The organism is Undibacterium sp. GW821-FHT07F11 (assembly GCF_059418665.1).
The window spans coordinates 519,044-576,714 of sequence record NZ_JBWKQH010000001.1; the positions used below are offsets into that span (position 1 = coordinate 519,044).

Consider the following 57,671-nt stretch of genomic DNA (forward strand, 5'->3'; position numbering starts at 1 on the left):
CTTCCGTAATATCAAGGGCGGCAACCAGCTCACGCCAGTGACGCAATTCAAGAATCCCTTCATGGGCCTGAAGGATGTCTCGAAAGAAGTCATCAAGTACAAGCGCAAGGATGGCGTGGAATTGTCAGGCACCCTGTACCTGCCACCAGCCTACGATAAAGAAAAGAAAGAGAAACTGCCTTTGCTGATCTGGGCTTACCCGGCAGAATTCAAGGACAAGGATTCGGCCGGACAAAGCAAGCATAATGAAAACCAGTTCACTTTCCCCGGCTATGCCTCATTCATTTATTGGGTGACGCGCGGTTATGCTGTGCTGGATGATGCAGCCTTCCCCATCATCGGTGAAGGCAAAACCGAGCCTAACGATAACTTCATCCCGCAACTGGTGGACAATGCGCAAGCTGCAATCGATGCGGTTGACGCACTGGGTTACATAGACCGCAAGCGTGTTGCGGTAGGTGGCCATTCTTACGGTGCCTTCATGACTGCGAATCTGCTGACACATTCAAACCTGTTTGCCTGCGGTATCGCACGCAGTGGTGCCTATAACCGCACACTGACGCCTTTTGGCTTCCAGAGTGAACAGCGCAACTACTGGGAAAGCCCCGAGGTGTACAACAAGATGTCACCTTTCATGAGTGCCGACAAAATGAAGACGCCAATGTTACTGGTACATGGTGAAGCCGACAATAACCCTGGCACATTCACCTTGCAAACCGAGCGTTATTTCCAGGCCTTGAAAGGCCTGGGTGCACCGGTACGCATGGTGATCCTGCCCAAGGAAAGCCATAGCTATGCTGCCAAGGAAAACATCATGCATCTGTTATGGGAACAGGATCAGTTCCTGGAAAAATGCCTGAAGAAATAAGCGTAACGAAGATTCAATGACTCCAGTAGTGAGCGCCATGGCTGAAAAAAATCCCGGATCATTAATCCGGGATTTTTTTCGCTACCATGCATACTCGCTTGCGCCCTCATGCAAACTGACTGTCATTTGATCTTCTTGCCGCTTGAGCTGTTCCCACCCTCAACTACCAGGCTGGTCACAACACCATCTGCGTTCTTTTCAAAGCGCACTGCAATCCTGTTATTAAGCATAAAGAAGCTACCGTTCACACCTGAGAAAAGTTCCTGCTGACCAGCACCCAGGGGATCTGCCTTGACGTACAGACGGTCGCCGTCGGCTGTCACCACGACAGGAAAATTAGCGACGAGATATTCACCGGCAAATTTCTTGTATTCTGCGGCATCACCAGCGAGAGCGACTTTCTCTACTACCTTGTAATCAGTCCAGCCGTATTCTGCAGAAATGGCACGCAAGACTTCCTGTATCAGCTCCATGCCATTATCGCTATTTGTCATCAGAGCAGCACCTTGTCCGGTACTGGTAAAGGCGGTGAACATGGTGCGTATACCCACATTACCACCACTATGGCCAAAGCTCTCATGCTCATCCTTGGCTTCACCTAAAAACAGGCCCAGACCATAATCACTGAGCTTGCTGCGCGTCAGCATTTGCCTGGTCATTTCTTGTGACAATACCTTGTTCGATTTGCCTGCACTGCTTTGCTGTATCTCGATGACAAAGCGTGCCAGATCTGATGGTGTGGTCCACAAAGCCGCAGCCCCGAGCTCAGGATAACGATGCCAGTTGCCAGGCACAGGCTTGCCATCAGCAAGGTAGGCAGACGCCGTGATTGCCTGCCAGTTGGCAGGTAATTCATAGCTGCTATGGTCCATGCCCAGCTTGCCGAGCACGTTTTTTTTCATCAAGGCAGAAAAGTCTTCATGCGTAGCATCCATCATCAACAGCTGGACTATGGAATACCCGCCACCGGAATAACGCCAGGCACTGCCGGGTAAAGCCGTCACCATGACAGCGGCAGAATTGGCGGGCTTTTTACCGTCCAGCACTTGCAACAAGGATGGCAGCTCTGCATTGTAGGCATAGCCTTCGAAACCATGCACATTCACTCCTGCGGTATGACTCAATAACCCTCGCAGGCTGACCGCTTGTTTGTCTGTATATGCATTGCGAGGCAGCTTCCATGACACCAGTTGTTGATTGACATCAGCATCCAGATTCAGGGTGCCGCGTTCCACCAGTGCCAATGCTGCCATGGCTGTCACCGACTTGCTGATGGATGCCGCCTGGAAGCGGGTTTCGGCAGTCACCGGCCGCTTGCTGGCCACGTCCGCGTAGCCATAACCACGCGCCCATTCGAGCCTGCCCTGATTGATGAGAGCGATGCTGATGCCTGGTACCTTGAGTGCCTCCATGCGCTCAGACAAACGCATGGGCTGTACTGGCCTGCCCTTGATCACGGTTTGCGGTAACAGGCCATTTTCTATGCGGGCTATATGTGTATCAATAGCAGCATCGTCAGCAACTGCCAGCCTTGCCTGCATCAGGCAACACAGCAATGACAGGCAAGCTAAGGAAGCGAGGAATTTCTTCATTTGTTTTGAATCCAATTCGTGGCAGACGTGGTCTGGATCGGGGCGACTCTAGCACGGGGTGTGCAATATTAGCAACGCACGTTAGTGGACTCATCAATAAGAAAACGATTCCGGCCAGCTTTCTTGGCAGCATAGAGTGCAAGATCGGCTCTGTGCAGAATCTGGTTCCAGGTATCATTCTTGCCAGTCGCAAATGCTGCGCCCATGCTGACTGTCATTGCGACGCGGACACTCTGGCTCATGACTGTCAGAGACTCGACTTCCCGACATAAGCGTTTGCCGATTGCCGTCAACTCAGACACCGATATCTGCGGGAAGTAGAGTACAAATTCTTCGCCGCCATATCGTGCAAAGGCATCTCGTTCCCTTAAGGTGCCACTGACATGACGCGAAAACTCCACTAAAACCAGATCCCCCACGGCATGTCCAAAACGGTCATTGATCTGTTTGAAATGGTCCAGGTCCATGATGATTACTGCCATATCCTGGCATATATTTTCTGGAAGCTGATCCAGGAACCAGCGGCGATTTCCTATGCCTGTTAATTGATCTGTCTGTGCCATCAGTTTCAAGTGCCGTTCAGTACGCTCGTTGACCAAAATAACAGTCAGCAAGGCAATGCCGAAATTCAGCAGTATCTGCAGCAGGAACATCTCTGCGATAGAAAAGATGAAGGTCGTCCCAGAGATCAGGCTAATCAGATTGATAGTATAAACAAGCGCACTCAGGAGCAGTGCTACAGCCAATAAGCGGCGAACAGGAAGTGCCTCACTACGGTAATCACGCCGGACTTTCAATGCGGCAAGCATCAAAAAAATAACTGCATTCATATGAAAGACGCTGGCCCGCAAAACGTTTTGACTTGGGAAATTTGTCATCCATCCAAGTAAAGTCAGGCCCACTGGCACTAGCAGTACCAGCTTGTTTTTCTGCCAGCCACGCCGCCCGCTTAATTCGCTCAGTCCGGCCCAAAAAAGCGCATATCCCAAAGTGCCAAGGAAAAGGCTCAGGTGTGTCCACAGCCAATAAGGCAGACTCACATTTTCACCGAGACCTGCAATCGTTGCCCCGACAGCCAAGGCAATAAAAGCAATGGCTAACAAGCCCAGACCTTTCGCCGAGACTAATTGTTTTCGTAAGTACAAAAAAGCAAGTGCGCCGACAAAGAGTGAAGTTTCGTGCAGTAGCAGGACTGTGGCCAGATTGATTTCAGGGAGCATAAATGCGGAGAGGTCTTTGAGAGCATCATGTGATGAGCACGCATAAACAAAATAAGTACACCAGGCGCTTTGCGGTTCAGTTCACTTATTTCAGTTCATTTAGTCGCACTAATATATTAGCCCGCAAGTATAACAAGGGCATGAATTTAAGCCCCGGAACCACACGTAATAAAGCGGTCAATTACAATCAAATGGATGATTGCTTGCATTTTTGAAGAAATAAATGACTAAATTTCACTTTTTTCATTAACAGATGTGAGCCGCTTTCTAAAAAGCCAGGTAGATATTTTTTATCACTCCCACAATAGAAAAACCCCGCTGGATAATCCCAGCGGGGTTGGCAATCTGAAACTGAGCTATATGGCTCAGGCTCAGTGCAGTTTAGCGTTCTATCGCCAACGCCACGCCCATACCACCACCGATACACAAACTCGCCAGGCCTTTTTTGGCATCGCGGCGTATCATTTCATGGATCAGGCTGACCAGGATGCGGGCACCGGATGCGCCGATAGGGTGGCCAATCGCAATCGCGCCACCGTTGACATTGATCTTGCTGGTGTCCCAGCCCATTTCCTTGTTGACGCCGATGGCCTGCGCGGCAAAGGCTTCATTGATTTCCATCAGGTCCAGGTCCTGATGTGTCCAGCCTGCTTTTTTCAGACAGAGCTGGGCGGCAGGTACCGGGCCCATACCCATGATGGTTGGATCGACACCAGCAGAAGAATAAGCCTTGATGCGGGCCAATACTGGCAAACCCAGTTGTTCGGCTCTTTGGGCTGTCATCATGATGACAGCAGCGGCACCATCGTTGAGGCCGGATGCATTACCGGCAGTCACAGTGCCATTCTTGTCGAAAGCTGGACGCAGGGATGCCAAAGATTCCAGCGTAGTGCCATGTTTGATGAATTCATCAGTATCAAAAACAGTTGTACCTTTTTTGCTGACCAGCTCAAAAGGAATGATTTCATCCTTGAACTTGCCCGCTTTTTGCGCGGCTTCTGCCTTGTTTTGTGAGGCCAGGGCAAACAAGTCTTGCTCTTCACGGGTGACGCCGTATTTCTTGGCGACGTTTTCTGCGGTGATGCCCATATGGTACTGGTTGTAGACATCCCACAGACCATCGACGATCATGGTATCAACCAGTTTGGCGTCGCCCATGCGGAAGCCATCGCGTGAACCATTCAATACGTGTGGCGAAGCGCTCATGTTTTCCTGGCCACCGGCGATGATAATGTCAGCATCGCCAGCCTTGATGGCTTGTGCTGCCAGGTGGGTGGCTTTGAGGCCGCTGCCGCATACCTTGTTGATGGTGAAAGCAGGCACCATGTCTGGCAAACCGGCTCTGATAACTGCCTGGCGCGCAGCATTCTGGCCTACGCCAGCGGTCAGTACCTGACCCAGGATGACTTCACTGATCAGGTCACCGCTCAGGCCGGTTTTCGCCAGCAGGGCTTTGATGACATGTGCACCCAGGTCGGAAGCAGCCGTTTTTGCCAAAGAGCCACCAAATTTGCCTACTGCAGTACGGCCTGCAGCTACGATTACCACGTCTTGCATGTGAATTCTCCTGGTTTTGTCCCTGAGGGCAGGGATGGTCAAATGAATGCTGCTGAATTATTGCAAATGCGCCTGCATATAGAATACATGCTCTAGCTTACCACTGCTCGCGCCCGCCTGAGTTCTCGGGCTTTAAAAAAGATGGTGTTTTGCCATGTCTGGTTCTTGATCCTGCTCAAAACCATGCGGTTTATACATGTGCAGCGACCCTGGCCAATACCAGTTCTGCCATCGGCGACAGGCTGCGTCTTGCCAGGCTGACCACGCCAATTTCTGCGTGGATGGCTTGCCAGCCATCGACTTTTAGCTCGACCAGTTCACCGCACTTGAGTTCTGCTGCTACTGCTGCTTGAGTACACAAGAGGATGGCATCGCTGTTCATGACTACATGCTTAAGGACATAAATATTGTCGCAAGTAGTGACCATAGGCAGATCCTGGCCGGGTTCCAGGCCAAGAGCCTTGCGCATGGATGACAGGAAAATGTCTGCCAGATATACACTGGCATAACTGGCGTTTTGCAAGTCTTGCAGACTTAGTACCGCTTTCTGCGTCAGTGGGTGCTCACGGCGGCAATACAGGCCACCAAATTGGCGCGTCAAAGGCCTGGTGTTCACATGCTTGTTGGGGTTCAGGGTACGGGTGTCAGCGATGAAGAATTCCAGCTTTTCTGCCAGCAGGTGTTCCATCAGAGTGTCGCTATTATTCACTTCCAGCACGGTACGCATGCGTGGATAGGCGGTCGCCAATTCCGTCAAAACACCGGGTAAAAAACTGGCGGCGGGAAAAGGACCGGCACCAAAAACGATCTGGCCACTTTCGCAATCGCGCAGTTGTGCCATTTCCTGCTTGAGGTTATTTGCCGCATACAATAAATCACGGGCACGTACAACCAGTTGCCTGCCGGCGGTAGTGGCTGTGGCACCAGCCTGATCACGGTCAAACAGGCGCATGCCCAACTCATCTTCGAGGCTTGAAATGCTGCGGCTCAATGCAGGTTGACTAAGGCTGAGTTTGTCTGCTGCACGGGCAAAGTTGCCTTGCTCTGCCAGCACGACGACATGTCTGAGCTTGTTGAGGTTCATGTACAGACCATAACAGATCATACCTTTTAGGTATCAATACGATGATTATAATGCACTGGACGTATGCGCTTAAGTGACACACACTGCTTTAAGCTTAGAACTCAGATGGAGACCATACATGGCAGATCAGTCAGGCAAACAGTCAAGCAACATCAGTCGCAGAAAAGTACTGGCAGCGATGGCAGGGGTAGGCCTGGGTGCCGCCATTGGCGATGTGGCCGACAAGCAGCACAGACCGCGCAGCATACCCAAAGTGCCCTCTGCCATGTCAGCCGCAAGCTTGCGCCAGCGGCGGCCAAATATCTTGCTGATCGTGAATGACCAGTTACGTCACTGGCAAGACTTACCGCCTGGCCTGGGTTTGTCCGCCCATGAAATGCTGCTGGAGCAAGGTACAGGCATGATGAATTTCCATGCGAATACCACGCCATGCTCGCCTTCACGCTCGAATATGTATTTTGGCCAGCATACCCAGCACACCCTGATGACAGCGAATGTCGATGCGCCGCCCTCTTTCCCAAAACTGGCAGATGGCTTGCCCAGCCTGGGACATTTGTTAAGGGCGCAGGGTTATTACACGGCCTATAAGGGCAAATGGCATTTAAGCCACCTGCGTGCCGACCCTGGCCTGGTATATGGTCCTTATCCCAGCACCGAAAATGCATTGGAACCTTACGGTTTTTCTGACTACAACCTTGATGGCGATCCACACGGCGCTACCTGGACCGGTTACCGCTATGACGGGCAAATCGCCAGTAATGCTGTGCAATGGCTGGGCAGCAAGGGGCGTGACATGCGCGGCAAGCAACCCTGGTTTCTGGCTGTGAATTTTGTTAATCCGCATGATGTCATGTATGTCAGCACTGGCGATAAACAGGTAGCCAGCCGGCAGCAGCGCAATATGTTGTCGCCCTTGTCCAGCCCACCCACTGGCGGCGTTTACGACAAAAACTGGGACCTGCCTTTGCCGGACAGTTATTACCAGGATAAATTAAGTGACAAACCCTGGGCCACCAGTTCTTACATGGAAATGTGCAACTGGCTGTATGGTCATATCGATCCACACGATGAAGCTGCCTGGCGCGCCTATCAAAGTTATTATTTCAATTGCGTGCGTGATGTAGACAGCCATGCCCTGACCGTCTTGCAGGCACTGAAAAAGCTGGGCATGGACAAGGACACCATCGTCATCTATACCTCAGACCATGGTGAGATGGCCGGTGCGCACAAGCTGCGCCAGAAAGGGCCTTTCATGTACAAGGAAAACATGCGCCTGCCTTTTATCGTGCGCCACCCCGATGTGGCCGGTGGCAGGATGACGAATGCATTGGGTTCACACATGGACCTGGTGCCCACCATTCTGGGTATGGCTGGTGTGGATGCGCGTGCAACTGCTGAAAAATATCCCTATTTGAAAGGTCTGGACATCAGCGCCGCCATCGGCACAGCTGGCGCGGCCACAGAACGCGATAAAAAAGGGATTTTGTTTAATTACGGCGTTCCTTTGTATATGGACCCGGAATTTACGCGTAAAGGTGCAAAGACCGGCAAGACTTATAACCGGCTGAGTTCGCTCTTCATCGGTTTTGAAAGCGGCCAGTTCCTGCCAAGCCTGGACAACCCGGCCTTGTTCCGTGGCATCCATGATGGCCGCTATAAATTTGCCCGCTATTTCAAACCTGCCGATCATCACCAGCCACGCGACTGGCAAAATCTGACGACACGCAACCAGTTGGAGCTTTATGATACGCAAACCGACCCAAATGAAATCACCAACCTGGCAGCAAAGCCCGAGCAATACAAAGATTTGTTGCTAGACTTGAACAGTAGATTGAATGTACTGATCACTGCCGAAGTAGGTGCCGATCTGGGCAGGGATTTGCCGGGACCGGCATTTTTATATCAACGTGGAACCTGAACAAGCTGGGGGAGAGCATGCAAGAAAAAACCATAAGCAAAATCCTGTACGTTAGCGGCACAGTCACCATGCTGGCTGGCTTGCAGTTTATTGCTCCCACCCTGTTCTTGCAGGCATCAGGCATGCAAGTAGGCGACGTCACCGGCCTGTTCTTTGCCAGGCACTGGGGTTTGATGGCTTTTGTGGTGGGCGCGCTGATCATCTATTCAGTTAAACAAACGCAGGCAAGAAGGGCGATTTTGCTGGCGGCGGCTGTTGAGAAACTGGGACTGGTTGTGATGCTGGTCATCAACTGGACTGAGCCCGCCTTGCAGGGTCTGCGTAACGCAGCCTTGTTTGATGGCGTTTGCGTAATACTGTATCTGATTTATTTATTGGGTAAACAACCAGCGCAACCAGCGCCATCAACGTCACCACCAGCGCAGACTTGAGTTATGGCTGCCCATGAAAAAATCCCCTCATGCGAGCATCAGGGGATTTTTTTACTGCAACTCACCGCAGTGAGCCTGAATCTACAATTGCTAAATTACTTCTTTTTAGCAGTTGCTTTTTCAGCCGCTTGTGTGAACTGCTGGGTAGCCTTGTTCAGGTTTTCTTCCAGAGTTTGCACAGCTTGCTTGGTTGTCTTGGACAGTTGCTCGTAACCTGCGTTGATGTTGCCAACAACAGATTTCAAGGCTGTTACAGCTTGTTCGGAACCAGCTGGTGCATTTTTAGTCACTTCATCGATCAGGGAAATCACTTTAGTGTTAGTTTCAGCGATGTGCGCTTCAACTGCTTTAGTGAATTCTTGCTGAGTTGCTGTAGTGATGCTTGCCAGGTGACGGCCATAAGCCAGGGCTTTTTCAGCATTTGGCTGAGCTTGGGCTGCAGACAAAGTGAAAAATTCTTGTGGGTCTTTGGCGCTCAACAGTTGCTTGGCAGCAGCAGTACCTTCTTCGAAACTTGCCTTGGCAGCATTGACGTTCAGGGCAAACAGCTGCTCCAGGCCTTCAAATGCTTTTTTGTTCAGGGAAGTCAGGGAAGCAAATTGGGCTTCCAGGTTAGCTTTAGTCGTAGCGATAAATTGTTCTGGTGTATTGGTAGTCATGGCATTCTCCGGTAGATGGAATTAAGTGGCTTTAGTAATCGGCAGCGCTTTCCATGAATTCTTGAATGGTGCACCGCAACAATTACGATTCTACACGTAGAATTTAAAACGTCAAGCACTTTTTGTGCATCGCACCAAAATTATCTAAATGATATTTTCAGATATCTATCTGCTTTTCCTGAAATTACTTGCCCTGCTTACTCTTTAGGCACATGCCTGGCATAGGTGCGACCTGCCAATATTGCTATTTAGAAAATTTTCTTTCCAGCATCAACAAGGCTTCCTTATTCTGTAAACCACCCGCATAACCTGTCAGCGCGCCATTACTGGCGATCACCCGGTGGCAGGGAATGATGATGGACAAGGGGTTACGCCCATTCGCCGCTCCCACGGCGCGTACTGCCTTGGGTCTTGCTATACCCTGCGCCAGGGCCAGATAGCTGCTGGTCTGGGCGAAGGGTATGCGGCGCAAGGCTGCCCATACCTCTTGCTGGAAGTCTGTGCCTGCAGATAAATCCAGTGGCAAATCAAAATCCTGGCGCTGCCCGGCAAAATATTCCTGCAGTTGCTGACGTGTCTGTATCAGGACAGGATCAGACTCATCTTCTTGCCAGCCTGCACTACCTTTGAAGTGCTTATGGTTTTCAAAATAGACGCCGCTGAGACCACGCTCACTGGCGGCTAATAATAATTGCCCAACCGGGCTGCTGTAATTAATGTATTTCATGATATTTCCTTCCCTCTTTCTTTACTCTTTACTTAGTGATTGCCATAGCAGGAGTGCTGCATAGGCCCGCCACGGTGCCCAGGGCTGGGCGATGCTCAGTAATTGTTTTTCAGTCAGGCGCTCGCTTACCGGTGTCGCCAGTAAAGCCGCCGCTTTTTGCAAACCCAGGTCCCCCGCCGGAAAGGCATCCGAGAAGCGCAGGGCGCGCATGACGATGTATTGCGCCGTCCATTCGCCTATGCCTTTAACAGTCTTCAGTTTTGCCACCATCTCATCTGAACTGGCAGCCAACTGTCTTTGCAAGCCGCCATCAAGTGCAAACCGGGCGATGTTTTGCAGGGTGGCAGCACGGGCACCGGGTATGCCTATGCCTGCCAGTTGGTCTATCGACAGGTCTACGATGGTTTGCGGGCTGGGGAAGTGGTGGGTGACAGCAGCAAACGGTGTAAGCACCGGTTGACCAAAACGGGTCACCAGCCTGCCAGCGACGGTAGTAGCACCAGCCACACTGACTTGCTGGCCCAGCACGGCACGGATAGCCAGCTCAAAGCTGTCAAAGGCACCCGGCACGCGCATACCAGGCGTGCGCAGGATTTGCCCGGCCAGCAAGCTATCTGTTTGCAAGTGACTTTGTATGACAGCAGGGTTGGCTTCCAGGTCAAATTGCTGCCTGACTCTGGCCATCAAGGGCATGAGTACCGGTGCCAATGAAGGCGAGACTTGCAAGCTGAGTTGCTGTTTGGCTGGCAGATGCGCGACTTTGAGCCAGCCTTCCAGCCCATCCATCTGCACACTGCGCACATAGGCTTTGCCGCCTTTTTCATCGATGACGGCTTCCAGTCCCGGCATGGCGCGCCCGGCAAGGTAAGCGATCACTGCGTCCCAGGCATAGGGTGGGCGGTAAGCCAGTTTCAGACTAACGCCTTCGCCAGCACTATCTGCCGCACGCCGTATCGAGCCTGGTGCCATTTGATAGCGCTCTGAAAACAGGGCATTGAAGCGCCTGACACTGCCAAAACCGGCGGCAAAGGCAATCTCAGCCATCCCCAGTTGGGTTTCTTGCAGTAGTTTTTTTGCAAACAATAAACGCTGAGTTTGCGCCAGTTCTACCGGGGTCACACCAAATTCCTGCAACATGACGCGGCGCAACTGCCGTGAAGACAAGCCGACCTGATGGGAGAAATTTTCTATGTCCATTTCATTCAGAGCACCGTCAGCGATTTTTTGCCAGATGGCATGGGCAAGATTCTGTTGTATCGCATAAGGCGCAAGTTCGGGGCGGCAACGCAGGCAGGGGCGAAAACCTGCAGCCTCAGCCGCGGCAGCACTGCTGAAAAACTCACAGGACGATTCACGTGGCGTCTTGACGCCACACACCGGGCGGCAATATACGCCTGTGGTTTTGACACCAGTAAAAAACACGCCATCGAAACGGCTGTCCTTGGCGGCCAGTGCGCGGTAATAACACTGCTTTTGCGTCAAACCGTCACTGGCCTCAGTCAGCATGAGACTGGTCGCGTCAGGCGGTACTGCTGTTTGATGCTTGCCCTGCATGGTTGGTATCTGCTGTTCCATAGCCGCCACTTTCTTATGCGTAATCAATTCCCGGATAGCTAAAATTATGTACCCAATTTGCAATCTGCATTACTATCTTCAGGAATCGTTATACGCGAGTGCCAGTCACTCTTCTAGCCATTTTCGGACAAACAAATCGGGAATCATGCGCCAGGCGCTGAATTTGAATCGCAATTTACATCGTATCGTCAAGACCGCGCGCAGGCATCCGCGGCTGGCGACTTGTTTACTCGGCCAATTGAGCCAGCAAGCCGCAGCAGCCGGGCAAGCCGGCTTGCAGCTTGACGCCTGCTACCAGCGCTACCTGATACTGGAAAGACTGGGGCAGGCGCATTCCATGCAAAGCGAGCTGGAACAGGGCCTGCACATCGCTGAGCAACAGCAACTGACACGCCCGGCTGGCCTGATGCTGCTGGCACTGGGCCGTATCAGCTATACCCAGGGTGCCTACCGCGACGCCCTGATGTACTGGACGCGCTGCGTAGACCTGAGCAAGTTCAACCGTGACCAGTTGACGCTGGTAGAAGCCCATATAGGACTTGGGCAAATTTATGATGCCCTCGGTGACAGGAAAACCGCGGCACGCTTTCATACCGATGCCGGCATTTTGCTGGAGCAATTGAATGAGCCCTATCTGCTGTGCAAGCAAATCATCAACCTGGGCGTCAATGAACTCAATACCGGTGAATTACTGGCAGCAGAAGCCTGCTTTCTGAAGGCGAAAGTATTAGCCGAGCAACATGCCATCCATGAATACCTGGCCGAGACTTACTGGTATCTGGGTTTGGTCGCCAGCCGGAATACGCAACTGGATACGGCAGAAAGCCATATCCGCACCGCACTGGATCTGGCCGATGCCTGCAACTATGTCTGGTTGAAAGGCGCAGTGCTGGATTCGCTGGCCGACATATTGCGCGCAGCAGGACAATTCAATGAGGCGCTGGATGCCTATGGCAAGGCCTTGAGTTATTCAGAAAAAGTCGCCTCACGCCGACAAAAAGTACGCAGTCTGGCTGCCCTGTCAGAAATCCACGAGCAGCAAGGCAACTGGCAGCAAGCCTTGCACTTTGCCCGCTTGCATCAGCAAACCACGAGCGAGCTCAGTGAACTGGGCATGATGGACAAGTTCCATGAATTGCGTGCCTATGATTTGTCACACAAGTCACCGGTAGAAATCCTGCTGGAACTGTCATCGAATCGCTTGCTGGAAGAAGGCCAGCAAGGCGAAGTATTGCAATTGATCGCAGATACTGCCCTGGCCATCCTGAATACCGAACTGGCTGCCGTCTTTTTAATTGACGGTAATGAAGTAGGTTTGCACTGCCATGCGAAGGCGGGCAACAGCCAAGCCCAGGTCAAGGCAGAAATGCCTTGCCAGAACTTGCCACTGTTGATGCATATATTGCAGCAGGATGAAGTACCACTGGTAGGGCATGATATGCGCCTGCATGTGGTGGCGACAGAAATGAAAACATTGCTGGGGCAACAGCAATTGTATTCAGCGCTGGAAATACCCTTGCGTTTGCATGGCAAAAGCGTAGGGTTGATCTGCTTCGCACATACAAGCGGGGTCAGGAACTGGTCACGTGAAGATGTCTTGTTTGGCCGCCATCTGGGCAATCTGATACAGCAGGTGCTCAGTCACGCTGAGCATGCGCAAACCCAGAAACAACTCGAAGCCCGGGTGCTGGAGCGCACAGCCAGCTTGCAACTGCAAACCGAACAATTACAGCAGGCACACAAACATATCTACCGACTCAGCGAAATAGGCAGGGAAATCACCTCCAGCCTGGACCGCGATACCATCATGGAAATCGTCTACCGTCATGTGCATGATTTGATGGGCGCAGAAGTATTTGCCGTGGGTCTGTACCGGCCAGAACAGGAGACCATAGAATTCCCCTGTAATATCTTGCGCGGCCATCGCATGCTGCCGTATATACGCGATATCAGGGACAAGGATTTACTGTCAGCCTGGTGTGTCTCACATCAGCAGCCTATCTTTATCAGCGACATCTATACTGAATACCAGAATTACATTAGCGAAGCGGGCTTGAACAAGCTGACGGTGGACAGTGCCTACTTTGCCGGTCTGGAAAAAATCATCCCCATCTCACATATCTATGTGCCCTTGATGATCAAGGGCCGTACCGTAGGTATCATCGCCATACAAAGCACGCAAAAAAATGCCTTCCAGCGCATGCATCTGGACATCGCCATGATGCTGGCGGCCTACACTGCGATTGCTGTGGAAAATGCCGAGACTTATCAGCAACTTTTGAAAGCCCAGCAAATCCTGATTTCGCAAGAAAAACTGGCGGCGCTGGGTTCACTGGTAGCAGGCATTGCCCATGAATTGAATACCCCCATAGGAAATAGCCTGCTGACAGCGACGACCTTACAGGAACAATCAGTCCTGTTTTTACGCAAGCTGACAGAAAACACCTTGAAGCGTTCTGACCTGAACCAGTTCACGGCCACCATCAATAATGCCAATGAATTATTGCTGCGCAATCTCATGAGTGCCAGTGACCTGGTCAGCAGTTTCAAGCAAGTCTCGGTAGACCAGACCAGCCAGAAACGCAGACTGTTCAATTTGCGCAAGACTACCCTGGAAGTCATACGCACTTTGCACAATCTCATCCATAAACATGGGCATACGCTGGAAATTGATATTCCCGACGATATAGAGCTCAACAGCTTCCCCGGCCCTTATGGACAGGTACTGACCAATTTCATCAACAATGCCATGCTGCACGCCTTTGAAAACCGTGAAAACGGCAAGATGCTGTTACGTGCCCACAAGACGCCGGACAATCAGGTGCAAATCACCTTTAGCGACAATGGCAAGGGCATAGAGACTCAGGATTTGCGCCGGATTTTCGACCCCTTCTTTACCACCAAGCTGGGCCAGGGTGGCAGTGGGTTGGGGCTCAGCATAGTCCACAACCTGGTGACCACCATCCTGCATGGCAACATCGCTGTCGACAGTGCACCGGGCATGGGGACACGGTTTACCATGGATCTGCCACTCAATCCATAAGAGCTGGACAAAACAATTCTGACTGCTGCGAGACACCATACCGTCATGGTGTTTTGGGCAGTCCACATGATTTTCAGGATTGGCATACACTTACCAAGTTTGCTTATAAGTGAAAATCATGACTACTCAACGCGCCCCCGACCTGAAAACCGTGCTGCTGGCCAGCGGTATTGTCATCACCTTATCCATGGGTGTCAGGCATGGCTTTGGTTTCTGGATGCAACCCATCTCGCAAGAACATGGCTGGACCAGGGAAACCTTTTCCATGGCCATGGCCTTGCAAAACCTGATGTGGGGCGTGTTTGGCCCGCTGGCTGGCATGGTGATAGACCGTGTAGGCACGATGAAGATGATGGTGCTGGGTGCCTTTCTGTATGCCGCAGGATTGCTGTGGATGGCCTTGATTGACCAATCCGGCCTGTTCATTGTGGGTACCGGGATATTGATAGGTGCAGCACTGGCCTGTACCTCGTTTGGTGCAGTCAGCGGCATCATAGGCCGCACTGCTCCGCTGGAAAAACGCTCCTGGGCTTTTGGCATATCCTCTGCCGCTGGCTCCTTTGGCCAGTTTGTCATGATGCCCATAGAACAGCAATTGATCGATCACGCGGGCTGGCAAAATGCTTTCTATGTGCTGGCAGCACTGGTCGTGGTGTTGATGGTACCCATGGCCTGGAAGCTGCGCGAACCGGCACTGGAACAAGCCGCCGGCCCGCAGCAAAGCATTACCGAAGCGATACGCGAAGCCTTTGCCTATAAACCATTTTTGCTGCTGGTGGCCGGTTATTTCGTCTGTGGCTTCCAGCTGGTTTTTATCGGCGTGCACATGCCTGCCTACTTGAAAGACAAGGGCGTCATGGACCCCAGCGTCGCCGTGTATGCGCTGGCGCTGATCGGCCTGTTCAATATCTTCGGCTCTTATTATGCGGGCAAGCTGGGTGGCATGTTCCCCAAACCCTATCTGCTGTCAGCCATCTATCTGGCGCGCGGCATCGTCATAGGTCTGTTCTTGCTGGCACCGTTGACACCCTATTCTGTCTATCTCTTCGCCGCAGCGCTGGGCTTGTTGTGGCTCTCCACCGTACCATTGACGAATGGTGTCGTTGCCGGGATTTTTGGTGTCAAGTATTTGTCGATGTTGTCAGGCTTTGTCTTCTTCTCCCATCAGGTGGGCAGCTTTATCGGTGTCTGGCTGGGTGGCTATATCTATACCAGGACCGGCAGCTACAATATGGTGTGGGGCATCGTCCTGGCGCTGGGTATCTTTGCCGCGCTGGTGAATTTGCCTATCAGTGAAAAACCTATAGTCCGCGCCAATCCAGCTCCGGCCTGAGCAAGCACTATTAAAATCATGTCCAAACAATTATCGCGAAGATTATTGCGTCTGCTCTGGGGCAGCATCATCGCTATGGTGCTGGCCCTGGTGTTTTTCGCTTATCTGCGTCCTTCTTTCATACTTGACCTGGCGAACCGCTTCGTCATGTGTTGAAAGCAGATTTTTGCAGACAGTTTTTTACACATTTTTTAGCGCCTCAGGGCGCTATTTTTTTTGCCCAGATTGAACGATCTTTCCAGTTGAGGGTCTGCTACACTGGGTTCCCTTTTTGATCAAAGATACTGGTAAAACTACATGAACAAACATTTACTGCTCATTTTGCTGGGTACGGCACTGGCCACACCCGGCAGCTATGTCGTTGCTGCCGAAGCTAAAGAAGCTGGGCAGGCCGTCTCGCAAAAGAAAACTGCCAGCAAACTGGCGGACAATCCCTTTGCCAGTATCAGCAAACTGCCTTACCACTATCCGGCTTTTGACCAGATCAAGAATGAACACTACGGACCTGCCTTCACCGAAGGCATGCTTCAGCATGCTGCTGAAATTACGCTGATTGCCAGCAACCGTGCCGCCCCCACATTTGAAAATACCGTAGTCGCCATGGAACGTGCGGGCCAGATGCTGAACCGCGTCTCCACTGTCTTCTTCAGCCTGACAGGTGCGAATACCAATCCTGCGCTGGAAGCCCTGTCGCGTGACCTGGCACCCAAGCTGGCTGCTCATCAGGACCAGATTTTCCTGAATGCACGCCTGTTCCAGCGCATCAGCAAATTATATGAAGCACGCCAGGCACTGAAGCTGGATGCAGAATCAGAACGCTTGCTGGAACGCTATTACACAGACTTTGTGCGCGCCGGTGCCAGGCTGGGCGACAAGGATAAGCAAAAACTGAAGAGCCTGAATGCACAATTGGCCAGCCTGTCTACCAAGTTCAGCCAGAATGTGTTGAAAGAAACCAATGCCTCGGCCATCGTCGTCGATAGCAAGGCAGAATTGCAGGGCTTGTCTGAAGAAGAAATCGCCAGCGCCGCTGAAGCTGCCAAGACGCGTGGCTTGAAAGATAAATTCGTGATACCGCTCATGAATACTACTGGCCAGCCATTTGAGGCCAGCCTGGCAAATCGTGCCCTGCGCCAGCGCCTGCATGAAGCATCGGTCAACCGTGGCAGCCATGGCGGTGAATTTGATAACCGTCAGGTCGCCATCGACCTGGCACGCCTGCGCGCTGAACGTGCCACCCTGCTGGGTTATGCCAACCACGCCGCCTATGGCCTGGAAGACGAAACCGCCAAAACCACTACGGCAGTCAACAAGATGCTGAGTGAGCTGGCACCGGCAGCAGTGAATAACGCAAAAGCCGAAGGCGCAGAGCTGCAAAAAATCATCGATGCACAGCAAGGTAATTTCAAGCTGGCGGCATGGGACTGGGCATTTTATACCGAGCAATTGCGCAAGGCGAAATACAGCTTTGACGACAGCCAGTTGCGCCCTTATTTTGAATTGAAGAATGTGCTGGAAAACGGCGTCTTCTTTGCGGCCACCAAACTATATGGCATCACTTTCAAGGAACGCACGGACTTGCCGGTGTATCACCCCAGCGTCAAGGTGTATGAAATATTTGATGCAGATGGCAAGAGCATGGCCTTGTTCATTGCCGACATGTATGCGCGCGACACCAAGCGTGGCGGTGCCTGGATGAATGCCTATGTAGAACAATCCACGCTGTTTGGTACTCAGCCTGTGATTGCCAATCACCTCAATATCCCGCAACCGCCAACAGGTCAACCTACCCTGCTGACCTTTGATGAAGTGCGCACCGCTTTTCATGAATTTGGCCATGCCCTGCACGGCCTGTTCTCGAATGTGAAGTACCCACGTTTTTCTGGCACCAATGTGCCGCGTGACTTTGTCGAATATCCTTCACAAGTCAATGAAATGTGGGCGACCTGGCCTGAGGTATTGAAAAACTACGCCAGACATTATCAAAATGGTGAAGTGATACCGCAAAGCCTGGTCGATAAAATCACGGCAGCCAATAAATTCAATCAGGGTTTTGCGACGACTGAATACCTGGCTGCATCCTTACTGGACCAGCGCTGGCATCAACTGACGCCTGCGCAGATACCAAAAGATGCCCTGGCTTTTGAGGCAGACGCATTGAAACAGGCAGGCGTGGACTTTGCGCCAGTGCCGCCGCGTTACCGCAGCACGTATTTCTCCCATATCTTTGGTGGTGGCTATTCAGCTGGTTATTACGCCTATCTGTGGAGTGAAGTGCTGGATGCCGAGAGCGTGGAATGGTTCAAGGAAAACGGTGGTCTGAACCGCAAGAATGGCGACTGGTTCCGTCAGCAATTATTGTCCAAGGGGGGCAGCATGGACCCGCTGGAATCTTTCCGCAATTTCCGTGGTCGCGAGCCGAAGATAGAACCATTGCTGATACGCCGTGGTTTGCAAAAGCAATAGGACGAGATGAAGTGAGGAGCTATGCAAATAAATCTGCATAGCTTAGTTCACTGAACACTAAAGACATTAAAAACGGATCAAAAAAAGAGGGAACATTATTCAATGTTCCCTCTTTTCATTTATTTGACTTCAACTGAATTTACTCAAGCTTCCAGACAAAATCAACCTTTGCCCACAGCTGATCTGGTTTACCATCCTTGGTACCTGGCTTGAATTTACACTGGCTCAATGCGCCCAATGCAGCCTTGTCCAGGCTCTTGGATCCGCTGGATTTTTCGACTTTGGATTCAACAACCTTGCCATCTGTGCTGATGAGAAAACCCATGGTAACCGTGCCGGTTTCTTCATTCATCAAAGCTGCTTTTGGGTACTTTGGCGGTTCGCAGGATTTGCTATCCATGACTGGCGAAGTTTCGGCAGCCATGACAGATGCACTGGCGCACAGCAATAAGGATGAAATGAGAATTGATAATTGTGGTTTCATAGAACTCTTTGTATTCATTTTCTATTCAGTATAAAAAATTTCCAACAGATTTCAAGGCTAGACACTATTCGCAACAATTGGCGTTTAATTGTTGCGAGCTTAAGTGCTAATGATCAATCATCAGCACTTAACATTATCTGTGTCAGAACTCTTCCCATTCATCAGCGCTATTTGCTGCGGCTGCTTTTTTCGGTGCAGTTCTGGCGGCTGGTAAAGACTTTACCTGACTGCTTCTTGCTTTGGTCTTGATGGCTACCGGTTCTACCCGGCGCACCGGTGCCTGTGCTACCGGAGCAGCAATTTGCTGGACACGTTCACTTGCATGCAATTTAAAGACGCTGACCACTTTTGCCAGCTCAGACGCCTGATCTTGCAGGCTTTGAGCGGCCGCTGCTGCTTCTTCCACCAAGGCTGCATTTTGCTGGGTCATGCCGTCCATTTCGATGATGGCATGGTTGACGTGCTCAATACCTACGCTTTGCTCCTGGCTCGCTGCGCTGATTTCGGCAATGATGTCAGTCACATGTTTAACGCTGGAGACCACCTGGTCTATCGTCACACCCGCCTGGCCAACCAGTTTGGTACCGATTTCGACTTTCTCTACTGAAGTGCCGATCAGGGTTTTAATTTCCTTGGCAGCAGCAGCACTGCGTTGGGCCAGGTTGCGCACTTCCGCAGCAACGACCGCAAAACCGCGGCCTTGTTCACCGGCACGGGCAGCTTCTACGGCGGCATTCAAGGCCAGGATATTGGTCTGGAAAGCGATGCCATCAATAACACTGATGATGTCGACAATTTTCTTGGACGATTCATTGATGGAGCCCATGGTATCGACCACTTGGGCAACCACTACACCACCCTGACGCGCGACTTCAGATGCAGATGCAGCCAGTTGATTGGCTTCGCGTGCATTGTCAGCATTTTGTTTTACCGTGGTCGTCAATTCTTTCATGGACGAAGTGGTTTTTTCCAGCGAGCTGGCTTGCTGCTCGGTGCGGGAAGACAGATCCAGATTACCAGTGGTAATTTCGCTGGATGCAGTGGCGATGGTATCCGTGCCATTACGCACCTGGGCGACGATATTCACCAGGCTGTCGCGCATGTTTTTCATTTCATATAACAGACTGGTACTGTCACCGGATTTCAAATCGATAGGCGCCGTCAGGTCACCTGCGGCAATTTGACCGGCGATAGTGGCAGCATAATCAGGTTCGCCGCCTAACTGGCTGAGCAAGCTGCGGCTGATCTTGAATGCAGCAAAAATACCAGCAACCAGTGCCAGACCACCCAGGGTCAGCATCATGCTTGTTGCCGCTTTAAAAGCGGCACTTGCTTCATCGGCAGTCTGGGTATTGAGTTTATCTTCCAGCGTGACCAGTTCGTCCAGCGTATCCAGCCATTTTTTCTGTACCGGACGCAATTTCTTGATCAGGGTAATAGTGGCAGCTTCGGCATTATTTGCCAGGCCCAGTTCCTGTGCTTTGGCAGGCAGGGCGGCAGCAGCGGTTTCTGCCTCTTTCAACTTGGTCAGCAAGGTTTTTTTCTCTGCCGAGACATTGCCTTCTTCAGCAGCCATCTTGCTTAATTTTTCATCAGCCGTTGCGTACTGCTTGGATTGCTCGGCAATCTTTTTCAGTTCCGGCTCCATATCTGCTGCATCATTCAACAAGGTCAGATTACGCAGCGACACCATGCGATCATAAACGATGGCGCGCATATCCAATGCCAGACGGGTCTCGGCATTGCTGACATTCACGATTTTCTCCAGTCGCCCCTGAATCTGGGACATTCTTGAAATGCCGACAATGGTTACGGCAATTAAAAACGTCAAAACCAGAGCAAAGCCCAGTCCCAGACGTCTGCTTACTGTCATTTTTGATAAATTCATTTGCTTGACTGGTGTGAAAAATGGTTGAGGAAGATGAGAACAAAGATGTTACAAAGTACTACGTCGCTTGCTTATCATTGCCGGAAAAATTACCATCAAGCCACTTTATCTTATAAATGCATGATGAAGCGTGCATTTATTGAAAGTACGGCTGTTAATCAACGGAAAAGCAATAGATAAAGTTAGAAATATACTCGAATTTTGCTCAGTAGCAAGGGCTTTTTGCGTGCGTTTTCGCTCAAAGAATTGACTACAAGCGGCAATTTATTTCCATTTAGACAGGTATAAAAGTTTGCTTATTTTTTTTGCAGATTAACTATACTCGCCCCAGTTGTCCGATGACTGAATTTTCTTCACAATTTTCACGATTTCCCCATGGCAACATCGCTTTATTGAAAAATCATCACGCCTTGTAAATAGTAGAAAATATTTCGTTAAAGAAAGAAAATTTATTTTCAATATTTGTGCCAGCATAGCAAAATTTGAAAAAAAACCCGGACAAGTCCGGGTTTTTTTCTGATTGAAACTTAAATCAGTATTTGTATTGCGCAGTCACATAGAAGGTACGGCCCAGAGGGTCAGTATAGCGACCATCGTAACCAACCTGATTACCACCACCTGTATTACGGATAGTGAATGGAGGGTCAACATTGAACAGATTGCGGATACCGCCTGTGATTGTCAGGTTCTTGATGACCTTGGCTTGCAACTGGTAATCAATAGTCGTGTAGTTGCTGACATCACGGTTCATATCCACCAGACCACCGACGCTACCATCAGCATTCACGGAACGTACATAGCCATCACCAGCAGCCGCCACTTTGTCGTGGTAACCGGAACGGTAGTTCATTGTAACGCTATGAGTGTACTGATCGGATACCTTCAACGAAGTCACCAGTCTGGAGATAACCCGGAAGGTAACATCGTCATAAGAGTCAAAACGACCGATACTGCTTTCTTTCTTGGCGCCTGGCACATCTTTTTCTGCCGTCAGCATATAAGTACCAGACCAGTTCACATTCAGCTTACCGATAGGCAGGGCTGATTTGAACGTGGCATCCCAGTCCAGACCGGAATAACGGGAGCTGGCCAGATTCACAGGACTGCGATTTGCCACCAGGACTTTGGACTTCTGGATAGGATCGTAGTACAGGGAAATGTATTGATCAGCCAGTGAAGGCGTCGTGAAAATCAAATCCTGGGACAATTTCTGGATTTGGTTTTTCAGTTTCACATCCCACCAGTCCAGGCCCAGGGACAGGTTGCTGCTTGGTTCAAGGCGGAAACCAAATGCTGCCTGTTTGGATTCTTCTGCTTTCAGCGCATCTGCGCCTGTGCTTGGGTTACCTTTTTTCAACAGACCGTATTCCGACGTACCACGGCAATATGGGAAACGTGGGTCAGTTGCTTTGGTGATAGGGCAAGGGAAGAAATTCGAAGAACCATCGTTTTTCAATGGGTCAGAAATATCATTCAACGTCGGTGCCTTGAAGCCTGTGCCATAAGAACCGCGCAGCATCAGACTTTGGACAGGCTGATAACGTGCAGACAATTTATAGGTTGCCTTGGAAACAGACACACCCTGGGTACCAGGCTGTGACGCATTACCATTGACGTCATAGCTGACATTGTCTTTCTTGACAGCGTCATAGCTGTCGTAACGCACAGCTGCTGTGACATCCATGTTTTTGATGACAGGCATCAGCAATTCGCCGAATGTACCCCAGCTCTTGCGGGAAGCTACCAAGCCTTGCGAACCGGTAGAGCCACCAATGATAACGTCAGTCCAGGCAGGATGCTGAGGACCAGGCCCCTGCACAAGTTCGCTAGGTGCATCATTGAAAGACTGCTTGGTCATATCCGCACCCAGACCCAGTTGCGCCTTGCCACCGCTCATCTCAAACAATTCTTTGGATGCATGAGCACTGAGGACATCAATCTTGGATTTGGTGACACTCAGGTTTTCTTGCAATACTGCAGGTGCCAGGATGGCTGATGCATTCTGATTGATGATGTAAGGATTATAAGCACCTGATTTGACCAAAGCATCAAAGCGGTTAGCACTCATGTACCCGGAAACGGCATCATCTTTTTCTGTGTTTTCGGAATGGGTATAACTAGCGCTGACATCCCAACCCATCAGGTTACTGTCCAGACCCAGCACCAGGTGACGAGCTTCAGTCTTGTAATCATCAGCACGGCCACCTGCATCACGTGCACGGAAATAGAAGAAGGCATCAGTCACGTCATTAGGATTAATACCTTGTCCAGCCAGCAGTGGTACGACAGACTTGTTATAGGCACCAATGTAATTCGGGTTGATGACTTTCTGGCCAGTCACAGGGTCTGTGCTGAACGTAGTCAATGGCTGGGCTGGTGCTGCATAGCGAGCCTTGTTGGAGAAATTGGACATGACCAATTCACCAAACAAAGTTGTGTCCTTGCCGATTTTCAAATTACCGGAAGCAAAGAAGCTGTCGCGCTTGAGTTCTGGCAGCAATTGTACTGTCGACGCATAGTCATAACGACATACACCGCCACGTTCGAAAGTGTTAGGGCCATTACATTTGCCAGTATTCACCAGGTCTGGCGAGAATGTCGCATTATTACCCAGAGAATCATAGATGTCGGCATTGGCAGGTATCGAGTTGATACTGGTTTGCCAGGTGGCGTACATCTTGCCATCTTTCATGAACTTCTGGACACCGGAATTGGCGAAGTGGCGTTGAGTAGCCTCCAGAGGTTTTTGTTCGTCATGGCTATACGCGAACAGGACGTTAAAGCCGTCTTTTTCAGGGTCACCGAAGCCTTTGGAAATGGAGAAGTTACCACTACGGCCACCGCTTTGTTGCGGGCTGGTCAGAGTTGCTTCTACATTCAGATCTGTCTGGTTCTTTTTCAGAATGAAGTTGACAACACCGGCAATCGCATCTGAGCCATACAGTGTAGAAGCGCCGTCAGTCAAAATCTCAACGCGCTCAACTGCAGACAAAGGAATACTGCCCAGGTTGACGGCACTACCTGTGCCATACGGTGCCATACGGCGACCATTCAACAATACCAGAGTGTAGTCAGTACCGATCGCGTGGATGGAGGCAGACTGGCGACCAGCACCGCCACCGTTGACGGAAGTGGATGCAGTGATAAAGCCTTGCATGGCAGGGAGGGCAGCGACGAGGTCGGCCACATTATTTGCACCACTTTGTTCGATGTCTTTACGGCTCAGAGTTTGCACAGGCAATGCGCCTTCTTGTGCTATCCGTTTGATCGAGGAACCCGTGATTTCCACTTTTTGTACGTCTTGCGACATCGCTGGTTGTGCCAGCAAACCTGCACCGACCGCGACACCACCCAAAAACATCAGGCGTACGGATCGGGCCAACATTTTTTCTACCATGACTAAACCCCCAAAAATGTAACTAATGAGCGAGGCCGCCCGGACAAGACCCTGATTGGTAACCAGAATCCCCTATTTGCCCGGAACAGCCAGATTATCTTTTCTGGATTATTTTTAGCGGAAAATGAAAAAAGCAATTCATCGCAATTTGTTCATCATTTGTCTGTTTCAATTACAGCTTCATTTTCCGAAAAAAAATCTCCTTGTCATGGAACCATTTGAAAACTTTGATGTCAAGACTGCTTATTTTGTTTAAAAAACCGGATTTTTCCTGCCTGCAAGCCAAAATGTTAAAAATGTGCAGGTCATAAAATTACGCAAGATGAACTGTTGTGTAATAACGTCGGCCTGCGATATTTATATTTAATTTAGCTATTTATTCGTATCCAAGAATTTGCACCCGCCTAAAAGCCTGAATGACAGGATAAAAAATGGGCACTTATAGACCTTGCACCATTTTGGACTTGATTTGACGTTGCTTTTTTCACCATCTGAAATTTGTATGTACAATTTCAGATGTTTTGAAAGAACTCGAATGGAAATTTTTCTTTCCATCGAGAACGATAGAACGCCTCATTCAATGATTTGACTTGTCTCTTAATGACAACAAGTTATAGTTTACGCCTAAAACGTTATGTGTTTTATTGATAACTTTTTTGAATTAATGAGCTTTCATTTCATCAACTTATCCAACGACCTGCGCCGTCTTTAAGTCAAAAACAAGTAAAAACTTGATGCCGATGAAGACAGGTCAGTGCATACATCCTCTGTGATCACCATCCTTGAGCCCGGGGGCTTGTGCCAGACTATCAACATGTGATGGCTATCTCCCCAAAGGAAATAGGACAGCTACAGACAAGTTTTATCGCTTGCAGGAAGTCTTGCTGAACCCGGCAAGAGCGGGCCCCTGATTTGTATCGCAAAGAAGAATGCGCATAATAAAAAACCCCACAAGCACGCTTGCGGGGTTTTTTATTTCAGCAATTGTTCGTATCACCAACACCGGTATAGCAAGTCCGGTGTGATCATACTAAGCTACGCCAACATTAGAACGTGTAACGTCCACCGATGTTGAAGTAACGGCCAACTGCGCCTGATTGATGCAGGGATGGGTTGTAGTTGATACGGCCATAAGTCTGGACGTCCAACGGTGCCATCTTGTCAAACAGGTTAGTGATGGATGCTGTGAATTCCAGGTTTTTGGACATTTTCCATTTACCAAACACATCAACTGTCGTGAATGCAGCTACGCGGCAACCCAGGTATGGATTGTGGTTTGCATCAGTATCCAGGCAGTCGCCACCAATTTCATTGGTGTCGCTGATGCTGGATACGTGGTTGATGTTACCGGACACTGTCCAAGGACCACGTTCCCAACCCAGGCTCAGGCTGACTTTAGTACGTGGTGTACCGCCGTCACCGGACAAGTTCACGTCACCGTGAGTACCAGCAAATTCATGCACAGTACCATCAGCGTCAGTTCTTCTGAATTCATGCATGTAAGTCACAACCAGGCCAGCATTCAACTTACCGTTGGAACCCAGGTCAAACTTGCTGCGCATGTCCAGATCCAGACCCGAAGTTTGTGTCTTACCAGCATTCAGGTAAGGCGCTTTCACCATCAGGATAGGACCAACCAGGCCAGGGAAGTTTGTTGTTGGTTCGCCGCGGACGATTTGTGCATCTGGGTAACCAGCTGGATTGGTAACAATCGCGCTAGGGTCAGAACCACCGATTTCGCCGTCACGGACAATTTTCCACCAGTCCAGGGAGATACTGAAGTTCTTGACTGGTTCTACAACAAAACCAAGGCTATAGCTCTTGGATGTTTCTGGTTTGATGTTTTTGTTACCGATCGTGATCGCACCAACACTTTGTGAAGAGCAATCTGCTGGCAATTTGGTCACTGCGCAACGGATAGGATCACTAGGGATGTTAGTAAATGCAGCTACAGCGGAATCACCGTTCTCTGCCGCGCTAGGAGCACGGAAACCTTCAGCATACGTACCACGGAATGCAATGGTATTAGTAGGTGTGAATTTGAAACCGGCTTTAGGCGTAGTAGAACGGCCATAGTCAGAGTATTTGTCTGAACGGGCAGCCAATTGGAATTCCAGGGATTTCAATACCGGGATAGCCAATTCTGTGTAGATCGCTGTTACATTGCGTGAACCTTTAGCAGCAGAGTAACCCAGGCCAGCGATATCATTCGTGTTAGTGAATGGTGTTGCTTCGCTGTTGGTTTCTTCTTTACGGTACTCGGCACCAACCGCGATAGCCATTGCACCACCGGCCAATTGCGTCAATTCACGAGTTGCTTTGAAGTCTACCGATGTGCTCTTGGTCACGCCGGAGTTTTTCAAAGTTGGAGAAACCAGGGCCAGAACTTCAGGTGTATTCACACGGCCTTGACCGATACGGAATGTACCATTTGCTACTGCTGCTTTCAAAGCAGATTGACGATAGTAGCCATTTTGAGTCTTGTCTGTTTTGCTTTCAGCATACAGGAAGCCAGCATCGTAATCCCACTCAGCAACTGTACCTTTTACGCCAGCCAGGAAACGGGTAACTGTAGTTTCCAGATCAGCAGTGCGAGGACGTGCAGCATCAGCCCAACGTGGACGTGCGCGTGAGTCAGCAAATGGATTGTCTGGATGACCGATAGGCAGCAGCAACTGGTCAGGGCCTGTGCTTGTATTGTTAACACGGGCGTTCACCAGATCAAAACCAGCGCCGGTCAGGCCGGATGGTGTTGTTTGTGTTTTTGCCTTGCTGTTGAACAAGCCCAATTCTGTGTACGCTGTGGTTTTGTCATTGATGGCAAAAGTACCACGTGCATACAAATTCAGGTTTTGAGTTTCTGGCTGAATAGTTTGGTATGCCACTGGATCGAACAAGCAACCGCCGCCGCCGTTGTCGAGTGATGTACCGCCAACTGGATCCAGATTTGCTGCAGAGCAAGTGCCTGGCAATTGTTTTACGTTACCCGCTGCACCAGCAATTGTGCCGCCAGCAGCGTTCACTGGACGTACTGTGCCCAGGAAGTTGGAACCGCCGCCGTTACCGGAAGTGATGAAGCCAGCGCGTTGATCGCGACCACCCCATGGACGTGCATCAGCTTGGCCAATGTAGTCGCTACGGTCTTTTTGCCAGATTTTTTCTTGCTTCTTGGCATCAATCGTCATGAAGAGATTGTATTTGTCTGTTTGCAGGTTACCGAAACCGATCGCTGCGGAAGCGCTCAGGTTGCGGCCATCGCCACGGGAAGACTGGCCGATATTGGCGGCAACAGATTGACCTACATAGTTTTGACGCAGGATAACGTTAACCACGCCAGCGATAGCGTCAGAACCGTAAATCGCAGATGCGCCATCTTTCAGGATTTCGATACGATCAACTGCATCCAGTGGGATGGAGTTCAAATCGACGAAGCTGCGTTGACCGTCATCACCGAAACCATACGGTGCTGTACGGCGACCATTGATCAGAACGAGAGTCGAGCTAACGCTCAGACCACGCAGGGAAACACCCGAAGCGCTACCGGCAAAGCCGTTAGTGAAAGAACCACTGATACTGCCGTTATTGTCAGCAGAGATACTGCGGACTACGTCAGCAATGGAAGTTTTGCCTGTTTGTTCGATGTCTTTACGGCTCAGGATTTGAGTCGTTGCAACACCCTCTGTTTCAGTACGTTTAATACTGGAACCGGTAATTTCAACTTTCTGTACACCTTCTTGTGCGAAAGTCGGTTGAGCCAGCATACCCATGCCCAACAACAAACCACTTGAACAGATCAGTCGTACCGATCTCGAAATTGTTTTTTCTTTTATCACTATTGCGCTCCGTTCTTTATATGTTCTAAACAAAATCTGGCGAAAACCAAACAAACTTTGCCAAATTGCAAAACTGCCAAATAATATGGAAATTTTTTTTTACGCGTGGGAAATTTTGAGAAATTACTTTCAAAAAATTTGCCTCAGCATGAGAACATCTAAGAGATTCCATTGTCAATATTGATAGAATGCATGCGGCGGAAAAACAACAATATGCAGATATGACAACGAATAGACAGAGCAGAGCATCTGCTTTTGACTATGAAACTATAGAAAAGTTTCAAATAGAAGGGAGTTTTTTTGTATCAATAATTCCAAATGGAAACATTAATACAAAAGAAATAATTTGCACCTGATTAATCCGGATTGAAAACCAGTTGCTGCGAGAAATTTTGCACCAAAATGTATCTAAATAAAACAGTTTGTATCGCTTAAAACCTTATTTTCACTATATTTAACTGAAATTTTGGTCCACTTTTAGCGTAATTTGCATCGAAATGCAGAAAAAACCAACAAAAAACCCCGGCGTACCGGGGTTTTTTGTTTACCTGAGTCTCGTGGAGACCCATATGAGTACAGCAAAGGCTTATTTTGCAGATGCCTCAGCAGAAGCTGCTGCCGGTGCCTTGACTTCAGGCTCCTTGAACTTGGCGCCACCTGCATTGGCCAGATGCACGACTGCGCGTGCAACTTCAATATCATCCAGATCAGGATTACCGCCTTTGGCTGGCATCCCACGCAAACCACCTATCGCATTGGCAACTACCTTGTCATAGCCTTGTGCAATGCGTGGTCCCCAGGCAGCAGCATCGCCAAATTTAGGGGCATTGGCTGCACCAGTGTCATGGCAAGCTGAACAGATAGTTTTATAAACTGTTTCGCCAGATTGCAAAGTCTTTGGGCCATTGGCATCCTTGAAATTAAAACCTTGATCAGCTACCGGGCTGATACGGGCGGCAACCGCTTCTGGTGTCAATGCAGAAGAACCTGCGCCGACTTTTTTGTCATTCGATACAAACTGTACCAGCAAGACAATGGCGATAATGGGGACCAGGAATCCAGCGAGAACTGCAACGATAAGTTGCTTAGGGGTCTTGATCGCTGATTCGTGTTCGTCGTGCGCGTCGCTCATGGTTTCCTCAATGCAAATAAATTAGGTACAGAAAATTCTTAGTCTATGCTTGCAGGCAACTTTAACCGCAAGTGCCAAAGCTTGGGATTATAGTGCGAAAGCGCTTTGTTTGGAACGAAAAGCAAGCTCTGCGGCCCAAGAATCCGGGAAATCTATCCGGTTTAACGACAATTTCCCTTCTTTGATACGCAAGACCTTCCTAAAATTGAGGCTGTATATTGCTCGAACATTACTTATGTTACTCATGCATATCAGAGATAGGTTCCAAGTCCTCAAAATGGCAGTGTTCTTCTGCATACGCCTATACAAGGTCTCTTGGCATTCAGGCTGAATTATCGACACCAGGATTTTTAAGACTCAAGTCAATTAATATGACTTCAAAGTTTGCATAAAATGCATTGTGCTTCCCACGGGTTTTACAAGTTTCTGATTTTTTTGCTCAAAACCCAAGTCGTCATCTGAATATAAATGTCATGACGGAGTAAAGAAGTCGCAAATCATTTATATGCGGAATTTGCCCGTTTCTTGCAGACATATTTGTAGCTAAACAGCTACAATAGCGGTCTGCAAATATTTGCACGTGACCGTCTTCCAACGGATAGGATGCTAGCCTCCGAAGCTGGCGATACAGGTTCGATTCCTGTCGGTCACACCAGTTTGCAGCAAAAACTGCTTCAAATTCAATGCGAAAACCTGCGCCAGTTGTCGCTGTCTGCTTTTTGTCATATTTAAATCAGTGGATTAGGTTTATTACCAGAACTCATTTCATATGAATTCTGGCCAGGTATGGACTATGTGACAACCCCCAAAGGGCTGGTGTGGCAGGTTCGATTCCTGTCTGGCGCACTAAGATTTCATCCCGGTTCTCTTCTTGAATTTCTTTCCGATCTTCCTTCTCCCATTCTCGTTTCTTCCCATCGTTAGCATCTTTGCACGTTCTGGTTGCTTTTCTTGATATATTTGTACTAAGCTAGCCCGCTTTAGTTGACCAGAAGTTGAACCAGACTTCATCTTTACTGGTCTGAGCCCCAGCTCGTCCGTGACTTGTCGCGGCTGCACTGCTGACTAATTTGTCTTCATTACTTTGTATTTATTAATCCATAAAGGTCGCTACATGAAATCATCGCGCATGCAACTCAGCAGCTTGAGTCTGTCCCTGGCATTGGCTTTTACTACTCTGGTGCATATACCGCCAGCCATCGCGGCTGAGAATGCAGCGGTGGCTAAAACCGCCCTGCCTGCCGGTGTGCAGTTCGTGCGCCAGGTCGAGGGTATAGATGAATACCAGTTGGCGAATGGCATGCGCGTCTTGCTGGTACAAGATGCCAGCAAACCGACGACGACTGTTAACATTACTTACCGGGTCGGCTCGCGTCATGAGAATTATGGCGAAACCGGCATGGCGCATTTGCTCGAGCATCTGATGTTCAAGGGTAGCAAGGCCCATCCGCGCCTGTGGGAAGAAATGTCACAGCGCGGCGTGCAATTCAATGGCACAACCTGGCTCGACCGCACCAATTACTATGAAACCTTTGCCGCCAAGCCTGAAACCCTGACCTGGGCCATCAGCATGGAAGCTGACCGCATGGTCAATTCCCGCATCTCTGGCGAAGACTTGAAGACAGAGTTCTCCGTCGTGCGCAATGAAATGGAAAAGAATGAGAATTCCGGTGTCGGCATCCTCATACAACGCATCATGTCCAGTGCCCATCAATGGCATAACTATGGCAAAGACACCATAGGCGCGCGCACTGACGTGGAAAACGTCAACATCCCGCACCTGCAAGCTTTCTGGCGTAAATACTACCAGCCTGACAATGCCACCCTGATCGTGGCCGGTGCCTTTGATGCCAAACAGGCTCTGCAACTGATCGCCACCCAGTTTGGCAAAATCCCCAAGCCCAAGCGTGCGCTGGAACCTACGTATACATTAGATCCTGTGCAAGATGGCGAGCGTGATGTCATCGTGCGCCGTGTCGGTGATTCGCAAGCCATCGCGGCCCTGTATCACACCGTGCCTGCTGCCCACCCTGATTACGCCGCGACTGAAGCGCTGGCCCTGATCCTCGGTGATACACCGAATGGCCGCCTGTACAAGGCCCTGGTTGAAACCAAGAAAACTGCCGATGTTTTCCCATGGGCGGCGAATCTGGAAGAACCTGGCTTTTTGATGCTGGGGGCAAACTTGCGCACCGAGCAAAACCTGCCGGAAGCCAAGAAGATATTACTGGACACCATAGAAGGCTTTGACAAGGCCCCGGTGACGGAAGCAGAACTCGCGCGTGCCAAGGCCAAGCTGGATTCGGATATCGCCCAGGTTTTCAATGATCCAGAAAAATTTGCCGTGTCCCTGTCTGAAAGCATAGCCTCAGGCGACTGGCGTTTGTTCTTCCTGTTCCGCGACCGCGTCAAGGCACTCAAGGTGGAAGATGTACAGCGCGTCGCTACTACCTGGCTAAAATCCAGCAACCGTACAGCAGGCAGCTTTATCCCTACTGAAAAACCAGACCGTACACCGGCCCCAGCCAAGGTCGCCGTGGATGAACAAATCAAGCAATTCAAACCTGGCGTGGCCATCGCCCAGGCAGAGAATTTTGTCGCCTCGGCTGATAATATCGACAAACGTACCGTGACTGGTGCGCTCAGCAATGGCATGAAGTATGCGCTGTTGCCCAAGACCACACGCGGCAATACCGTTGTGCTGTCCATGCATATCAATCTGGGTGATGAGAACAGTCTGAAAGGCAAAGCCGGAGCCGCCGAGCTGGCTGCCGCCATGCTCAGCCGTGGCACAGAAAAACTCAGTCACCAGCAATTTACTGAAGAACTGGACAAGCTCAAGGCCAAGTTGCAGATCAATGGCAATGTGACTTCTGCCAATATCCAGGTAGAAACCATACGCGATAATCTGCCACGCGTATTGGAACTGGTGCGCGATGCCCTGCGCCAACCGGCTTTCAATGAAGCCGAATTCACTCAATTGCTGAACTCGCAACTGGCACAACTGGAAGAATCGCGCAAGGAACCACAATCCGTTGCCATCGACGCGGGCAAAAAAGCCCTGAATACCTGGACCGCAGATGATCCACGCTACTATCGCGGTATCGATGAGCAGATAGCTTATTTAAAAATCGCCAAACTGGCTGAGGTCAAGGCTTTCTGGAAAGAGTTCTACGGCGCCAACCAGGCAAACCAGGCGCAAATTGCCGTGGTTGGTGAGTTTGATGCCAACAAGCTGAAAACGGAATTGCAAGCTGCCTTTGGCGACTGGAATGCCCAGCAAAAATTCAGCCGTGTTGCCAAGCCTTACCATGCTACCAAAGCGGATGACAAACAAATCATCACACCGGACAAGGCCAATGCCTTCTTCTACGCTGGCATGCAACTGCCGCTGGGTATCAAGCATCCTGATTATCCTGCCCTGGTGATGGGCAACTACCTGCTGGGTGGCAGCGCCAACTCACGCATATTGAACCGCATCCGTCAAAAAGATGGTGTCAGCTATGGTGGCGGCTCGGGTTTCAATGCATCTCCTCTGGACGAAGTCGCCAGCTTTTCCATAGGCGCGATTTATGCGCCGCAAAACCGTAGCAAACTGGAAACCGGCATACGAGAAGAAATCACCCGCGCACTGACTGAGGGTTTCACAGCTGCTGAACTGGAAGACGGCAAGAAAAGCCTGATCCAGCAATACCAGCTGGAACGCAGCCAGGACGCGGTGCTGGCATCGACACTGGCAACCAACCTCTACCTGGGCCGCAATATGCAATACCGTGCTGAAGTAGAGAAAAAAATCCAGGCACTGACCGTGGCACAAGTAAAAGAAGCCATGGCCAAACACCTGGGCTATGAAAAAACCGTGCGCGTGTTTGCGGGTGACTTCAAGTAAATAACGTTACAAGGAAGGGCTTGCACACAAAGCTGTGCAAGCCCTTTTTATTTGGTTTTCTGATTGCTCACTATGATTACCACGACCACTGAAGCTTACCAACTGCTGTTGCAACTTGGCGCATCAGAACGCCTGCTTACCCATGTCAGATTGGTTGGCGAAGCGGCTGAAATGCTGATCGTCAGGCTTGAAGAGATGGGCTTGCAGTTCGATGTGAATCTGATACGTCTTGGTGCCGCCATCCATGACGCGGGAAAAATCCTGCACCCCAATGAACTGGATGGCCCTGGTTCCTTGCATGAGCCTGCTGGTGAAAAAATGCTGCTGGACCATGGCGTACAAAAGACCATCGCCCGGTGCTGCGTCACCCATGCACAATGGCAGGGAGATGGCCTGAGCCTGGAAGAATTAACTGTCGCCACAGCAGACAAGTTATGGAAGGGCAAACGCGAGGCCGAGCTGGAATTAAAACTCATCCACACCATCGCACAGCAAAAGCAAGTTGATCATTGGGATATCTTTACTTCACTGGACGATCTATTTGAAAGAATTGCCGCTGGGGGCAGCGAAAGACTGGAACGTAGCAGGTATGTAACTGGCTCTTAAAATTGCCTGGCCCTGAATTACTCTTCCCAAATATCAAGGATCATCAAACAGCATGCCCTGGCTGACCTGACGCTCGTTGCTGACATCTGCCTCTCTCATCAGGGCGCTGGCCCTGACACCCAGCAAGCGAAACCGGTTTTCCAGTGCCACTCTGCGCAGGCATTCTCCGGCAGCCCTGCGTATGATGGCTGGGTCAGCCGTTGCGACAGGAATGGTAATGTCGCGTGTCGATATGCGGAAATCCGTGTAACGTATCTTGATGCCCACAGTTTTGCAACGGTAACCCTTGACGGTTAAATCCCTTGCCAGACGAGTGCAGAGATCAGTGAAAATGTCGGTCAATACCGCCCTGTCGTGAACTGCATGCAAGTCGCGGTCAAATGTGGTCTCCCTGCTGATCACCTTGGGTTCTGACTCTGTAGAAATCTCCCTGTCATCAATGCCACGTGCAGTGTTATACAGCCAACCGGCATAATTGCTGCCGAAGGTATTTTGCAGCAGCCCTAAATCTGCATTTGCCAGCTCGCCCACTGTGTTGATACCCAGGCTTGCCAGGCGCTCGGTTGATTTTGGGCCTATCCCATTCACTTTTTTTACTGGCAGCGGCCATATACGGGTTGGCACGTCTTCCATCTCCAGGATGGTCAGACCATCAGGTTTATCCAGATCAGACCCGATTTTTGCCAGCAGCTTATTGGGGGCAACACAAATGGAGCAGGTAAGACCCGTTGCCTCGGAGACAGCCTGTTTCAAACTGCCTGCCAGGGCGCGCGTTTCTTGCGGATGGTCGGTCAGGTCGATATAGATTTCATCTATGCCGCGATTTTCAATTTTGGGGGCAATCTTGCCCACTGCTTCTTTAAAAAGACGCGAGTAATGGCGATAGGAGTCAAAATCGGTGGGAAGCAAAAAAACATCGGGGGCCAGCTTCGCCGCCTTCATGATGCCCATCGCGGAGAATATGCCAAGTGCCCGCGCTGCATAGGTCGAAGTGGTCGCGACACCACGCCCGACATAGTCCTTTATCCGTGAAAATTCATGTGTGCCATCGCCTTTTGGAATCGGGCGATGTGAAGAGCCGCCACCTATAAGCACTGCCTGCCCCCGCAGTTCTGGATAGCGCAAGAGTTCAACAGATGCATAAAAAGCATCCATGTCCAGATGAGCAATCCTACGTGGTTTATTATTCATGGCAATCAACCAGCACTTTGCAATAAATCATGATTCGCTTGATGCATCTCATCATCGCATGCCGCCAGGGTAGCAAGCTGGATAAACATTTTCAAAAACTGACCCACTTAAAGGAATAAGATTAAAAGCTGGAATAAGCTATTTTATCCTGAATCCGGGAAATAACTGAATATACATACAGCAAAATAAAGTTTACGCAAAACAAGGAATTACAGCAACATGCTGTTTAAGCTAAGATAGACTCATCCTGCATCTCTTGCTTTTTTCCTGAATTCCCTGATGGATCAATGATGAAAAAACTGCTTTCCCTGATTTTTGCTCTCAGCCTGGCATGCGTTATCAACCCGGCCAGCGCCACGGCACCCCAGGCTTATGATGAAACTGCCGATGCCCAAGCGGCAATCAACAAGGCTCTGGTGGAAGCTAAAAAAACAGATAAAAAAGTCCTGGTCATCTTTGGTGCCAACTGGTGCAAGGATTGTCTGGAACTCGACAAATCCATGCATGGCAAGAACGAACCTCTGCTCGCCACCAAGTTCATCACAGTAAAAGTGAATGTAGGCCAATTTGATAAAAACAAGGAGCTGGTGGATTTCTATGGCAATCCTACCAAGAAAGGCATCCCTGCGGCAGTCTTGCTGAGACCGGACAACAGTGTGCTGTTCGCTTCCAAAGGTGGCGAGCTATCGAATGCACGCAAGATGAGCGAGCAAGGCGTCTTCGATTTTTTTGACGAAATCACCGCGCTGTACCGCTGACCAGCATGAAAAAGATCTCCGGGCATGTCTGAATTACCTGCAATGCCAGCCAATCAAACACCGTGTGAAACGGAGCTGGAAATATTGCAGCGCAGTCATGCCCTGTTATCCAATTTCTCACGCTGCCTGCCAGGCATGTTTTACCAATTCCGGCGCTACCCTGATGCCCGTTTTTGCCTGCCTTATGCCAGTGATGCCGTAGAAACTTTTTTTGGCGTCAAGGCAGAACAATTACGTGAAGATGCCAGCTTCATGTTTGCCAAAATCCATCCCGATGATCTGCCAAAAATGATCGCGGCAGTGCGCAAATCCTTTGCCGAGCTCAGCCCCTGGCATCAGGAATACCGCATCATTTCTACCGGACAGCCAGACCGCTGGGTAGTCGGTGACGCCACCCCTGAACAACTGCCGGATGGCAGTGTGCTCTGGCATGGCTTTCTCAGTGACAATACCGAACGCAAACTGACCGAGCAAAGATTGCTGGCTGCTGAACGCCAGCGCAGCCTGGTCATGAAGGCCTCGAACCAGGGTCTGTATGACATCAATCTGCAAACTGGCGAAGGCAGCTTCAGCCCTGAATATTTGCAGATGCTGGGTTACGAACCTGGTGACTTTGGTCACCCCCAGCAATTCTGGGATTATTTTTGGGGCACGGGTGTCCACCCTGATGATGTGGTAAACCTGAAGCGCGCCTATAAGGCTCATGCAGCGGCACAAGGTGGCGCAGATTACCATGCCGAATTCAGGCAAAAAAACAAGACCGATGAATGGCGCTGGATCATGTCACTCGGCAGTATTGTCGAGTGGGATAGCAAGGGCAAGCCTTTGCGCATGGTTGGTACCCATATCGATATCACCGAGCGCAAGCAAACCGAGGAAATGCTGAGGCACAATCAGGAACTGCTCAAGTCCAACAAGAACCGCTACAAGGAACTGGCCAGGGAACTGGAGATCCTGATCACCAATGCGCCGGTAGGTATCATGTTTGTCAGCGATGGTGTCATCGTCAGGGCTAACAAGGCACTGGCAGAATTATGCCGCTTCCCCAATGCCCAGGCCATGATAGGGGTGAAGACCAGCTTTCTGTATCAAGGGCCGGACGATTATGAGGCGTTCAGTGCCAAAGTTGCACCTGGCCTGCAGGCCGATGAACTGGTCGGGCTGGAATGGCAGTTACGCCGATTTAATGGTGAGTCTTTTACCGGCCGCGTGGCCGGACGCGCCTTGCCAACAGAAAGCTATGTGCGCGGTGCTGTCTGGATGATAGAAGATGTGACCGAGCAGAGAACGACGCTGGATGCCTTGCGCACCAGTGAACAACGCCTGCAAAGATTGATGAATTCCAGCCTGATCGGGATTATTCAGGGCAATGAAGCAGGCCAGATACTGGATGTGAATGATGTGTTTACCCAGTTCAGCGGCTATGACCGCGACTATCTGCTGACCCGCGATAATTTGTGGGACACCCTGTTATCACCGCAGGATTTGAAGATTTGCCAGCAAGCCTATAGAGACCTGATACAGACCGGCACCACCGCACCTTTCGAGATCATGTTATTGCAAGGCGGGAATATAGGCCTGCCTATTCTGGTCGGCCTCAGCCATCTCGAAAATTCAGAACGCGGATGGGTTGCGTTTGCCATGGATATCAGCGACAGGTTGCGCATGAACCGCTTGAAGACGGAATTTATTTCCGTCGTCAGCCATGAGTTGCGTACCCCGCTGACTTCGATACGTGGTTCGCTGAGTTTGCTGGAATCCGGCGTCAGCGGCGTATTGCCCAAGCAGGCTGAGCACTTGATACGCATCGCCCACAACAACAGCAAACGCCTGATCACCCTGGTCAACGATATTCTGGACATGGACAAACTGGCCAGCGGCAAGATGATCTTCCGCTCAGAAGCACTGGATCTGGTGGCGCTGGTACAGAATGCGCTGGAGTTGCATATGTCGTATGCCAGCTCGCTCAAGGTCAGCCTGGTACTTGACCATCATCCACAACAAGCCTGGATACTGGCCGACCATGACAGGCTCATGCAGGTGATGGCAAACTTGATTTCCAATGCGGCCAAATTCTCGCGTGAAGGTGAAACTGTTTTATTGCGCGTGTTTGGCAAAGGCCCGCGGTATCGTGTCGAAGTCAGGGACAGGGGCGTAGGCATAGCACCAGAATTCCAGGAACACTTGTTTGAACCATTTACCCAGGCCGACGGCACGGATACACGACAAAAGGGCGGCACAGGTCTGGGCTTATCCATCACCAAGGCCATGCTGGAAAAAATGCATGGGCAAATCGGTTTTGTCAGCACGCCGGGTCAGGGTTCGACTTTCTGGTTTGAATTTGATGTGTATCGCTGACTAGACAAAATATTGCAGTCTGAATTCTGAAGGTGTCAGATTCACCGCCCGTTTGAATGCGCGGCGAAAACTGCGGCTGTCTGAATAATGTAATTGGGCAGCGATATCATCCAGACTCATGTTGGTCGTGCGTAAATAATGCCTGGCTTTTTCCATGCGCAGGCTTTCGGCAATTTGAAAGTAAGAACAACCTTCGCGCACCAGCAAGCGGTGCAGGGAGCGTTCACTGATGCCCAGTGCCTGTGCCAGTTCTGGCACGCTGCGGTAATCACATTGCAGGCTGACCAGTTTGTGCAAGAGGCTTTGCCTGCCCGTCAAACCGACTGACGCCAATTCTGCATCACAGCGCATTTTGCTGCTGGCTGCCAGGTCGGGATCGGGGTTGATCAATAAGGTATTGAGTGCGCTGTTATTGACGATGATGCAGCTGACATCGGCACCATAGACGACAGGGCAACCAAAAAAATCTTCGGCCACAGACCGCCTGGCCTGCCGGTTGCCACGCAACTCCACCCTTTCGATTTGCAGGGCAGCACCACACAGGGCACGGCTGACATTGATGGCGGTTGCCAGGTGATCTGCATCAAGAAAATCCTGCAGCTCAACATCATCAAACAGAGGGCGGGCTGTCAGCACCGATGTGCGTTCCCCGGGTTCCAGCTGCAATTGCACCATGGCACCGGCGATCAACTGGTATTCCAGACCAAAATGCATGGCATCTGACAATGTTGCCTGCGCCAGCATGCCGCTCGCCATCGCACCCAGTGCAGGCAGGGACTTGCGTGCACCGGACAATATCCCAAGGTCTGCGCCGCCGTGATAACGCGCCTGCAACAAACTTTCCCTTGCTTGTAGGTAGCTGATACGCACATCTTCAGGTGGGCAGCCATCTGCATTCAGGCTCAATGCCGGGAACATATCCTGCAGATGCCAGTCACGCTCGCGGCCTATCGCCAGCAAACCCGAGAAGGGGTGAGCCGGGAATACTGCATCCTGTACTGAGAGCACTTTGTTGTTCATCTGCGCATTCGCTGCAAGGTGGCAGGATTTGTCCTTACGTTCTGGAGTCTGAAGATTTAATATCCTAAGCTACACCGGAACATAGAATTCGGCAATACTGTAAAAACCAATAATATTAAAGAGACAATATATGACAACAACTGTACCCGACTACATCGTCGTGGGTGGCGGTTCCGGCGCTTGTGCCGTTGCTGGCCGTCTGACGGAAGACCCTGCTCTGCACGTGACCATACTCGAATCTGGTGGCAAGGGCGACAGCTGGGTGGTGAATACGCCGGCGGGTGTGGTCGCCATGTTGCCGACCAAACTGAATAACTGGGCATTTGAAACCGTGCCGCAACCCGGCCTGAATGGCAGGCGCGGTTATCAGCCTCGCGGCAAGATGCTGGGTGGCTCGTCGGGTATCAATGCCATGGTGTATATCCGCGGTCACAGGCAGGATTACGATCAATGGGCGGCTCTCGGCAATACAGGCTGGTCTTTTAATGAAGTCTTGCCCTACTTCAAGAAGTCAGAAAACAACGAGACCCATGGCGGCCATTATCATGGTCAGTCTGGTCCCTTGCATGTCAGTGAATTGCGTAGCGACAATCCCTACCAGCAAATTTATCTGGAAGCGGCCCGTCAGGCTGGCTTTAATATCAATACCGATTTCAACGGCGAAGAGCAGGAAGGTGTGGGCATCTACCAGGTCACCCAGCACAATGGCGAACGCTGGACAGCAGCACGCGGCTACCTGCATCCGCATATGGGTAAGCGCAATAATCTGCAGGTGGAAACCGGCTGCCATGTAACGCGCATATTGTTTGAAGGCAAACGCGCCATCGGTGTTGAATACAGACAAGGCGGACAGTTGAAAACCCTGAAAGCAGGCAAGGAAGTTTTATTGGCAGCAGGTGCTTTCCAGACCCCGCAATTGCTGATGCTGTCTGGTGTGGGTGATGGTAAGGCCTTGCAGGCCATGGGTATACCGGTAGTACACGACTTGCCTGGCGTAGGCCAGAATTTGCAAGACCATCCTGACTTTGTTTTCAAATACCGTGCCAAGAGCCTTGATCTGCTGGGTGTATCCGCTGGTGGCAGCCTGCGTATGGTGAAAGAGTTCAGGCGTTATCAAAAGCAGCGGCGTGGCTTGCTGACTTCAAATGGTGCTGAAGGCGGCGGCTTCCTGAAGACCGATCCTGGTCTGAGCGCACCCGACATACAACTGCATTTTGTGCTGGCCATGCTGGACGACCATGCACGCAAGCTGCACCTGGGTCATGGCTATTCCTGCCACATGTGCCTGTTACGGCCTAAGAGTGTCGGTGAAGTGACGCTGGCCAGCAAAGACGCCATGGCGGCCCCCCTGATCAACCCGCGCTTCCTGGAGCACCCGGATGATATAGAAAGCATGGTCAAGGGTTTCAAACTCACGCGCAAACTGATGGATGCACCAGCGCTGGTGGCAGCACGCACCAGTGATTTCCAGACGGCGAATGTACATACTGATGATGAGATACGCGCCGTCTTGCGCCAGACCAGCGACACCGTGTATCACCCCATAGGCACTTGCAAGATGGGCGTGGATGCCATGGCCGTAGTCGATCCGCAATTGCGCGTGCATGGCATGACAGGTTTGCGTATCGTCGATGCCTCCATCATGCCTACCTTGATCGGTGGCAACACCAATGCCCCTACCATGATGATAGGGGAAAAGGCAGCGGATATGATCAGGGCTGCCTTGTAGTTGCAGCTGTCGCCGTTGTCGCCAGACTAGGTGCTGACAGCGCTGGTCTGGCTTGTTCAAAGGCATAGCCCATATTGAGCAATTTTGCGTCTGACCAGGCACCGGCAAACAGTGACAGACCAACAGGCAAACCCCTGACCTGGCCCATGGGCACGGTCAGGTGCGGGTAACCGGCAATCGCTGCCGGGCTGCTGGAACTGCCTTCGAGTACATCACCGGCCTTATAGTCGATGAGCCAGGCTGTGCTGGTAGTGGGTGCAATCAAGGCATCAAGTTTGTATTTTTTCAGTACAGCATCGATACCTTGCTTGCCAGCCCGCAGCTTGATGCGGGCACTGGCCTGGCGATAGGCAGCATCGCTGAGCTTGCCCTTGGCTTGTGCCTGCTCCATCAATTCTTGCGCAAAATAAGGCATGACGGTATCTGCATGCTGCTTGTTGAAGGCGATCACGTCCGCCATCGTGCGGGTCTTGACTGAGGTTGGTGCCTTCGCCAGATAGGCGTTCAGGTCAGCCTTGAATTCATACAGCAAGACCGTCAATTCATCTTTATCCAGCTCTTCCAGATAAGGCAAATCTATCTGGTCAACGATGGTGGCACCTTGTGCAATCAGGATAGCCAGGCTCTGGTCAAACAAGGCCTTGGTCTCGGTATCGTAGCCATCCACCAGCTTGCGTACTATACCCAGGCGCTTACCCTGCAAGGCCGTGGTTTGCAAGCCCGCCGTATAGTCCTTGCTGCGGTGGCGATTGGCTGTGCGGGTGGCGGGGTCTTGCTCATCGCTGCCAGCCATGACACTCAATAACATGGCGGCATCGCGCACGTTCAGAGTCATGGGACCAGCCGTATCCTGGCTATGGCTGAGGGGGACTATGCCCGTGCGACTGACCAGGCCTATGGTGGGTTTCAAACCCACCAGGCCATTCACGGATGCGGGGCAAACGATGGAGCCATCGGTTTCTGTACCTATGGCGGCCGGTATCAGACGTGCGGCCACGGCGACTCCTGAGCCAGAGCTGGAACCGCAAGGGCTGCGCTCAGGTGCGTAGGGATTGCGGGTTTGTCCGGCTACACTGCTCCAGCCACTGGTGGACTGGGATGAACGCAGGTTCGCCCATTCACTGAGATTGGCCTTGCCAAGGATGATGGCACCGGCTGCACGCAGACGTGCGACCACGGGCGCATCCTGTGCTGCCAGGTTGTCTGCCAGTGCCAGCGAACCAGCCGTTGTTACCATGCCCTGCACGGCGATATTGTCTTTCAGGAGCAGGGGCAAACCCGCCAGGCTGCCACGCGGCTTTTGTTTTTGATCTGCGTGATCTGCAGCCAAAGCGTCTGCCCTGGCCTTGGGATTGCGCGTACTCACTGCCTGTAGACCAGGGTTATACATTTGTATGCGCGCATCATAGAGATCAAAGATTTGACTGGCAGTGGTTTTACCTGTCTGCAAATCTTGCGCCAGTTCATGCAGGGTTTCGCTGGCACTGGCGTACTGCCCGTGTAACAAAGGCAGAGCAACAAGAAGACTGAGCTTGCGTTTGCAAAAGTAGATAGCCATGAAAAATATCTCTTATATCTCTAATGTCAGAATGGAATAACTTGCCTGTTCAGGGCAACGCTGATGATATAGGCAAAAACCAGGATTGCGGCGATGAACGCAGCCGTACGTATGGCGGGTGTCTTGCCACGTTTGAGGGCTAACGTGCCGAGCACGATATACAGTATCAGGGCGAATAATTTGGCTGTCAGCCAGTTTTGCTGGAAGGGATACTGTCCGCTCAATACCGCCAGCGTCAGTGCGCTAGCCAGCAAGACCGTATCGATCACGTGCGGCAGGATTTTCACCCAGCGCTTGCCCAACATGGCAGAGTCGCGCATTTTCCAGAAGCCGCGTAGCAGGAACAGGCCGCCACTCAATCCCACGCAAGTCAGGTGCAGGTGTTTAATGGCGAGATAGCTGATGGACATGGTGGATTTCGTTTCCGTGACAGATTTTGTGTCTGCCATACTAACCGAAAGCCGTCTTTTTTGTCGCAGGATGCGGTGGCAAAGCGATACCGTCTGCACAACTATCCATTACACTGATGCATATCAACATTTACTGAAAGAAAGCCTGCATGAATTTCCTCAGCCTTACATCCCAAGATGGTGCCACTGCAAAAATTGCCAGTCAGGGCGCGCATATATGTTCCTGGATACCTGCAGGCGGGGTTGAGCAATTATTCATGAGCGAGACTTCGGCTTTTCAGGATGGGGTTGCCATCCGTGGCGGCGTACCTGTGGTGTTCCCGCAGTTTTCCAACCAAGGGACTTTATCCAAACATGGTTTCGCCCGTACTTCTGAATGGAGGCTCTTGCAGTCCGGTCTTCTGGAAAACGGTGCCGCCCAGGCCGTGTATGAACTGAAGGAAAACATTGCCCGTCTGACTATCTGGCCCTATGTATTTCGTGCAGAACTGCGGGTCAGCATACTAGGTAATAGCCTGCAAATAGCGCTGGAAATACACAATACCGGTGACACCAATTTCAGTTTCAGCACCGCCCTGCATACCTACCTGGCCGTGCAGGATATCGCGGATGTCAGCCTGCATGGTCTGCAAGGCCTGCATTATCGCGACACTGTCACGGGCACCGATAATTGTCTGGAAGCTGATCCCTGCCTGCGCATCAGCGGTGAAACCGACCGTATCTATGGCCATGTCCCGGCACTGCTGGAATTACGCCAGCCACAGCAAAACACCCTCATACGCAGCAGCGGCTTTGCCGATGCCGTGGTCTGGAACCCCGGCGCAGGCGCGGTCAAGATCAATGACCTGCACACTGGTGGTGAAAAAAATATGCTGTGTGTAGAGGCGGCGACGATATTGCGCCCCATCATCCTGGCGCCGGGTGATAGCTGGAGCGGCAGCCAGACGCTGACAGTCGCTGCAGTGCACAATTGACAAGCGATTACATTTAACACATAGTTAGAATCGAACAGGTTTACTGTAGTTCGCTTCAAATGTCGCCTATCTTTATTACAAAATAGCTGCAACTTTATCTATTTCCATAAATCATATCCGTCAGGTGTAATCCGCCCGGCGGATTTATTATTTTTGTACCCCGAAATCATAGAAGGATTTTATGCATCAACTACGCTCTGGCATGCAGCTTTCACTCAAACCTGTTTTGCGCGCCTTGATACTGGGGGGTGTCTTCCTGTTCACCGCCCCTGCTGCGCTGGCAGACAATCTGCCGAAAGGCGTCAGCCAGGTCAGCAGCGTGGAAGGGATTACCGAATACCGTTTGCCAAATGGCTTGCGCGTATTGCTGATGCCGGATGCATCCAAGCCTACCGTCACTGTCAATGTCACTTACCTGGTTGGTTCACGTCATGAAAACTATGGCGAAACCGGCATGGCGCATTTGCTGGAACACTTGATGTTCAAGGGCACGCCGACCAACCCCAAAATCACCGATGACTTCAATAAGCGTGGCATGCGCATCAATGGCACCACTTCCCTGGACCGCACGAATTATTTTGAACTGTTCCAGGCCAGCGATGAGAATCTGAAATGGGCGCTGGAAATGGAAGCCGACCGCATGGTTAATTCCAATATCGCCAAAAAAGATCTCGACACCGAGATGACGGTAGTGCGTAATGAATATGAACGTGGTGAAAATTCACCCGGCGCAGTGCTGATGAAACGCATGCAAAGCATCGCCTTTGACTGGCATAACTATGGCAATTCCACCATAGGTAACCGCAGTGACATAGAAAACGTCAAGATAGAAAACCTGCAAGCCTTTTACCGTAACTACTACCAGCCAGACAATGCCGTGCTGTTGGTGGCGGGTAAATTTGAAGCTGAAAAAGCCTTGCAATGGATTAATGCATCCTTTGGCAAAATCGCCAAACCTACCCGCAGCCTGCCACAGTTCTGGACCACAGAGCCGACACAGGATGGTGAACGCAGCTTTGTCGTACGCCGCAAAGGTGACAGCCAGATGGTAATGATCGCCTATAAAGTACCAGCCGGCTTGCACCATGACCGCGATGCCCTGAGTTATGCCGGCAGCATACTGGCCAGTGCCCCGCATGGCCGCCTGCACAAGCAACTGGTGGAAACTGGCAAGCTGGTGCAAGTATTTTCAAGCAGCATGGGCCAGGTTGAACCTGGTCTGAGCATCATCGGTGCCATCGTCAAGAAAGGTGAATCTGTCGATGCCGCCAGGGATGCGTTGCTGGCTGGCATAGAAGACTTCAAAAACAACCCACCGACCAAGGAAGAGCTGGAGCGCCAGAAACGCGACAATGCCAACTTCTATGAGAAACTGCTGAACAACCATGAATCCATAGGCGTTAGCATGTCTGAATACATCGCTGCGGGTGACTGGCGTTATCTGTTCAAGGACAGGGATGATGCTGGCAAAGTTACCTCTGAAGAAGTCACTGCCGCTGTGAAAAAGTATCTGGTGCGCGACAACCGTACCGTCGGCACGTTTATCCCGGAAGATAATCCACAACGTGCCGAAATACCGGTGGCACCAAGTATGGCTGAAGTCATGAAAGACTTCAAACCCAAGGCCGCGACACTGACTGGTGAAGTATTTGACCCATCGCCAGCAAACATCGACAAGCGCACACAGCTAAGCAATATCGGCAATCTGCAAGTGGCGTTACTGCCTAAAAAGACCCGTGGCGAAACGGTGAATGTCTCCCTGAATTTGCATTGGGGTGACGAAAAGACCCTGTTTGGCAAAGCAACGGCCATGGGTTTTACAGGCGGCTTGTTGTCAACCGGCACCAGCAAATATTCACGCGCCCAGTTAACCGATGAAATGTCCAAACTGAAAATGAGTGGTGGCCTGTATTCATTCCAGACCACCAAGGCTAATTTACCAGCGGCACTGGAACTGGTGGCACATGTCTTGAAGGAAGCCAACTTCCCGGAAAGCGAATTCAAACAATTGAAAGAAAGAGCCCTGGTAGGTGCCGAGGCTACGCGCAATGAGCCTTCCGCCGTTGCCAGCCGCGCCCTGGCGCAGCATTTCAATACCTATCCCAAAGGCGATGTGCGCGCTGCCCTGACACTGGATGAAACACTGGAAGCCATACGCAATGTCAAGCTGGAAGACATCAAGGCTTTCCATAAGGATTTCTATGGCGTCTCCAAAGGTGAATTGTCCATCGTCGGTGATTTTGATGTGGCCAGCACCAAACAGACCGTCGCCAAGGTATTTGATGGCTGGACCAGCAAGACTCCTTACAGTCGCCTGGTCAGCAAACGCGAAGAAATACCTGCGGTACGCAAGACTTTCAACACGCCTGACAAGGAAAACGGCGTCTATTCCAGCCGCATGAATCTGAGTCTGCGTGAAGATGATGCTGACTTCGCGGCACTACGCGTGGCCAATTATATTTTTGGTGGCGGCGCTGGCATGAACTCGCGCGTCATGGAACGTATACGTCAAAAAGATGGTCTGTCTTATGGTGGCGGTTCCAGCCTGACTGCAGGTGAAATTGACCCGGTAGGTAGCTTCAGTATCAGCGCCACAGCAGCACCACAGAATCTGGAAAAACTGGAAATCGCCGTCAAGGAAGAACTGACACGCGCCCTCAAGGATGGCTTCACAGCCGACGAACTGGCCAAGGCCAAATCCGGACTCTTGCAACAGCGGGTACAGGGACGCAGCAGCGATGGCGCAGTAGCCAGCGGCTGGAATAGCAATCTGTATCTGAAACGCACCTGGGCCTGGTCACAAGCCATGGACGACAAGATACAGGCGTTGACGGTGGAACAGGTGAACGATGCCTTCCGCCGTTATATAGATCCGGCCAAAATGAGTGTCTTTATTGCTGCGGATGAAGCCAAGGCCAAGGCGGCTGTCGCTAAATAAGTTTTTCTTTGCCTTTCAAGCGGAAGTATTAAATTTCCACTTGAAAGGCCTTTAAGAAAGCTTAGCCCTTCCAGCTTCTTTGCAAGCCAGTATCAGTATGTATCCAGCCGCCCTGGGCGGTCTGGCGGTAATAAAAGCCGACGCCACCCTGGCGGAAACTTTGTATCAGTTCGCCCAGGATTTCTTCATGTAGCTGGGGGATGCGGATGTCGGCAGCTTTACCGTCCATATGCAGGGATTTGCGGGCTGCCGGTACGCCTTGCTCAATCAGACGCGTATTGGAAGCCTGGGTACGGTAGCCAGACAGTATTTCCAATGGCCTGGTCATGCCGAAACGGGCAATATAGGCCTGGGTTGCCCACAGGGTTTCCAGCAGTTTGGGGTCGATAGGGGCAGTTTCCTTGCCATTGACGTCGCGCAACAGGTGGCATAGTTGCTGGTAGGCAGATTCCAGCACTTCGCCGTCTTTCCAGTACAGGATCTTGCTGCGCTCGCCGGTGGCAGGGCGGATCAGGTCCATGGTGCGGGGTTTGACCCAGAACTCTATGTCCAGCGCCTGTGAATCAAACAAGTCAGGTGGTGGGGTTGGCTGCGCGTGTTTTTCAGTACCGCTGTCGGCTGCATGCAGGACGGTATGCGTGCCGGTCAATCCGGCGGTACCGAGCAAAAGCCCTTTCTTTAATAACTGGCGGCGTGTAAGTGTCATTCTTGGATTCTTGATTGATAAAATAAAAACCAGCTTAGTGCATATCGTCATGATAATCAAAACCTCGCGCTTTATCCGGCAAATTTACGCTTGGTCACACAGAAATTGCATTCTGTCTTTTTGGACAGTGATCTCCATACAAAACAACATTACACTAGAACTCATCCAATAACTCTTATTACAAAACGATATCATGATCAAATCTTTAGGATGTCTGACGCTGTTGGCAGTCTTGCTTGGCGGCTGTGAAGTCAGGGTCAAGGGCGATGCCATCAAGGGCAGTGGCAAGCTGATCACCGAACAACGTGCGGTCACTGAATTCAGTGCCATCGAAAATTCCGGCTTCTTTGATGTCATCGTCACCAATGGTGCGGCTGGGGCGGCGGCAGCAGTTGAGGTCAGTGGTGACGACAATCTGGTGCCGGAAATTGAAACTGTGGTCGAGAACAAGGTCCTGATCATACGCAGCAAGCGTAAATCCTACAGTTTTACCTGGACTAACCGTCCGGGAACGATCAGGGTCACCGCCGCTGGTTTGAACCGCATTAATAACAGCGGTAGTGGTGATATGGAAGTACGCGACTTGCAGGCAGACAGCCTGGCATTGAACCTGAACGGTTCTGGTGACCTGAAAATCAGTGGCAAGGTCAATTCCTTGAAGCTGATTGCGAATGGCAGTGGCGATATGGACTTGCAGCAATTGCAAACCGGCAAGGCCGAAGTAGAAATTCATGGTTCGGGTGATGCTCATATGAGCACTGTCAGCCAGTCGCTGGATGCCAATCTGAACGGCAGTGGCGAACTGAGCGTGGACAATCTGCAATCTGTTCCCGTCAAGCTGGTACAGCACGGTTCATCCGATGTGAAGCTGGGCGGCACGATCAAGGCGCTGGAACTGGACATGTCTGGCTCTGGCGATGTGCAGATCCAGGACATCAAGGCGGAGCAGGCCACCATACGCAGCAATGGCCCGGGTGAATTAAACCTGAGTGGCGAAATTGGGTCCCTGACGCTGACCAGCAGTGGCTCTGGCGATATCAATGCCGACCATTTGAAAATCAAGGATTTGCAGATCGTCAACAATGGCCCATCGAACCAGAGCTATCGCAGCATCACAGGTGTATTCAAATTGGAAAATTCCGGTTCTGGTGACTTTGATGTGGAATTGCAATCTGAAGCAGCGCTGGAAGTGATGATGAACGGCCCGGGAGAAACCCGTCTGAAGGGCACAGCAAAAAGCCTGAGTGCCAGACTGACTGGCAGCGGCGACTTGCATGCCCGTGACTTATTGCTCGACAGTGCCAGCATCAAGGTGACTGGCCCTGGTGAAGCCGAAGTGAATGTCAAGAAAGCTGGCGGCTCCCGCGTTGTCAAGATAGATAGAAATGGTGTAGCGAATTAAACAAGGCTGCACAAAACAACGCAGCCGCAGATAACAAAGGGTTCATGCATGAACCCTTTTTTGCGTCTTTCATCATCGTTGTGTTTGCCATATTTAACATGGATTGTGGGCTGCAAACCCTAATCAGGACTCGGGTCAACAGTCAAAGCAGGTAATTTGCGCTAAGATAAAGCGAGTGATTCCAGCCCAGATACCATGCCAAGTTATTCGCGCTTCCTGTCCTGCATCCTGCTGGTCTGTGCTGGCTGGGTCAGTGTGGCGAATGCACAAGCCAGGCCCGACGTCGTGTTGTTGATGAGTGAAGAACTCGATGGCAAAGGGGCCGTCATCCCATTGTCTGGCGAAGTCATGGAATTGCTACGCTATCTGGAGCAACATACGAAGTTGAAATTTGAAGTGCGACGCTACCCCTGGAAAAGGGCGGTGGAAAACGCCGCCATGGGCGAAGGCCTGATCTTTGGTATTTCCAAAACCCGCGAACGTCTGCGCAGTTTCAAATTCAGTACCCCCATCTTTACCGACCAGGCTTTGCTGGTGACATTGTGCCGTGCAAAATTCAATTTCAATACGATCAATGATTTGAAAGGCAAGACCATAGGGATAGTACGCGGCACCAGCTATGGAGAAGAATTTGACCGGCTCAGCAATGTCTTGTTCAAGGTCGAGGACGACACCAGTAATAACCTGGGGCGTTTCAAAAAATTGAGCATGCGCCGCATGGATGCATTTTTGCTGTACAGCTCCAGTGCCCATATTGGCCGGCTGGAAAACTATTTCAATCAGCAATATGCGGCTGAGTTTGGCGACAAACAGGCAGACGGTAAATTATTTTGCATACTGCCCAAGCCGGTATCCTCGATGGATATCCATATTGCCATGCGACCTGACGGTGATGCCAGCCTGCTGCAAAAAATAGACAAGGCTATTTTGCAGGGACATCAGGATGGTGAACTGGCACGCATTTACTCGCCCAGATAAACGATGCTGAAACTCAGCTCGGGTCAAGCACAGACTCAAATTATGCGGCCACCCTTGTATTGATGCCGTAATACCAGGCGGCTGCTCGCGACCAGGGTATTCAAGCCCAGTATCAGCTGTATCAAAACATGTCCTGGTAAACCCCAGACTTGCCCCTTGGGCGGCGTGCTGCGGGTCACGGCAGTCAGCACCGGCGCCACCCATTGCGCCTCTTCTGTCAAATCCAGCAAGACATCCCCATCGGAATTGGTATGCAGGTAAAGCTCACCGCCATGAACCAGGGTCAGACAGATACCTTGCCCGGTGGTTGGCTTATCACCCAGGGCTTGCTGCAATTCGCGGTGTTGCAAGTCCATCCATGCTTCTACATCAAGCGCGGTTTCCAGGGATATCCACGGATGCTCTTGCAAATCAGGAGCTGGATCAGATTGCTGGTTTTCATTAAACATCATCTTGCTTCTTTAATACTTTCTTTGCCGCCGTTTTCGTGCACATGCAATTTGCCTGGCTATTGGGCTCAAGCCGCATTCTGACACAAATATCCGCGATTCATCGTAATCAGGAATCTACCGGATTTCAAAGAAAATAAAAACGTACTCTTGGCACCTGAAGTGTAATGCCAGTACTTCGCCGATGCTATTGACCAGTTATTTGATCATGAAGATGAGAGATACAACAGCCAGGTTTATCGAAAGAGGCAGTGTTAGCTTGTTGAAATGAACGCACGATTGCGTCGTGAGCGGAGAAATTATTCAGGCAAGATTTGATGCACTGTCAAAGGGAGGTGCTAACAGGCAGTTTATGAATGTTCAAGCTGAGCCTTCCGCAAGCTAGAGATGCACTTGCGGAAGCCATCGAACAATTACTTCAAGGTCCAGGCAAACGCCAGCGTATTCCAGCCTGGCGTGGCACCGACCTGGAAGCGGCATGCCTTCAGGGCACGCAAGGATGCCTTGTCGAGTTTACGGAAACCGCTGGAGTCAATAATTTTTACATCGATCACTGTACCTTTGTCATTGAGCAGGTAGTTGAGCTTGACCAGACCCTGCTCTTCATCATTCAATGTACGTTCATCATAACTTGGGGCCTCGCAACCAGATGCGGCAAATGCCTCGTTGGCTTCCATGGCAAAAGCAGGCACGGTGACCAGGGCAAAAGCCAGCGTGGTGACTAAGGCATACAGACGGAAATGTGGGGACATAATAAACTCCTCGGGTTATATCAATAAATTAGCGGCTGCGCCATGGTATTTGCTACGTATTCGCTATGATTTGTGCATCGATGAATTGAGCTAATCACGGGCAGATGGATGCAATATACGTCGCAAGCACTTCGCTAAAAAATCAATAATTCGTATAGGCATTATTTCCAAAATACATAATGCTCACGATGCATTTATTTGGTGCGGTAAGCTGATTTGCTTTACTCAAAAAAATCTCTATGCTTGTGCAAATTCTGCCGAAAGGCCCGCCAATATTGCGTTTTCTCTTCATGTTGGTGCAAAAAATATTGCCTGATCCCGGAGAAATATTTTTCATATTTTTTTGTAACAGATCGACATTTGCGTGACTTTTTTCATTTCCCGGCAACTGAGATATCACGCAGACATGCCTCATGCCTTAGAACTCATTTCATAAAAAGGGGAAAATGCGTTCTAGTATTTATTTTCCCAACTGTGCAGAAAAACTGCTCTTACGAAATTCTTACGCAGGTGCGATAAATTCACTTTTTTTAACATCCCTTGCGCTTTCAATTTCAGGGTGGTGAGCTATTCTGCATATTGGCGTCATACGATGCCTGCTCAAAGATGTAGCCTCCAGACGTTCCCACATTTGACACCCGGTCTTTATTAAAACCGGGTGCTAACCTGACCGCAACGATGATTTTTTATTCAAACTTTAAGGAATAACATCATGGCCGGCACTGTCTCAACACAAGCAAATACCGTCATCGTCAACCCATATAGTGGTGACTACAGAATAGATGTGCTGCTGCCATCTGCAACGGCACGCTGGAATAATGGCAGCGCCGTAGGCACGGCAATCGAAGTCAGCTACAGCTTCATGAGCAGCGCACCAGATTATGCGCAAGACTCTGATAAAAAGGGTTTCAGTACCTTTACCGATGAGCAAAAAATCGCTGCTCGCAAAATCTTTGATTTGATTTCCCAGCAATTTGGTATCACCTTCAAAGAAGTGACAGACACCGCCAGCAGCTATGGCTTTATACGACTGGGCAATAATGCCCAGGGTGCCACCAGTGCCGGTTATGCGACTTACCCGGATACTGCGGACACCAAGGCCAGCGGCGATATTTATCTCAACAATGAAGTCAGCGACAATCTCAGCAATATCATTCCCGGCACCAATAGCTGGGCCACACTGGTTCATGAAATTGGCCATGCCATAGGACTCAAGCATCCGGGCAATTACAATGCCGGTGAACCAGCATCAACGACGGCAGATAATTTTCTGGCAGCGGCTGAAGACAGTGAAATGAATACCGTGATGTCGTATGTGAAGGCACCGCAAGGCCAGGAAAGGGATTTCTTCGGAAAGTTTGATTACCTCGCCCTGAAATACCTGTATGGCGGCAAGGCTTACAATGCCGATGCGACGACTTACAATCTGACTGACACTGATGGCCGCCTGCTCAAGATCATCAATGACACAGGTGGTGTGGATACCATCAACCTGTCTGCCCTGACCGTTGCTGCCAGCATCAACCTTACCCCCGGTGCCAGCAGTTCTGTTGGCAGGTTGGCCAGTGACACGGTGTCGCAAAATAATTTGTCGATCGCCTTCGATACCATCATAGAAAATGTCGTTGGCACGCGCTTCAGTGATGTCATGACGGGTAACAGCGTTAACAACCGCTTTGAAAGCAATGGCGGTGGTGACACAGTCGATGGCGGTGCCGGCTTTGACCTGCTCATCATCAAGGAAAACCGCGCCACGTTCACCATACAAAAAACTGCGACAGATGTCAGCTTTCGCAATACCAGCACCAGCGATATCACCTCCATCATCAATGTGGAAAGAGTACAACTGAACGACAAGATGGTGGCCTTTGATCTGGAAGGCAATGCAGGTCAGATGTACCGGCTGTACCAGGCTGCATTTGACCGCAAACCCGATGCAGCAGGACTGGGTTACTGGATCGCTGATATGGACAAGGGGTCCAGTCTGCTGACGGTAGCAGCTGGTTTTTTCCTGTCACCCGAATTTCAGAAACTGTATGGTGCCAGCCCGTCAACCACGACACTGATTACCAATTTTTACCAGAACGTTTTACACCGTGCACCAGACCAGGCTGGCTTTGATTACTGGAACAAGGAACTCAGTTCCGGCGTCAGTACCCCTGCCAGCGCACTCGCCAGTTTTTGCGAAAGTGCAGAAAACAAGGCACAGGTATTGGGCTCCATACAAAACGGGATTGAATATAATCTGTGGCTGGGCTAAGCCTGCACAAAAACAAAAGGCGCAGAGTTCAACAACTCTGCGCCTTGTGGATAAGCTTCAGATTAGCGGCTTATTTGATTTGCTTCACTTCCAGACCTTGTTTTTCCAGCAATTCGATAATGCTATTGGTGCCAGATAAATGTCCTGCACCCACCACGATAAAGAGTTTTTTACCTTCGGATAGTAAGCCCAGGATTTTTTTGGTCATGCCCTGATTGCGGTCATCCAGCAATAATTTCATGAGTTTTTTAGAGCCGGCATCCTTGCTGGCTGCTTCTTGCAGGATTCTTGCCAGGCCTTCGGCATCGCCGGTCTTCCACGCGCTGATCATGCCTGCGGTTTCACGTAGGGTATCACCGCTCTTTAATCCTTCCAGCGTTTGTGCCAGCATGGCGTCCGCGTCTTCATCGGCCAGACCACCCAGCACACTGGCTTGAAATGCCGTGCTTTCCAGTTCGATGATATCTTTCTTATCCTGCTTGGCCCGCAAGACATAGTGCAAGTCCACACCCTTGGAAGCATCATAACCTTGCTGCCTGAAAACACCAATACTGAGCGCGGTCGCGACGATGGTAGGTTTCAGGCTCTGGAATTGTGCGGCAGCCGGGCCTACCATGGATTGCAGGCTTTCCCAGGTGGTTTTTTTGATGTGGTTTTCCAGTTTGTCTGGTGCCGCATAGGTAAAGAAAGGCATGGCTTTTTCAGCGGCTTTGGTATCGGTTGTATCAACTTCAACTACCAGGGTGTCTGCCTGCTTATAGGCAGCTTCTACTGCTTCCGGCAGGGGATAGAAACTGGCTTTGGCGAGATGGATGGAACCAAACAGATAGGCAGTATTTTTTTCTGATTTAACTTCCCAGAAAACGCCTTTGGCCGGAGTTTCTGCCTGGGCCTGAGCATTGCTGGCGGCAATCACCAGTCCAAATGTGGCCAGACATCTGAGCGTTAGCTGAGCAAGTGTAGTCTTGAATTTCATCTTCATTATTTCCATGTAATTATCTGGTCTGGTTCTGATCTGGTTCTGGTATCGCGCCAGGCGGCACAGGATACCAGAAAGTACGCGCGCTGCTCATAAACGGCAGTGGGCGTCAGGCTGTATCCGTTTAATATAAGCTCGCACGCTGCCTCGCTGGCAACTCGCTGTCGTACTTTTGACCATCGACCTCGGCATTGGTCAGCGCGGCCAGTATGCTGCCAGGACTAGGTATATTGGGTGCAATGTCAGTTCCGGCGCGTTGCCATAATTGTGAACGGAGAATGGCGCGCGCACATTGAAAATAGACTGTATCAACGTCTATTCGCAGCACGCATTTGGGTGGCTTGCCGTCGACCGCCAGTCTGTCCAGCAAAGCAGGTTCAAGCGAAATTGCAGCCCTGCCATTCACGCGCAAAGTCTCGCCTACGCCGGGGATCAGGAACAGGAGGCCGACTTGCGGATCAAACAGGATATTGCGCAGACTATCGATACGATTATTGCCACGCCGTTCGGGCAACAATAAAGTTTTTTCATCTTCAACTACGATGAAACCGGGTGCATCACCTCTGGGTGAAGCATCAAGACCATCGGAGCCACGTGTGGCAAGTACCGCAAAAGGTGAAGCCTCTATCATGGCACGGTAATGGGGATGGATATAAGGTACTTCTTTTTTGATGGAAGCGGCACCGACTGTATCAAACAGGGCTTCCAATTGTTCGCTGCTGGTGATCTGGTGAGGGGATAAATTCGACATGGAGATGAGAAGTAAGTAAAGGTAAGCTGTATCAATTAAATGTGAATTGAAGAAATATCAGTCATCAATTTTTTCCTATGACTGGTGCTTTGCGCCAGTCGGCGCGGGCCTGCAATAATGCGCGCTCTATGAAGCCTTCTTTATGCAATTTCTCCAGTTGTTTATTGAATGCTGGCAGATGAATGGCACATGGGCTTTGCGCGACAAAACCAAACAGGTTTTGTGAGTCGATCAAGAAAGGTTGCAGAGGGATGAGCTTGTCATCGATATTCGCCGATGCCATATAAGCCTGACCGGCATGATAGCCGGTGATCACGTAATCAAAACGATTCGCCAGCAACATATTGAATGCGGTTTCCAGATTATCAGCCTCGCTGACATTCAGGCGATTGTCCATGAATTCATCAAACATGGAGCCAAAGCGATTGCCGCGTGCGATGCCGCCACGCAAGCCTATCAAATCTTCCCATTTGGCAAATGGCGGAGGGCGGTCTTTTTTAACAAAGGCGGCCACAGGATTGTTCAGCACCAGTTCACTGAATAGCAAAAAACTGCGGCGCTCCGGTGTGATTTTGAGAGTGGTGATGATGTCTATGTTACCGCTTTGGGCGGCATTCAACACACGCTTCCACGGTCCCAGATAGCGCAGTTCATAGGGCAAACCCAGGTCAGTCAGGATGCGGGTAATAATGACGATACTGGCACCACGCAACTGCTTGCCATCATACCAATGCAAAGGAGGGTAGGCAGGATCTGCCGAAACTATCACACGCTCGCAACTGCCACGTGCCATTGCTGGCAGCGTGAGCATGGTGCAGAATATGAAAATAAGCAGGCTAAGCAAACGGTGCATAAATCACTTTTGCAAAATATCTGGCTAATTAGTTCTAGCTATTGGGGTAATCAAAATACATACCTCATGAGCAATATTAGCATTTTTGCTTGGTCAACAGCTCAAAATGCACCAATTCAGACCATTATTCCCTGGGTTTGCTCAATAAGGCCTTTAAACCTGCCAGTCTTTCCTTGGGTGTCATGACTTCACCTTCGGCAGGCACAGCGTCGCCTTCATCAAGTTTCATTTCCTTGATAAAGCGGGAAGGGTCGCAATGTACCTGCACACCAGCACGCTTGCGTTTTTTGCACCAGGTAATATGCAGGCTGCGCTGGGCACGGGTAATGCCTACGTACATCAGACGGCGCTCTTCTTCTATACGTGCGGCATAGGTCTCTACCGGCGCATCAGGGTCACCCTTGTGCGGCAAGATACCTTCTTCCACGCCGACCAGAAATACATGGGGATATTCCAGCCCCTTGGAGGCATGCAGGGTGGACATGCGTACTGCATCCGGTTCTTCATCCTTGCCTTCCATCATGGTCATCAGGGCCACCATCTGGGTCAGGTCGAGCAGGCTGCGGTGATCGTCGTTACCATCCTTGCCGCCACTGCCCTTGGTTTTCAACCACTGGGTAAAGTCGAGCACGTTCTGCCATTTATTTTGTGCGGCACGGTCTTCAAAACTATCGTAAAGATAGCCTTCGTAATTGATTTCTTTCATGAGGTCATCCAGCAATTCGCTGGCATGGCCTTCCCTGTGGGCATGGGCCTCGACCTGGTTGATGAAAGTACAGAAATTGCGCAATGGCCGTAACTGCTTGTCAGGCAGCTTGGCTTCTATGCCACCTTTGAAAACGGCGGCAAACAGCGAGCATTGCCATTGCCCGGCAAACTCGCCCAGCACTTCCAGCGTGGCCAGACCAACGCCGCGTTTGGGTGTGGTAATGGCGCGGATGAAAGCCGGGTCATCATCTTCATTGGCGATCAGGCGCAGATAGGCAATGATGTCCTTGATCTCGGCGCGGTCAAAGAAACTCTGGCCGCCGGAGATGGTGTAAGGAATACGCTCACGCCGCAATGCCTGCTCAATGACGCGCGCCTGGTGATTGCCGCGATACAAAATCGCGTAATCAGAATACTTGGCCTGGCGCTCGAAGCGGTGGGCAGAGATCATGATGGCGACTTGCTCAGCCTCTTGTTCATCATCCTGCATGCCCAATACCTTGACCGGATCACCGAGGCCATGTTCAGACCACAGCGACTTTTCAAACAGCTTGGGATTATTGCCGATGACGGAATTGGCAGCCTGCAGGATGCGGGTGCTGGAGCGATAATTCTGTTCCAGCTTGATGATTTCCAGATTCGGGAAATCCACTTGCAGGGTCGTCAGGTTTTCTATGGTGGCTCCGCGCCAGGCATAGATAGCCTGGTCGTCATCACCCACGGCAGTAAACATGGGCTTTTTGCCCACGCCTGTGACCAGCAATTTAACCAGTTCATACTGGCAGGTATTGGTGTCCTGGTATTCATCGACGAGCAGGTAACGCAGGCGACGCTGCCATTTGTCGCGCACCTGTTCATTACTGCGGAACAGCTCTACCGGCAAACGTATCAAATCATCAAAATCGACAGCCTGATAAGCAGTCAGGGTGGCGACATAGCTGCGGTAAACTCTGGCGGCAATTGCCTCGTCTTCATCCTGTGCCTGCTTCAATGCAAGCTCAGGGTCGACCAGGCCATTCTTCCACAAAGACATGGCAGTCTGTATGCGCCGTATCAATTGCTTGTCGGTGGTGATTGCCAGATCCTGCACCAGTGAAAAACAGTCATCGCTGTCCATGATGGAAAAACGGTCTTTCAAGCCCAAAGCCTGTGCTTCCTGCCTGAGTATCTTCACCCCCAGCGAGTGGAAGGTGGA

General features: G+C 50.7%; 40 protein-coding genes and 1 tRNA gene (2 of these 41 running past the window's edge). 18 read left to right on the forward strand and 23 right to left on the reverse strand.

What is annotated here, in order from left to right; genetic code table 11:
* A protein-coding gene (locus tag AC07OI_RS02225) for an alpha/beta hydrolase family protein (RefSeq protein ID WP_495256151.1) crosses the window boundary here: on the forward strand, window positions 1–868 show its final stretch. 1,544 nt of this gene lie to the left of the window's left edge; the window shows 868 of its 2,412 coding nt (coding positions 1,545–2,412); the start codon falls outside the window, past its left edge; the stop codon is at window positions 866–868.
* 122 nt (window positions 869–990) lie between these two features.
* Here AC07OI_RS02225 and AC07OI_RS02230 read toward each other — a convergent pair whose 3' ends face one another.
* The 4 genes from AC07OI_RS02230 to AC07OI_RS02245 form a co-directional block, all read right to left on the reverse strand.
* Window positions 991–2,460 carry a serine hydrolase gene (locus AC07OI_RS02230; protein WP_495256152.1) on the reverse strand — a complete coding sequence of 490 codons (1,470 nt, stop codon included), beginning with the start codon at window positions 2,458–2,460 and terminating at the stop codon, window positions 991–993.
* A gap of 68 nt (window positions 2,461–2,528) precedes the next feature.
* Window positions 2,529–3,680: a GGDEF domain-containing protein gene (locus AC07OI_RS02235; RefSeq protein WP_495256153.1), complete on the reverse strand. Its 1,152-nt coding sequence runs from the start codon at window positions 3,678–3,680 to the stop codon at window positions 2,529–2,531.
* A 381-nt stretch (window positions 3,681–4,061) separates the two neighbouring features.
* Window positions 4,062–5,237, reverse strand: a complete 1,176-nt coding sequence (locus tag AC07OI_RS02240) for an acetyl-CoA C-acetyltransferase (protein WP_110254571.1) — start codon at window positions 5,235–5,237, stop codon at window positions 4,062–4,064.
* Between the two features lie 190 nt (window positions 5,238–5,427).
* Window positions 5,428–6,321 (reverse strand): LysR family transcriptional regulator, encoded by an 894-nt coding sequence (locus AC07OI_RS02245; protein WP_492704036.1) that lies wholly within the window; start codon window positions 6,319–6,321, stop codon window positions 5,428–5,430.
* A 118-nt stretch (window positions 6,322–6,439) separates the two neighbouring features.
* On the opposite strand from AC07OI_RS02245, the gene AC07OI_RS02250 reads away from it, so the two are divergent.
* Entirely contained in the window at window positions 6,440–8,239 is a 1,800-nt protein-coding gene (locus AC07OI_RS02250; RefSeq protein ID WP_495256154.1) for a sulfatase family protein, read from the forward strand.
* 17 nt (window positions 8,240–8,256) lie between these two features.
* Window positions 8,257–8,670: a hypothetical protein gene (locus AC07OI_RS02255; RefSeq protein WP_495256155.1), complete on the forward strand. Its 414-nt coding sequence runs from the start codon at window positions 8,257–8,259 to the stop codon at window positions 8,668–8,670.
* 95 nt (window positions 8,671–8,765) lie between these two features.
* On the opposite strand, the gene AC07OI_RS02260 is transcribed toward AC07OI_RS02255, so the two are convergent.
* The 3 genes from AC07OI_RS02260 to AC07OI_RS02270 all read right to left on the reverse strand — a co-directional run bounded on the left by AC07OI_RS02260 (window position 8,766) and on the right by AC07OI_RS02270 (window position 11,631).
* The gene (locus AC07OI_RS02260) at window positions 8,766–9,329 is read right to left on the reverse strand and encodes a phasin family protein (RefSeq protein ID WP_110254569.1); all 564 of its coding nucleotides are present in this window, start codon (window positions 9,327–9,329) and stop codon (window positions 8,766–8,768) included.
* 244 nt (window positions 9,330–9,573) lie between these two features.
* Complete coding sequence (locus AC07OI_RS02265; protein WP_492704042.1) at window positions 9,574–10,056, reverse strand: methylated-DNA--[protein]-cysteine S-methyltransferase; 483 nt, start codon at window positions 10,054–10,056, stop codon at window positions 9,574–9,576.
* A 21-nt stretch (window positions 10,057–10,077) separates the two neighbouring features.
* Entirely contained in the window at window positions 10,078–11,631 is a 1,554-nt protein-coding gene (locus tag AC07OI_RS02270; protein WP_492704043.1) for a DNA-3-methyladenine glycosylase 2 family protein, read from the reverse strand.
* 163 nt (window positions 11,632–11,794) lie between these two features.
* On the opposite strand from AC07OI_RS02270, the gene AC07OI_RS02275 reads away from it, so the two are divergent.
* The 4 genes from AC07OI_RS02275 to AC07OI_RS02290 all read left to right on the forward strand — a co-directional run bounded on the left by AC07OI_RS02275 (window position 11,795) and on the right by AC07OI_RS02290 (window position 18,473).
* A complete protein-coding gene (locus AC07OI_RS02275) occupies window positions 11,795–14,674 on the forward strand; it encodes an ATP-binding protein (protein WP_495256156.1) in 2,880 nt (959 codons plus the stop codon).
* Between the two features lie 118 nt (window positions 14,675–14,792).
* Window positions 14,793–16,007 carry an MFS transporter gene (locus AC07OI_RS02280; protein ID WP_495256157.1) on the forward strand — a complete coding sequence of 405 codons (1,215 nt, stop codon included), beginning with the start codon at window positions 14,793–14,795 and terminating at the stop codon, window positions 16,005–16,007.
* Between the two features lie 18 nt (window positions 16,008–16,025).
* Window positions 16,026–16,163, forward strand: a complete 138-nt coding sequence (locus AC07OI_RS02285; protein ID WP_492704047.1) for a hypothetical protein — start codon at window positions 16,026–16,028, stop codon at window positions 16,161–16,163.
* Between the two features lie 141 nt (window positions 16,164–16,304).
* Window positions 16,305–18,473 (forward strand): M3 family metallopeptidase, encoded by a 2,169-nt coding sequence (locus AC07OI_RS02290; RefSeq protein WP_495256158.1) that lies wholly within the window; start codon window positions 16,305–16,307, stop codon window positions 18,471–18,473.
* A gap of 139 nt (window positions 18,474–18,612) precedes the next feature.
* Here the strand turns inward: AC07OI_RS02290 and AC07OI_RS02295 are convergent, their stop codons facing one another.
* The 5 genes from AC07OI_RS02295 to AC07OI_RS02315 form a co-directional block, all read right to left on the reverse strand.
* Window positions 18,613–18,897 carry an energy transducer TonB gene (locus tag AC07OI_RS02295; protein ID WP_423006498.1) on the reverse strand — a complete coding sequence of 95 codons (285 nt, stop codon included), beginning with the start codon at window positions 18,895–18,897 and terminating at the stop codon, window positions 18,613–18,615.
* A 202-nt stretch (window positions 18,898–19,099) separates the two neighbouring features.
* Complete coding sequence (locus tag AC07OI_RS02300; RefSeq protein WP_492704051.1) at window positions 19,100–20,830, reverse strand: methyl-accepting chemotaxis protein; 1,731 nt, start codon at window positions 20,828–20,830, stop codon at window positions 19,100–19,102.
* A gap of 547 nt (window positions 20,831–21,377) precedes the next feature.
* Window positions 21,378–24,230: a TonB-dependent receptor domain-containing protein gene (locus AC07OI_RS02305; RefSeq protein ID WP_492704053.1), complete on the reverse strand. Its 2,853-nt coding sequence runs from the start codon at window positions 24,228–24,230 to the stop codon at window positions 21,378–21,380.
* Window positions 24,231–25,288: 1,058 nt separating this feature from the next.
* The gene (locus AC07OI_RS02310) at window positions 25,289–28,075 is read right to left on the reverse strand and encodes a TonB-dependent receptor (RefSeq protein WP_492704055.1); all 2,787 of its coding nucleotides are present in this window, start codon (window positions 28,073–28,075) and stop codon (window positions 25,289–25,291) included.
* 586 nt (window positions 28,076–28,661) lie between these two features.
* Window positions 28,662–29,207, reverse strand: coding sequence for a c-type cytochrome (locus AC07OI_RS02315; protein ID WP_492704057.1), 546 nt, complete (start codon window positions 29,205–29,207; stop codon window positions 28,662–28,664).
* A gap of 580 nt (window positions 29,208–29,787) precedes the next feature.
* On the opposite strand from AC07OI_RS02315, the gene AC07OI_RS02320 reads away from it, so the two are divergent.
* The 3 genes from AC07OI_RS02320 (at window position 29,788) to AC07OI_RS02330 (ending at window position 33,702) form a co-directional block, all read left to right on the forward strand.
* Window positions 29,788–29,862, forward strand: a tRNA-Arg gene (locus tag AC07OI_RS02320).
* Window positions 29,863–30,321: 459 nt separating this feature from the next.
* Window positions 30,322–33,096: a M16 family metallopeptidase gene (locus AC07OI_RS02325; protein ID WP_495256159.1), complete on the forward strand. Its 2,775-nt coding sequence runs from the start codon at window positions 30,322–30,324 to the stop codon at window positions 33,094–33,096.
* 72 nt (window positions 33,097–33,168) lie between these two features.
* On the forward strand, window positions 33,169–33,702 hold the full coding sequence (locus AC07OI_RS02330) for an HD domain-containing protein (RefSeq protein WP_492704061.1): 534 nt from the start codon (window positions 33,169–33,171) through the stop codon (window positions 33,700–33,702).
* 33 nt (window positions 33,703–33,735) lie between these two features.
* On the opposite strand, the gene AC07OI_RS02335 is transcribed toward AC07OI_RS02330, so the two are convergent.
* Entirely contained in the window at window positions 33,736–34,893 is a 1,158-nt protein-coding gene (locus tag AC07OI_RS02335) for a DNA polymerase Y family protein (RefSeq protein ID WP_495256160.1), read from the reverse strand.
* A 287-nt stretch (window positions 34,894–35,180) separates the two neighbouring features.
* Between AC07OI_RS02335 and AC07OI_RS02340 the strand changes: the two genes are divergently transcribed.
* A complete protein-coding gene (locus AC07OI_RS02340) occupies window positions 35,181–35,651 on the forward strand; it encodes a thioredoxin family protein (RefSeq protein WP_495256161.1) in 471 nt (156 codons plus the stop codon).
* A 24-nt stretch (window positions 35,652–35,675) separates the two neighbouring features.
* Window positions 35,676–38,009, forward strand: coding sequence for a PAS domain-containing protein (locus AC07OI_RS02345; RefSeq protein WP_495256162.1), 2,334 nt, complete (start codon window positions 35,676–35,678; stop codon window positions 38,007–38,009).
* Here the strand turns inward: AC07OI_RS02345 and AC07OI_RS02350 are convergent, their stop codons facing one another.
* Window positions 38,010–39,029 (reverse strand): helix-turn-helix transcriptional regulator, encoded by a 1,020-nt coding sequence (locus AC07OI_RS02350; protein WP_495256163.1) that lies wholly within the window; start codon window positions 39,027–39,029, stop codon window positions 38,010–38,012.
* Between the two features lie 130 nt (window positions 39,030–39,159).
* Here AC07OI_RS02350 and AC07OI_RS02355 point away from each other — a divergent pair, with 130 nt between their 5' ends.
* Window positions 39,160–40,758: a GMC family oxidoreductase gene (locus tag AC07OI_RS02355; protein WP_495256164.1), complete on the forward strand. Its 1,599-nt coding sequence runs from the start codon at window positions 39,160–39,162 to the stop codon at window positions 40,756–40,758.
* On the opposite strand, the gene AC07OI_RS02360 is transcribed toward AC07OI_RS02355, so the two are convergent.
* Window positions 40,742–42,316, reverse strand: a complete 1,575-nt coding sequence (locus tag AC07OI_RS02360) for an amidase (RefSeq protein WP_495256165.1) — start codon at window positions 42,314–42,316, stop codon at window positions 40,742–40,744. The genes AC07OI_RS02355 and AC07OI_RS02360 overlap by 17 nt on opposite strands.
* 26 nt (window positions 42,317–42,342) lie before the next feature.
* Window positions 42,343–42,726 carry a SirB2 family protein gene (locus tag AC07OI_RS02365; RefSeq protein ID WP_495256166.1) on the reverse strand — a complete coding sequence of 128 codons (384 nt, stop codon included), beginning with the start codon at window positions 42,724–42,726 and terminating at the stop codon, window positions 42,343–42,345.
* 149 nt (window positions 42,727–42,875) lie between these two features.
* Between AC07OI_RS02365 and AC07OI_RS02370 the strand changes: the two genes are divergently transcribed.
* Together AC07OI_RS02370 and AC07OI_RS02375 are read left to right on the forward strand one after the other, a co-directional pair.
* A complete protein-coding gene (locus AC07OI_RS02370) occupies window positions 42,876–43,700 on the forward strand; it encodes a D-hexose-6-phosphate mutarotase (RefSeq protein ID WP_495256167.1) in 825 nt (274 codons plus the stop codon).
* A 181-nt stretch (window positions 43,701–43,881) separates the two neighbouring features.
* Window positions 43,882–46,638 carry a M16 family metallopeptidase gene (locus AC07OI_RS02375; protein WP_495256168.1) on the forward strand — a complete coding sequence of 919 codons (2,757 nt, stop codon included), beginning with the start codon at window positions 43,882–43,884 and terminating at the stop codon, window positions 46,636–46,638.
* 61 nt (window positions 46,639–46,699) lie between these two features.
* Here the strand turns inward: AC07OI_RS02375 and AC07OI_RS02380 are convergent, their stop codons facing one another.
* Window positions 46,700–47,344 carry a YcbK family protein gene (locus AC07OI_RS02380; RefSeq protein ID WP_492704079.1) on the reverse strand — a complete coding sequence of 215 codons (645 nt, stop codon included), beginning with the start codon at window positions 47,342–47,344 and terminating at the stop codon, window positions 46,700–46,702.
* 193 nt (window positions 47,345–47,537) lie between these two features.
* Between AC07OI_RS02380 and AC07OI_RS02385 the strand changes: the two genes are divergently transcribed.
* Window positions 47,538–48,746: a GIN domain-containing protein gene (locus AC07OI_RS02385; RefSeq protein WP_495256169.1), complete on the forward strand. Its 1,209-nt coding sequence runs from the start codon at window positions 47,538–47,540 to the stop codon at window positions 48,744–48,746.
* A gap of 195 nt (window positions 48,747–48,941) precedes the next feature.
* A complete protein-coding gene (locus tag AC07OI_RS02390) occupies window positions 48,942–49,724 on the forward strand; it encodes a substrate-binding periplasmic protein (RefSeq protein ID WP_495256170.1) in 783 nt (260 codons plus the stop codon).
* Between the two features lie 35 nt (window positions 49,725–49,759).
* Here AC07OI_RS02390 and AC07OI_RS02395 read toward each other — a convergent pair whose 3' ends face one another.
* Together AC07OI_RS02395 and AC07OI_RS02400 are read right to left on the reverse strand one after the other, a co-directional pair.
* The gene (locus AC07OI_RS02395) at window positions 49,760–50,176 is read right to left on the reverse strand and encodes a hypothetical protein (RefSeq protein ID WP_492704084.1); all 417 of its coding nucleotides are present in this window, start codon (window positions 50,174–50,176) and stop codon (window positions 49,760–49,762) included.
* A 410-nt stretch (window positions 50,177–50,586) separates the two neighbouring features.
* The gene (locus tag AC07OI_RS02400) at window positions 50,587–50,925 is read right to left on the reverse strand and encodes a TonB family protein (protein WP_492704085.1); all 339 of its coding nucleotides are present in this window, start codon (window positions 50,923–50,925) and stop codon (window positions 50,587–50,589) included.
* A gap of 712 nt (window positions 50,926–51,637) precedes the next feature.
* Here AC07OI_RS02400 and AC07OI_RS02405 point away from each other — a divergent pair.
* Window positions 51,638–53,185, forward strand: coding sequence for a DUF4214 domain-containing protein (locus tag AC07OI_RS02405; protein ID WP_495256171.1), 1,548 nt, complete (start codon window positions 51,638–51,640; stop codon window positions 53,183–53,185).
* A gap of 70 nt (window positions 53,186–53,255) precedes the next feature.
* On the opposite strand, the gene AC07OI_RS02410 is transcribed toward AC07OI_RS02405, so the two are convergent.
* The 4 genes from AC07OI_RS02410 to AC07OI_RS02425 all read right to left on the reverse strand — a co-directional run.
* Window positions 53,256–54,161 (reverse strand): TraB/GumN family protein, encoded by a 906-nt coding sequence (locus AC07OI_RS02410; protein WP_492704088.1) that lies wholly within the window; start codon window positions 54,159–54,161, stop codon window positions 53,256–53,258.
* 127 nt (window positions 54,162–54,288) lie between these two features.
* The gene (locus AC07OI_RS02415) at window positions 54,289–54,915 is read right to left on the reverse strand and encodes a pyridoxamine 5'-phosphate oxidase family protein (protein ID WP_495256172.1); all 627 of its coding nucleotides are present in this window, start codon (window positions 54,913–54,915) and stop codon (window positions 54,289–54,291) included.
* Window positions 54,916–54,979: 64 nt separating this feature from the next.
* Entirely contained in the window at window positions 54,980–55,768 is a 789-nt protein-coding gene (locus AC07OI_RS02420) for a substrate-binding periplasmic protein (protein WP_492704090.1), read from the reverse strand.
* A gap of 124 nt (window positions 55,769–55,892) precedes the next feature.
* Window positions 55,893–57,671, reverse strand: the 3' portion of a protein-coding gene (locus tag AC07OI_RS02425; protein WP_495256173.1) for a UvrD-helicase domain-containing protein. It continues 252 nt past the right edge of the window; the window shows 1,779 of its 2,031 coding nt (coding positions 253–2,031); its start codon lies beyond the right edge, outside the window — the gene reads right to left on this strand; the stop codon is at window positions 55,893–55,895.

Excerpts from the sequence above, each read along its gene's own strand:
- AC07OI_RS02420 (WP_492704090.1), bottom strand. The coding sequence starts at position 55,768 with ATGCACCGTTTGCTTAGCCTGCTTATTTTCATATTCTGCACCATGCTC.
- AC07OI_RS02380 (WP_492704079.1), bottom strand. The coding sequence starts at position 47,344 with ATGACACTTACACGCCGCCAGTTATTAAAGAAAGGGCTTTTGCTCGGT.
- AC07OI_RS02415 (WP_495256172.1), bottom strand. The coding sequence starts at position 54,915 with ATGTCGAATTTATCCCCTCACCAGATCACCAGCAGCGAACAATTGGAA.
- AC07OI_RS02245 (WP_492704036.1), bottom strand. The coding sequence starts at position 6,321 with ATGAACCTCAACAAGCTCAGACATGTCGTCGTGCTGGCAGAGCAAGGC.
- AC07OI_RS02345 (WP_495256162.1), top strand. The coding sequence starts at position 35,676 with ATGTCTGAATTACCTGCAATGCCAGCCAATCAAACACCGTGTGAAACG.
- AC07OI_RS02280 (WP_495256157.1), top strand. The coding sequence starts at position 14,793 with ATGACTACTCAACGCGCCCCCGACCTGAAAACCGTGCTGCTGGCCAGC.
- AC07OI_RS02315 (WP_492704057.1), bottom strand. The coding sequence starts at position 29,207 with ATGAGCGACGCGCACGACGAACACGAATCAGCGATCAAGACCCCTAAG.
- AC07OI_RS02265 (WP_492704042.1), bottom strand. The coding sequence starts at position 10,056 with ATGAAATACATTAATTACAGCAGCCCGGTTGGGCAATTATTATTAGCC.
- AC07OI_RS02290 (WP_495256158.1), top strand. The coding sequence starts at position 16,305 with ATGAACAAACATTTACTGCTCATTTTGCTGGGTACGGCACTGGCCACA.
- AC07OI_RS02405 (WP_495256171.1), top strand. The coding sequence starts at position 51,638 with ATGGCCGGCACTGTCTCAACACAAGCAAATACCGTCATCGTCAACCCA.
- AC07OI_RS02375 (WP_495256168.1), top strand. The coding sequence starts at position 43,882 with ATGCATCAACTACGCTCTGGCATGCAGCTTTCACTCAAACCTGTTTTG.
- AC07OI_RS02365 (WP_495256166.1), bottom strand. The coding sequence starts at position 42,726 with ATGTCCATCAGCTATCTCGCCATTAAACACCTGCACCTGACTTGCGTG.
- AC07OI_RS02305 (WP_492704053.1), bottom strand. The coding sequence starts at position 24,230 with ATGTTGGCCCGATCCGTACGCCTGATGTTTTTGGGTGGTGTCGCGGTC.
- AC07OI_RS02385 (WP_495256169.1), top strand. The coding sequence starts at position 47,538 with ATGATCAAATCTTTAGGATGTCTGACGCTGTTGGCAGTCTTGCTTGGC.
- AC07OI_RS02370 (WP_495256167.1), top strand. The coding sequence starts at position 42,876 with ATGAATTTCCTCAGCCTTACATCCCAAGATGGTGCCACTGCAAAAATT.
- AC07OI_RS02360 (WP_495256165.1), bottom strand. The coding sequence starts at position 42,316 with ATGGCTATCTACTTTTGCAAACGCAAGCTCAGTCTTCTTGTTGCTCTG.
- AC07OI_RS02230 (WP_495256152.1), bottom strand. The coding sequence starts at position 2,460 with ATGAAGAAATTCCTCGCTTCCTTAGCTTGCCTGTCATTGCTGTGTTGC.
- AC07OI_RS02300 (WP_492704051.1), bottom strand. The coding sequence starts at position 20,830 with ATGACAGTAAGCAGACGTCTGGGACTGGGCTTTGCTCTGGTTTTGACG.
- AC07OI_RS02295 (WP_423006498.1), bottom strand. The coding sequence starts at position 18,897 with ATGGCTGCCGAAACTTCGCCAGTCATGGATAGCAAATCCTGCGAACCG.
- AC07OI_RS02240 (WP_110254571.1), bottom strand. The coding sequence starts at position 5,237 with ATGCAAGACGTGGTAATCGTAGCTGCAGGCCGTACTGCAGTAGGCAAA.
- AC07OI_RS02260 (WP_110254569.1), bottom strand. The coding sequence starts at position 9,329 with ATGACTACCAATACACCAGAACAATTTATCGCTACGACTAAAGCTAAC.
- AC07OI_RS02270 (WP_492704043.1), bottom strand. The coding sequence starts at position 11,631 with ATGGAACAGCAGATACCAACCATGCAGGGCAAGCATCAAACAGCAGTA.
- AC07OI_RS02255 (WP_495256155.1), top strand. The coding sequence starts at position 8,257 with ATGCAAGAAAAAACCATAAGCAAAATCCTGTACGTTAGCGGCACAGTC.
- AC07OI_RS02395 (WP_492704084.1), bottom strand. The coding sequence starts at position 50,176 with ATGATGTTTAATGAAAACCAGCAATCTGATCCAGCTCCTGATTTGCAA.
- AC07OI_RS02325 (WP_495256159.1), top strand. The coding sequence starts at position 30,322 with ATGAAATCATCGCGCATGCAACTCAGCAGCTTGAGTCTGTCCCTGGCA.
- AC07OI_RS02250 (WP_495256154.1), top strand. The coding sequence starts at position 6,440 with ATGGCAGATCAGTCAGGCAAACAGTCAAGCAACATCAGTCGCAGAAAA.
- AC07OI_RS02235 (WP_495256153.1), bottom strand. The coding sequence starts at position 3,680 with ATGCTCCCTGAAATCAATCTGGCCACAGTCCTGCTACTGCACGAAACT.
- AC07OI_RS02330 (WP_492704061.1), top strand. The coding sequence starts at position 33,169 with ATGATTACCACGACCACTGAAGCTTACCAACTGCTGTTGCAACTTGGC.
- AC07OI_RS02340 (WP_495256161.1), top strand. The coding sequence starts at position 35,181 with ATGATGAAAAAACTGCTTTCCCTGATTTTTGCTCTCAGCCTGGCATGC.
- AC07OI_RS02335 (WP_495256160.1), bottom strand. The coding sequence starts at position 34,893 with ATGAATAATAAACCACGTAGGATTGCTCATCTGGACATGGATGCTTTT.
- AC07OI_RS02390 (WP_495256170.1), top strand. The coding sequence starts at position 48,942 with ATGCCAAGTTATTCGCGCTTCCTGTCCTGCATCCTGCTGGTCTGTGCT.
- AC07OI_RS02350 (WP_495256163.1), bottom strand. The coding sequence starts at position 39,029 with ATGAACAACAAAGTGCTCTCAGTACAGGATGCAGTATTCCCGGCTCAC.
- AC07OI_RS02355 (WP_495256164.1), top strand. The coding sequence starts at position 39,160 with ATGACAACAACTGTACCCGACTACATCGTCGTGGGTGGCGGTTCCGGC.
- AC07OI_RS02285 (WP_492704047.1), top strand. The coding sequence starts at position 16,026 with ATGTCCAAACAATTATCGCGAAGATTATTGCGTCTGCTCTGGGGCAGC.
- AC07OI_RS02400 (WP_492704085.1), bottom strand. The coding sequence starts at position 50,925 with ATGTCCCCACATTTCCGTCTGTATGCCTTAGTCACCACGCTGGCTTTT.
- AC07OI_RS02410 (WP_492704088.1), bottom strand. The coding sequence starts at position 54,161 with ATGAAATTCAAGACTACACTTGCTCAGCTAACGCTCAGATGTCTGGCC.